Below are 57,671 nucleotides of genomic sequence, written 5' to 3'. Positions count from 1 at the left end.
ACTGATGCAGTCTTCACTGAGGTAAGACTGCAGGTAATGCGTCATTGCACAGACTGATAAAAACATTTCCAGTGCTCGTTGAATGCCGCCATTGAAGGAAACAGCAGATTCGCACCTTCGTTCAGGAGAGCTTCATCCGGAAGAGGTCCTGTATTGACAGCTACCGTGAATATTCCGGCACTCACTCCGGCCTGTACGCCCAAGGGGGCATTCTCTACCACGATGGCTTCATTAGGCTGTATTCCTGCCTTCTTCAGTGCCATGAGGTAAGGCTCCGGATTCGGCTTGCCGTATTTGACATCAAAGGCAGTCACCATCAGGTCGTGCTGGAACATCCCGGGAAAATGCTGGTTCAGGCGGTCCAGCAGCGAAGCCTGTCCCGAACCGGTTACTACCATGGGAGTCAGTCCGCAAGCCTTTACCTGCTGCAGCAAGTCCCATGCTCCGGGCATTTCTTCGGCGGTAGGCAACTGGTTGAACAATTGGCTCTTGGTGGCATAAATCTCCTTGATTTCCTCTTCGGTAGCCTCGTGGTGACGTTCGCGCATGCTGACGATGTTGATGGTAGCGGCGCCTGTACGTCCCTCGTGCATGTAAGCCTCTTCCCGGCTCAGATTCATGCCATACAGTTTCATTGCTTCATTCCAGGCTGTCGCATGGTTCTTCATGGAATCGAACAATACACCGTCCATGTCGAACAAGACAGCTTTTAAATTCAGGCGGCTGTAGCCGTGCTTACTTAAATACTGTTTAACAGCTTCTTGGAATTCAATATTTATCATTCTGCAGTGTTTATTTCTTCAATCTTTCCTGAATGGCTTTAGATGCTTCTTCGTATCCCGGCTTGTTCAGCAAAGCAAACATGTTTTTCTTGTATGCTTCTACACCCGGCTGGTTGAACGGATTGATTTCAAGCAGGTAGCCGCTGATACCGCAAGCCTTCTCGAAGAAATAAATCAACTGGCCCAGGTAATATTCGTTCAAGGCAGGAACGCTGACACGCATGTTAGGTACTCCACCGTCTACGTGAGCCAGCTGTGTACCCAGTTCGGCCATCTTGTTGACTTCGTCTACGCGTTTTCCGGCGAGGAAGTTCAGACCGTCCAGATTTTCTTCATCCGACGGAACTCTCAGTTCGTGAGCCGGATTTTCTACTGAAATCACGGTTTCGTAGATGGTGCGTTCGCCTTGCTGAATCCACTGACCCATTGAGTGAAGGTCGGTTGAGAAGTCGACTGAGCTTGGGTAGATACCTTTTCCGTCCTTACCTTCTGATTCGCCGTAAAGCTGTTTCCACCATTCCATGAAGTAGTGCAGTTTAGGCTGGAAGTTCACCAGGATTTCTATCTTCTTACCGTTGCGGTACAGTTCGTTGCGGGTTGCAGCGTAGAGGGCTGCCGGATTTTCTGCCAGGTTTTCATTGGCACAAACTTCTTCCATCTTGCGTGCACCGGCTACCAGCTGGTCGATATCGATTCCGGCTACTGCGATAGGCAGCAGACCTACAGGAGTCAGCACAGAGAAACGTCCGCCTACGTTGTCGGGGATGATGAATGATTTGTATCCTTCCTTGTCGGCAGTTACGCGTGCGGCACCTTTCTTGGCATCGGTAACCGCTACGATTACCTTGCGGGCCATTTCCTTGCCGCGCTGTTCTTCACACTGTTTCTTCAACAGACGGAAAGCCAGTGCAGTTTCAGTGGTAGTTCCCGATTTGGAAATGTTGATGACACCGAATTTCTTGTCTTTGAGGAAAGTGGTCAGCTCATAGAGATAATCTTCTCCGATATTGTGTCCTGCAAACAGAATGGTCGGTTCTCCGGCTTTCTTTTCCTGCAGCCATGCGAAGCTGTTTGACATCGCTTCGATTACGGCACGGGCTCCCAGGTAGCTTCCGCCGATACCGGCAACCACTACTACTTCGCAGTTTTCACGAAGTGTCTGTGCAGTAGCTTTCAGGTCATCAAGATGTGCCTGAGTAATGGAAGAAGGAAGATGCAGCCATCCCAGGAAGTCGTTACCGGCTCCGGTACCTTTTTCCAGTGTTTCCATGCAGGCTTTTACCTTGCTTTCATAAGCGTTCACTTGTTCCTTGGAAATGAAATCCAGGGTTTTTTCAATGTTCAGTGCAATATTTTCCATGACATTTTGGGTTTATCTGAATGAATCAGTTAATAATTTAATTTCTATCATCGGTGAGATGCGTTCGTACAGAATGTTGTATACCGCATCTACGATAGGCATGTTGACATGCAAATGGCGGTTGAGCTCCTTGATGCACTTGGTGCCGTAATATCCTTCTGCAATCATTTCCATCTCCACTTGGGCGCTTTTTACCGAATATCCTTTGCCGATCATGGTGCCGAATACACGGTTGCGGCTGAAGTTGGAATAGGAAGTAACCAGCAGGTCGCCCAGATAGGCTGAATCGTTGGTACACCGGTTCAGCGGGTGAACGGTTTCCAGGAAGCGGTTCATCTCTTTCAGGGCATTGGATACCAGTACGGCCTGGAAGTTGTCTCCGTATTTCAGGCCGCTGCATATTCCGGCAGCAATGGCATATACGTTCTTCAGTACCGAAGCGTATTCAATACCTGCCACATCGGTGGTGACAGAAGTCTTGATATAGTGTCCGGAGAGCTGGCGTGCGAACATCTTGGCTTTCTCAATGTCCTTGCAGCCGACGGTCAGATACGACAGACGCTCCAATGCCACTTCCTCTGCGTGGCAGGGACCGGCCAGTACGGCAATGTTTTCTTCGGGTACATCGTAGACTTTGTGGAAATAATCGGATACGATCAAATTTTCATCAGGAACAATGCCTTTGATTGCTGTTATGATAAACTTATCCTTCAGCTTTGTCTTTAGCTTTTTGAGGTGACTTTTCAGATAGGGCGAAGGGGTGACGAAAATCAGGGTATCTGATTCCCGGACCACCTTGTTGATGTCCGATGAAAAGTTGATACACTCCATGTTGAAGCGTACGCTAGTCAGATAAGCCGGATTGTGCCCCAGACGCCGGAATTCTTCTATCCGGTCATCGCGGCGCATATACCAGTTTATGGAGTCGGCTTGTGACAGGACAATCTTGGCGATTGCCGTAGCCCAGCTTCCTCCCCCCATAATTGCTATTTTTCCAGGTAGTTTCATGATTATCAATTAAAAACTAAAAATTAAAAACTAAAAACTAAAAGCTTCGTTCTGCACGGAGAAGCTTTTAATTTTTAATTTTTAATTTCTAATTGATTAAATTTTCTGTATCCATTCCGCCACTTCGTTGACGCTAGGATTTGTCAGTTCTAATTTATACTTCTTGTTCACTCCGCAGATGTCTTGGTGTAATTTCTGTGGGTTGACATCTTTCATGTCTGAAACCAGATTGTATCCGGCTTTCTGGATAACCGGTACCCACTCTTCGGCGATACCCAGTTCCATGAATTTGGCAGGAGCGTCTTTCGGAATCACTTTTTCCGGACGCATCTGCGGGAAGAACAATACTTCCTGGATGGTGCTCTGACCTGTCATCAGCATGACCAGACGGTCCATACCGATACCCATACCTGAAGTAGGAGGCATACCGTATTCGAGGGCACGTACGAAGTCCTTGTCGATGATCATGGCTTCATCGTCTCCCTTTTCGCTCAGACGCATCTGTTCTTCAAAGCGTTCCAGCTGGTCGATCGGGTCGTTCAGCTCAGAGTAAGCGTTACATAATTCTTTTCCGTTGACCATCAGCTCGAAACGTTCTGTCAGTTCCGGGTTGTTGCGGTGACGCTTGGTCAGCGGTGACATTTCAATCGGATAGTCGGTGATGAAGGTCGGCTGGATGTAGTTGCCTTCGCAGAATTCGCCGAAGATTTCGTCGATCAGCTTGCCCTTACCCATGGTCTCGTCGATTTCCATGTTCAGTTTCAGGCAGACTTCACGGATCTGGTCTTCGTTCATTCCTGTCAGGTCGTAACCGGTGAATTCCTTGATGGAGTCGAGCATGGTTACGCGTTTGAACGGAGCCTTGAAGTTGATCAGGTGGTCTCCTACCTGTACTTCAGTCGTACCGTTTACGTCCATACAGATTTTTTCAATCATGTTTTCTGTAAACTTCATCATCCAGTTGTAGTCCTTGTAGGCTACGTAGATTTCCATGCAGGTGAACTCCGGATTGTGGGTACGGTCCATACCTTCGTTACGGAAGTTCTTTCCGATTTCGTACACACCTTCGAAACCACCTACAATCAGTCGTTTCAGGTACAGCTCGCTGGCGATACGCATGTAGAGAGGTATATCCAGTGCGTTGTGGTGCGTGATGAACGGACGGGCTGCCGCACCTCCGGCGATTGACTGGAGGATAGGAGTTTCCACTTCGATGTATCCTTTTGAGTTGAAATACTCACGCATGGAGTTGTATACTTTGTTGCGCTTCAGGAAGATATCCTTCACACCGTCGTTCACTACCAGGTCGACGTAACGCTGACGGTAGCGCAATTCTGGATCTTCGAACTTGTCATAAGCCACACCGTCCTTGTATTTTACGATAGGCAGCGGCTTGATAGACTTTGAAAGGACGGTCAACTTCTTTGCATGGATAGAAATTTCGCCCATTTGAGTGCGGAATACAAAACCTTCGATACCGATGAAGTCACCCAGGTCAAGCAGGCGCTTGAAGACTACGTTGTACAAGTCTTTGTTTTCATCCGGACAGATATCATCGCGTGTAATGTATACCTGAATACGTCCTTTTGAGTCCTGTAACTCAACGAAAGAAGCTTTACCCATTACACGACGTGACATGATACGTCCTGCAACCGAAACTTTGCGTGGTTCTGCCTCGTCGTCTTTGAATTCTGCCTTGATGTCTGTCGAAAAGGCATTGGTTACATACTCGGCAGCAGGGTAGGGATCAATGCCCATTGCTCTCATTTCATTCAGACTGTTGCGTCTGATTATTTCCTGTTCACTTAGTTCTAATACGTTCATTTGTTGATACATTAACTCAATTTCGCTACAAAAATAGGAAAGATTTTGCAAACTTCCTCTTACTTAGGCTACTTTTATTATCTTTGTCTGACGATTTATGTGTGGATTTTTTATGAAAGGGAGGTGGAATGAGAACTGTTATTTTGCAGACGGATATTGTCTGGGGGGATGCGGAAGCGAACCGCCGGAACCTGACGGAACTGATCGGGTCGTACGAGGGAGTGGACCTGTTCGTCCTGCCTGAAATGTTTGCTACCGGCTTTGGATTTCCTCCGCAGCAGGTGGCTGAGCCTGAGGTGGGAGGACCGACGCTGGAGTGGATGAGGCGGATGGCACAGGAAGGGAATTGTGCCGTAGCGGGCAGTGTGGCTGTACGGACCGCTTCGGATACGTTCCGGAACCGGTTTTATTTTGTGTTCCCGGACGGGAATGTGGAGTATTATGATAAGCGGCATCTGTTTGCGTTCGGGGGTGAACACCTGGAGTATACTCCGGGCGACCGCCGGGTAATTGTGACATATAAGGGTTTTCGGATCCTGTTGCAGGTTTGCTACGACCTGCGTTTTCCGGTCTGGATGCGCAACCGCAATGATTATGATATGATGCTGTTTGTGGCCAACTGGCCTGTAGGTAGGCGGGCTGTGTGGGATGTCCTGCTTCAGGCAAGGGCCATCGAGAATCAGTGTTATGTGTTAGGGGTCAACCGGGTAGGAACGGATCCGGTGGCGACTTACAACGGAGGAAGTATCATCCTGAACGCCTATGGGAAGACGGTGGCTGCCTGTGAGGAGGGAGCAGTGTGTGGAGCGGAAGTGGTGCTGGAACTGGAACCGCTGCTGAATTTCCGGCGTCGTTTTCCGGTACTGGAAGACAGGGATGGTTTCGAAATTAAGGTATAATCAGCAGTATAATTATAAGTAAGGCTGTCCCATTTTTTTGTGGGACAGCCTTGTTTTTTATACAATCAGAACAAGCTCCATGAAACGGTGAGTCCGGCCATTACGATGGCTACCATACTCATGAGTTTAATCAGGATGTTCAGGCTCGGGCCGGAGGTGTCCTTGAACGGGTCGCCTACGGTATCTCCTACGACGGCTGCACGGTGTACTTCACTGCCTTTTCCGCCGAAATTACCTTCTTCTACGTATTTCTTTGCATTGTCCCAGGCACCTCCTGCATTGGCCATGAAGATAGCCAGTACGAATCCCGATGACAGACCACCGATGAGCAGTCCGATAACTCCCGGAACTCCGAAAAGCAGACCGGTTACAATCGGTGCTATAATAGCGAGCAGCGAAGGGAATACCATTTCACGCTGTGCTCCCTGTGTGGAGATTTGCACGCAGCGTGCATAGTCGGGTTCTGCTTTTCCTTCGAGGATTCCTTTGATTTCACGGAACTGTCGGCGCACTTCTTCTACCATGCTTCCGGCGGCACGGCCCACTGCATTCATGGTCAGTCCGCAGAACAGGAAGGCCATCATACTGCCGACAAACATACCCGAAAGTACTTTGGGGTTCATCAAGGTAACGTCATAGAACATAATGAAATCGGTAAAACTGGCTTCGTGGATGGCTACGCTGATGCCGTTGGGCAGTTCCAGTACGGTATTTCCCAACCGCTCCAGTCCGATACGGATTTCTTCGATATAAGAAGCCAGCAGGGCCAGTCCTGTCAGGGCTGCCGAACCGATGGCAAAGCCTTTTCCGGTAGCAGCTGTAGTATTTCCCAGTGAATCGAGGGCATCGGTACGCTTACGCACTTCCGCACCCAGTCCGCTCATTTCTGCATTTCCACCCGCATTGTCGGCAATCGGTCCATAGGCGTCAGTGGCCAGTGTGATTCCCAGCGTGGAAAGCATACCTACCGCGGCAATGCCGATACCGTACAGACCTATGCCTATGTTGCTGAAATCGAAACCGGAAGCCAGCCAGTAAGAAAGGATAATGCCGGCTACCACGGCTATCACCGGAATAGTGGTTGAAATCATTCCCAGTCCGATACCCGAGATGATGACAGTGGCAGGACCGGTTTTACCGCTTTCCGAAAGTTTCTGTGTGGGGCGGTACGACTGTGAAGTATAATATTCGGTCGATTGTCCGATGATGATGCCTACGGCCAGTCCTACGACCACGGCAAACGCAATGTTGACCCAGTTGGTCAGCTGCAGCAGCCACAGGATGAAGAAAGTGGCAATGACGATGAGCACCGAACTCAGGTTGGTACCTCTGGCAAGTGCCTGCAGCAATTCTTTCATGCCTGCACTTTCTTTGGTGCGGACCGTAAAAATACCGATGATGGAGAGTACAATGCCCACTGCGGCAATCAGCATGGGGGCAATGACTGCCTTGAACTGCATCTCTGTGTTGCCCGTACCGATGAAGGCTGCAGCTCCCAGAGCAGCGGTGGCCAGGATAGAACCACAGTACGATTCGTACAGGTCGGCACCCATTCCGGCTACGTCTCCTACGTTGTCTCCTACGTTATCGGCTATGGTTGCCGGATTTCTCGGGTCGTCTTCCGGGATACCTGCTTCCACCTTTCCTACCAGGTCGGCACCTACGTCAGCCGCTTTGGTATAGATACCTCCTCCCACACGGGCGAAGAGTGCCTGAGTAGATGCTCCCATGCCAAATGTCAGCATGGTGGTAGTGATGATGCACAGTTTGGCAGTCGGATTCATGGCATCGGCCGGTATACAGTAGTCCAGCAGCAAATACCAGAAAGAGATATCCAGCAATCCCAGACCTACCACTACCAGTCCCATGACGGCTCCACTCCGGAAGGCTACCTTAAGTCCTTTGTTGAGCGAGGTGCGTGCCGCGTTCGCCGTGCGTGCCGAAGCATATGTGGCTGTTTTCATGCCCAGAAAACCGGATAAACCGGAGAAGAATCCGCCCGTCAGGAAGGCTACCGGTACCCAGGGGTTCTGCAGATTGAATCCGTATGCCATGACCGAAAACAGAATCACCAGTCCGATAAATACCATTGTCACTACCTTATATTGCTGCTTAAGGTACGACATGGCCCCTTTTCGCACATGCGACGCAATTCGTTTCATGGTGTCGGTGCCTTCGCTTTCGCGCATCATTTGCTTGTAGAAGTATCCTGCCAGGATTAGTGCCAGAAGAGAGGCGGCAGGAACCAGCCAGAAGAGATGTGTTTCCATATATTTAAGATTTAGATTAGATGTGTCTGGTCCCGGACATTAAGGACGGGAAAAGCAATCCCTTTCCGAAAAACGGGGCTTTCGGAAAGAGTCATATCCAGTCCTGTCCTGTATCCCACAAATATAGGAAAAATCTTGATTAAAACAAGGTTTACAGTTGGCAACTTCCTGCTGACAGTGAATGGATAAAAATGTTTTAAAGTGTGATATTTATGTAAAAAATCGAATTAAACTATCAAAATGAGTATAAATATTGTTATATTGTGGTTGTATTAGCATGATATTCGTTATATTTGTGATAAATGTAAAATTGAACAGACTATGGTATATGATATGAATATGTTGCAGCAGTTTTATGCGGCCTATGCCGGTAAAACAGGAGCTGTCCGCCGCTGCCTGGGGAGACCGCTCACGCTGGCGGAGAAAATACTCTACAGCCACCTTTATGAGCCTTCTTCCGTGAAAGCATTCCGGAGAGGGGAGGATTATGTCGACTTCCGTCCCGACCGGGTAGCCATGCAGGATGCTACGGCACAGATGGCCCTGCTGCAGTTTATGAATGCCGGAAAGAAAACCTCGGCAGTACCGGTTACGATACATTGTGACCACCTGATTCAGGCTTTCAAGGGAGCGGAGACCGATTTGCCCGTAGCCTGCAAGACAAATAAGGAGGTATATGATTTTCTGAAAAGCGTGGCTTCCCATTACGGACTGGGATTCTGGCAACCGGGAGCGGGTATCATCCATCAGGTGGTATTGGAAAATTACGCTTTCCCGGGAGGTATGATGGTGGGTACGGATTCTCATACTCCGAATGCAGGCGGTCTGGGCATGATTGCCATCGGAGTCGGTGGAGCCGATGCGGTGGATGTCATGACCGGAATGGAATGGGAATTGAAGATGCCCCGCCTGATTGGGGTACATCTAAAAGGAAGACTGAACGGATGGGCTGCTCCGAAGGATGTGATACTGAAACTGGCCGGACTGCTGACCGTAAAAGGGGGAACGAATGCCATCATCGAGTACTTTGGTGAAGGGGCAGCTTCTCTTTCGGCTACGGGAAAGGCTACAATCTGCAATATGGGTGCGGAGGTAGGAGCGACTACGTCATTGTTCCCTTATGACGAGGAAATGGCGGCTTATCTGTGTGCGACCGGCAGGGAGAAAGTGGCTGCATTGGCCTCTGAGGTGGCTGCCGACCTGAAGGCGGATCCGGAGGTGTATGCGCAGCCCGAACAATATTACGACCGGGTGATTGAGATTGACCTCTCGGCTTTGGAACCTTATCTGAACGGTCCTTTCACACCTGATGCGGCCTGCCCATTGTCGGAATTTGCGGCAAAAGTAAAGGCGAACGGGTATCCCCGTCGCATGGAGGTCGGACTCATCGGTTCTTGCACCAACTCGTCTTATCAGGATTTGAGTCGTGCGGCTTCGCTGGTCCGTCAGTTGAAGGATAAGGGACTGAAGATGGCTTCTCCTCTGTTGGTGAATCCGGGGTCGGAACAGGTGTACTGCACTGCCGTCCGTGACGGAATGATAGCCGATTTCAAGGCAGCGGGAGCAACCATAATGGCCAATGCCTGCGGACCGTGCATCGGTCAGTGGAAACGGGAGACGGATGATCCGCTCCGGCCTAACTCCATCGTGACTTCCTTCAACCGGAATTTTGCCAAACGGGCCGACGGAAATCCCAATACGCATGCCTTTGTGGCTTCACCGGAAATAGCGACAGCCCTGGCCATTGCCGGCGACCTGTGTTTCAATCCGATGACCGATACGCTGAGAAACGAGCGGGGTGAGGAGGTCAGACTGGATCCTCCTGTGGGCGACAAGCTTCCTCCGAAGGGATTTACGGTAGGCGATAACGGTTATCTGGCTCCTCCGGCCAGTGGAGAAGAGGTGGAAGTGGTCATCGATCCACAGTCGGAACGTTTGCAGAAACTGGAGCCTTTCGCACCCTGGGACGGTAAGAACCTTATCGATATGCCGCTGCTGATCAAGACGAAGGGCAAGTGCACTACCGACCATATTTCCATGGCTGGACCGTGGCTGCGTTTCCGCGGACATCTGGAAAATATCTCGGAGAACATGCTGATGGGAGCGGTGAATGCCTTCAACGGAGAAACCAACTGTGTGTGGAATGCCCAGGATGGCCGTTATGAGACGGTGTCGGGTACGGCCAAGGCGTATAAGCGGGCCGGTCTGTATTCGGTGGTAGTGGCAGAGGAAAATTACGGAGAAGGCTCCAGTCGCGAACATGCGGCCATGGAACCCCGTTTCCTGAATGTGCGGGTGGTACTGGCAAAGAGTTTTGCCCGTATTCACGAGACCAACTTGAAGAAGCAGGGAATGCTGGCATTGACATTTGCCTGCAAGGACGATTATGACAAGGTACAGGAACACGACCTGATTTCGGTGCTTGGACTGGATACGTTCGCTCCCGAAAGTCGGCTGAAGGTCTTGCTGAAACATTCGGACGGATCGGAAGACTGCATTGAGGTACAGCATACCTATAATGAAATGCAGATTGGATGGTTCCGTGCAGGTTCTGCACTGAATACCTTGAGCCGCAAATCGCTGTCGTAATCATCGTGGATTGTTTGAATCGCAAGTTTTCAATAGGATAATATAACTAAAATTTTGGAGGAAAGAATAATGAGTAAAGCATACATGAAAGAGGGAAAACTGGTAGTGCCCTCATGTGTTACCATTCCATTTATTGAAGGCGACGGGGTCGGTGCGGAACTGACACCGGCTTGTCAGAAGATTGTGAACGAGGCTGTGAAACTGGCTTATAAAGGCGAGCGTTCCATTGAGTGGATGGAGGTCTTGGCAGGAGAGAAAGCTTACAAGCAGACGGGAGAATGGCTTCCTGAAGCTACGATGGAGGCTTTCCGCGAATACCTGATAGGTATCAAGGGACCGCTGACGACTCCGGTAGGCGGGGGAATCCGTTCGCTGAATGTGGCTTTGCGCCAGACACTCGACCTGTATGTCTGTCTGCGTCCGGTACGCTGGTTCAAGGGAGTGGTTTCTCCGTTGAAAGATCCGCAGAAGGTCGACATGCACATCTTCCGTGAGAATACAGAAGACATTTATGCCGGAATCGAATGGGAACAGGGAACGCCGGAAGCACAGAAGTTTTACGCGTTTCTGAGGGATGAGATGGGAGTGAAGAAGGTGCGCTTCCCCGAGACCTCTTCTTTCGGTGTCAAGCCGGTTTCGGTAGAAGGTACACAGCGTCTGGTGCGTGCGGCCATTGAATATGCCTTGCAGCATCACCTTCCGTCAGTGACTCTGGTGCATAAAGGGAATATCATGAAATATACGGAAGGTGGTTTCAAACGCTGGGGATATGAGGTGGCAGAGAAAGAGTTTGCAGAACAGACCTTTACCATGAATTATTACCAGCAGTTGAAGAAGGAACTGGGGGAGGAGTCGGCAAAGGCGGCTCTGGCAGAGGCTTCCAACAAAGGCAAACTGATTGTGAAAGACTGCATTGCCGATGCCTTCCTGCAGAACACATTGTTGAATCCGGAGGACTATTCGGTGATTGCTACGCTCAATCTGAACGGCGATTATGTGTCCGACCAGCTGGCAGCCATGGTAGGCGGTATCGGTATTGCACCGGGGGCCAACATCAATTATCATACCGGGCATGCCATTTTTGAGGCTACGCACGGTACGGCTCCTGACATTGCCGGAAAGAATATGGCCAACCCCTGCTCGCTGCTGCTTTCATCGGTGATGATGCTGGAGTATATGGGATGGAACGAGGCTGCGGCATTGATTGTGGCGGCACTGGAAGAATCGTTTGCTGCAGGAGAAGCTACTGTCGATCTGGCTCGCTTCATGCCCGACGGTACTCCTCTGGGAACGGAAGAATTCGCACAGAGAATTGTGGAACGTCTTTAACCGTAAAAGTAAATTGCCATGAAAAAGGAATATATCGTATATAAACTTTCGGAATGTGCCAAGCAGGCCTGCCGTATCGACAATGAATTGTTCTCTAAGTTTAATGTGAAAAGAGGACTCCGCAATGAAGACGGTACCGGTGTGCTGGTGGGACTGACAAAGATAGGTAATGTAGTGGGATATGAGCGGACGGCCGAGGGCCTGAAGCCTATTCCCGGAAAGTTGTTTTACCGCGGCTATGACCTGGATGACATTGCTCATGCCCTCCTGAAAGAGAAGCGCTTCGGCTTTGAGGAGGTGGCTTACCTGCTGCTTTCCGGTGAACTGCCCGACAGTGAGCAGCTGGCTTCGTTCAAGGAACTGATCAATGACAATATGCCTCTGGACAAGAAGACTACGATGAACATCATCGACCTTGAGGGACAGAACATCATGAACATTCTGGCGCGCAGTGTACTCGAAATGTATACTTTCGACCCGAATCCGGATGATATCTCCCGCGATAACCTGATGAGGCAGTCCATCGAACTGATATCCAAGTTCCCTACCATCATTGCGTATGCGTACAACATTTACCGTCACAGTACGCACGGACGTTCCCTGCATATCCGTCACCCGGATGAGAGTCTGTCGCTGGCAGAGAACTTCCTTTATATGATTAAAAAGGATTATACGCCGCTGGAGGCACGGATGCTTGACCTGCTGCTGGTGCTTCAGGCCGAGCATGGTGGAGGTAACAACTCCACCTTCACGGTCAGGGTGACCAGTTCCACGCGTACCGATACGTATTCCAGCATTGCAGCCGGCATCGGTTCCTTGAAGGGGCCTCTTCACGGAGGTGCCAACATTCAGGTGGTGAAGATGTTCCATCACCTCAAGGAAGTCATTTCCGACTGGACCAACGTGGATGAGATAGATACGTACCTTACCCGCATGCTCAACAAGGAGGCGTACGACGGCAGCGGACTGATTTACGGAATCGGACATGCTGTATATACGATATCCGACCCGCGTGCCGTCCTCCTGAAGGAACTGGCGAGCGAACTGGTGGCCGAAAAGGGTTGTGAGAAGGAGTTTGCCTTCCTGGAATTGCTGGAACAGCGGGCCATCGCTTGCTTCAAGAAGGTGAAAGGAACCCGGAAGCAGGTTTGCTCGAATGTGGATTTCTATTCGGGCTTCATCTACGAGATGATGGGCCTGCCTCATGAAATCTATACCCCTCTGTTTGCGATGGCGCGCATTGTGGGATGGACGGCTCACCGCATTGAGGAACTGAATTTTGAAGGACGGAGAATCATTCGTCCGGCTTATAAGAATGTACTCGAGGAGGTGGAATATACTCCGATCGGCGACAGATAAGGTCGCGGATATACGGTACGGACGGGCAGTCGCTGCGGTGCGTACAGGGGAAGCGGGTAGACCGAAGGGTGTGGAATCAGGCACCTGCGGTCTGCCCGCTTTTCTTGTATGCGCAGGTCCGGTCGCCGTTCGCAGGGGAGGATTTTTCTTCTTTTTCGGGGATATTCCAGCGGTTTCAGTAACCGGTTGAGGATTAAAATCTTTCGAATTTTATATAAAATGCATAAATAAAATATATAGTGCATTTTTTTGCCAATCAATCCATTTGTATTACCTTTACGTCCGAAATGGTGTTCGGGTGTCTGTTCAGACACTCGGATGAAAAGGGAATCAGGTGAAAGTCCTGAACAGTCCCGCTGCTGTAAGCTCCATTCAACCTGTTGGAAAAAGCTCATGCCACTGATAACTGAACATATCGGGAAGGTTCCAAGAGGGGAGTAAGTCAGAAGACCTGCCATTGTACAAGTTTATCGCACTCGAGGGATTAGGCGCTTAAACAGATTTTATTTTCAACTTTATCAGGTAAGAGAATAAGGTGCGGCGGAGGAAACTTTGCCCGCATCCGGAAGTGTATCCTTAGTGGGCTTCTGTGCTTTCCCGACAGTGGAAGGCGGGGAGTAGGCAGGTACGGAATCCTGCACCGGATTTTGGCTGATGAACCGGAAATCCGGAACCATAAGCGGAATGTTTATGTGGACTGCCGCGACGGGAGGTACTTCGGAATTTGTTTTTTCTACTGTCCGGGCGTTGTGCCGGACCGGAGGTTGCGCGATGCGTAGCTGTCCGGCACCGGAGTGTCAACAGGTGTGATAAACCGGCCGAGGAGTTTTTTTATCATAAATAGAGACAAAAAAGTATGGAAAAACAAAGATTGTTTTGTGCAGCTTACTGCTTGGGCACTACCTTGCTATTAGGAGGGGGGCTGGTTTCCTGCAGTGAGGGAGGTAATGCTCCTGAGGGCGATTCACAGCCGACTCCTTATATTACGAAGGTGTTGGAGTTTGTACCTGCTCCCGGACAGTTTGTGAATGCCTTGCCGGCTTTCAGTGAGGGTGATTCTCAGGAAACGATGAATCAGAAGGTACTGGAACTGATCGGCCATAACAAGCGGGGGCTTGTTTCGTTGGGTGGATATGGCGGATACGTGATTGTAGGCTTCGACCATACCATCGAGAATAAGGCCGGAAAGCCGGATTTCAGGGTGCTGGGCAATGCCTTCAACGGAAATTCGTCGGCTGCAGCCAGCGGAAAGGCGCAGGGGGGCAGCTACGAACCGGGAATCATCCGGGTGGCGTACGACAAGAACAAGAATGGCAGACCCGACTCGGATGAGTGGTTTGAGATTCAGGGAAGTGCTCATAAGGCAGGACATACGGAAGCGTGGTACGAGGAGGCAAAGGAGGTCGGTAATGACATGCATTTCTACTCTGATTATGAGATTACTTATTACCGTCCGTCGGGAGAGCCTTCTTCGGCTGAGGATAAGGAACGTTATATCCGCTGGACAGACAATAAGGGCGGCGAAGGCTATCTGCCGAAGAACGTCTATCATAACCAGCCTTACTTCCCGCAGTGGGTGACTGCCGACCGGATTACGTTCAGAGGGGCACGCCTGCCGCAGAATGCAGTCAACAAGGGTACGGAAGACCAACCGTATTTCGTACTTTTTCCGTTCTCGCAGGGATATGCCGACAATGCCATCAACGATTCGGAGGGGGCATGCATTGACATAGACTGGGCCATAGATGCTGCCGGACAGCCGGCCGACTTGCCCGGAGTGGATTTTATTCAGATTTATACAGGTGTGAATCAAATAAATGGATGGTTGGGTGAATGTTCTACCGAGGTTATGGGAGTAGAGGACCTTCATCTGCTTGGAAAATAAACAACTTAACTAAATTACAGTAATTATGAAATCGGTAACTTTTTTTAGAATGAAAAGCATCTGTGCTGTCATGCTGGTTGCGCTGGCAGTGCTGGTAGGCAGTTGTAGCAAGGAAAACGGAGGAACCGTCGGTTTGCCGGGTTCTTTCAAGTGGATCACTGAAATTAATTCCGAACAGCCGGTATTCGTGGCTGTGGATACGCCGTTGAAACTGGAGTATGCCGTTGAGAATGTGAAATCGGTCACTGTAGGTGAATTGCCGCAGGGATGGACGGCTACGGTGGATGAGGCTGCCGGAAGTGTCACGCTGACAGCTACGGCTCAGGCGGAGCAGAAGGTGAATGTACAGGTAAAGGTTCTGGGAGCAGACGATAAGGAAGTGGTAGAGAGCGTTGCGCTTTATTGCTTGAATTCGTTTGATAATCCGAAGGGAACTTTTGTGCTGAACGAAGGTAATATGACTACGGAGAACGGTTCGCTGACCTATATTACCCCCGAAGGTTACGTGATTGGAGATGCCTATAAGGCTGTAAACGGTACGGAACTGGGTAATGTGGCCCAGGATATGGCATTCTGCAATGGCAAGATTTATGTCATCACTCAAAACGGTGACCAGAATCCGGTAGGTACCAGATTTGAAAATGACGGAATGCTGGTGGTGATGAATGCCAAAACCTTAAAGAAGGAGGTGGCACTGAGTAAGACGGAGCTTTCCGATCTTGACTGGCCTACACACATCGCCGTACTCGATGACCAGCATATTTATATCAGAGACAATGCGATGGTTCGTCGTCTGGATCTGGAAACCAAGACTTTGTATCCCGTGTCAGGAACAAACAAAGCTCCCAAGAGTCAGTTTTTGGTAACCAATGGAAAAGTATATACTTACAAGGCAGGAATCATTTCCGGACTTCTTGAAATTTCTGCCGACAATGATGCTGCGAAGTCTATTCTTTTTCCTTTCAAGTTGACTTACCAGATCAACAGTGTGTTAGGAATGAAGGCTGCCGATAATGGAGAATTCTGGGTAATGGGATTTGGTTTCGGAGAGACCTCTATCGGTAAGTTTAATCCGACTACGAAGAAGATGACTCAGAAACAGATCGGAGTGAAACCGTTTGTGGGAGCTTCGGGAGTGACTTTTGCCAATAAGGGAAATAAGCTGTATTATGCCGACGGTACGACTATTTACTGTCTGAATTTTGATGCTGCCGAAGGAGAAGAGGCTGAATCTGTAGTCACCGACCTGAATAATATTGACGTGAATGCGGGCATGCTGTATAACGGTATTTCGGCACATCCTGTAACGGGACTGATATATATCAATACCATCAAGGGTTTTGCACAGTTTACACAGAATCAGATCTGGGCATTCGACTTCGATGCGAATACGGAAGAGCCTGTGGCAAAATACGAGAATTATACTCACTTCCCGGTTGGTTTCTTCTTCTATCCGGAAGCGAAATAAGGAGGCATTGTATCTTGTGTATTAACGATAAATGAAGACGGTTATGAGAAAAATATGGAATCTGGCGATACTGATATTTGCAGGTGTTTCACTGTTGTCTTCCTGTTCCACTAAGGTGGAGGATAATCCAGAAGGGAATCCTTCAACGGGATCGGAAGATGTATGGGGCAAGACTTGGGACGGTTATGGACGTCCGGAGGGTGTGTTGATTCTGAACCAGGGGGCACGCCTGGTGAACAACAGTTCGCTGACTTACATCGCTCCCGACGGTACCATCGAGGAGAATGTATACCGCAAGGTCAATGGTACGCCGTTTGGCAATGAGGCACAGGACATGTGGATGTACAACGGTAAACTTTATATCTTGAGCAACGGAATCTACAGTCCCAACGGGGAGGTAAGCGACGGAGAACTGGTTATCGCCGACGCAGTGACGCTGAAGCTTGAGAAGGCTTATAAGATGAAAGACCTGCTCTTCAAGCGCCCGGAAGGAAGTCTGGATGAGAAGGAATGGCTGCCGCTGATGACTCCGTTCGATAATATAGCGGTGCTCGATGAAAAGAATATTTTCCTGTCGGAGGGACAGGGGCTTTTCCGTTTCGACAGTACTACCGGTGAACTGAACATCGTGGAGGGAGGTTATCACTTCGGAAATCAGGGAAATACGATTGAAGAGGTGGCTTCTACCCGGGGTATTCTCCGTATCGGAGATCACTTGTACTGCGGTGGAGGCGGTTTCTGGGCTTCTACCCGTCTGCTGGAGCTGTCGAAGGGAAAGAATGAGGTAACCCGTGTGTTGCCGGACCTGCGGGGGGATTTCATCAGCGGTATCTGTCAGACCGGGGAACATGAAGTGATGCTGGCAACCTGTGGCCGTGGAGGTACGACCAACAGTTACCTGTATTTTGTCGATGTCGAGAAATGGGAAGTTACGAAGATGAAGTCCATCAAGGAGGATATTTCTGCGGAATTCTTCAATACTTCGGGTATTTCACTGGCCGGTGACTATATTTATTATGCTGCCGGAAAAACGACAATCAAGCGCTTGTCATTGAAAACCTGGAAGAGTGAGACCTATATTGACGTTGCCAAGGATGCTCCTAATGGAAAGTACCTGAACTGTAACGTCATGGCCGTTCCTTCGAATCAGTATGTGTATGTGGCCGTTTCGGATAAATACTATGAATCGATTAAGGCCGACAACAATTATCTGCTGATTTATGACTGCAGCGGCGACGAGCCGGTTCTGGTGAAGAACATTGTCAATAAGACAGACAATCCGATCGGTATCTTCCCGATGAGCAAGTTTTACCGGTAAAAGAAACTGGTAAGAATAACCTTATCAAGGAAGTACGATAGGGTTTGAAAAGAGATTGCAAGGCGTTGGAAAAAACGTTGCCTTGCAATCTCTTTTTTTATGCAGCAGGGTATATAGGATGTTTCACCCTGCTGATTGAATAATCAGCAACGCTGATTATTGAAACGACGATGTAATCCGGATAATTTGCGCAGTGGTTTATCAAAAAGAAACTGCCCGACTTGCTTATCCTTCGTGGTGGAAAACAAAAAAGTCGGGCAGTTTCAAAATTATTTTTGCATGAGCGGCTGACCTGAAAGGCGGGAAGGCCGGGAATTCTTCCGAAGTCCCTTTCATTTTCCCGAAGACGGTTCAGGATTTCCGCTGGTAAGTCGCTTCTACTCCAGTCTGCTGGCAGTCGGCTCCCATGGGAGGATTCTGCTTGTAGACGGCAATCCGGACTTCCTCTACTGTCGGAAAGTCGTGCAGCAGTCGCTGTGCAATGCGTCCGGCCACGTGCTCCAGCAGTTTGGAGGGAATCATCATCTCCGCTTTTACGGCCTGGAAGACCTCTCCGTAATTGACCGTTCCTTCCAGTTCATCGGTTTCGGCGGCCTGTGAGAAATCCGTTTTCAGCCGCAGGTCGACGGAGTATTCTGCTCCTACCCGGTGTTCCTGGTCGAACACACCGTGGTATGCATAAAACTTCAACCCTTTGAGGTGAATGTACATATTCTGAGGATGTGACATAATCATAAGGTGTTATGTGTGAGAAAAACAAATGCCTTGCCCTTTGGATATCGGACAAGGCATTTTATATGAATTCGTTGATCAGTCTCTGTAGTTGACAGGAATGTTCCGTCCGGCATTATCCGCAGCGTGAAGAACCGCAAGTCTTACAGATGAGGCATCCCTCCTGGTAAACCAGGGTCTCGTGTCCGCAGTTGGGACACTTGCCTGCAGCGGCTGTACCGTCCTGTACGTATTTCTTCAGGGCTCTGGCCACACCGTTTTTCCAGGTATTGATGTTCTCGCTGTCCAATTGCAGTGAGTCAACCAGCTTCAGTACCTGGTCGATCGGCATTCTCCATCTCAAGACTCCCGAAATCAGCTTGGCATAGTTCCAGTACTCCTTGTTGAACTTCTCTGAAAGGCCTTCGACAGTCATCTTATAACCTCTCTTGTTCTCGAACTGGAAGTCGTACCGCTTGTTGCCCTCTTCATCATAGTTCTTGATGATGCGTCCGGTAGTCACCGACTTAGGCAGCAGGATACCTTCTTCGTCGTCCTGCAGACCGGTAAAGATTTCGTACGGATGTCCGTCCAGCAATCCGACAAAGGCTACCCATTTTTCCTTGTTGTTCTGGAAACGCACTACATCGGCCTCCAGTACACGAGGACGGACCTCTACTACCTGTGGCGGCTTGCAGTTGCATTCCTTTTCGCTCTTGTTGTCGCTCTTCTTCTGGGTAGTGATCAGTACGCCGGCACGTGAACCGTCACGGTAAACCGTACATCCCTTACAGCCAGAACGCCATGCCTCTACATACAGACGGTTCACCAGGTCTTCGTCTACGTTGTTCGGCAGGTTGATGGTCACACTGATAGAGTGGTCCACCCATTTCTGGATACGTCCCTGCATCTTGACCTTCATCAGCCAGTCTACGTCGTTCGAAGTGGCTTTGTGGTAAGGCGATTTGGCTACCAGGTCGTCGATTTCTTCCTGAGTATATCTCCGGGTTGAATCATATCCGTTGGCTTCCATCCAGGTAAGGAACTTGTGATGGAAGACAGTATATTCTTCGAATGAATCACCGGTTTCATCCACGAAGTCCACATGTACATTGGCATCGTTCGGATTTACCTTGCGGCGACGCTTGTATACCGGCATGAATACCGGTTCGATACCCGATGTGGTCTGAGTCATCAGACTGGTGGTTCCTGTAGGAGCGATGGTCAGACACGCAATGTTGCGCCGGCCGTATTTCTTCATTTCCTCATACAGTTCAGGATCTGCTTCGCGCAGGCGGTTGATGAACGGGTTGTTGGCTTCGCGTGCCGCATCGTATATTTCGAAGGCACCGCGTTCCTTAGCCATGCAGACAGACGAACGGTAAGCCTCGATGGCAATGGTACGGTGTACCTTTTCTGAGAAATCAGTGGCTTCTTCTGTACCGTAGCGCAGTCCCATTGCAGCCAGCATGTCTCCTTCGGCCGTGATACCTACACCGGTACGTCTTCCCAGTCCTGATTTGCGGTAAATCTTTTCCCACAAGTGGCGCTCTGTTCCTTTTACCTCGTCGCTTTCCGGGTCGCTGTCAATCTTTTCCATGATCTTCTCGATTTTTTCGAGTTCCAGATCGATGATGTCGTCCATGATACGCTGTGCCAGCGCCACGTGCTTCTTGAACAGGTCGAAATCGAAATAGGCTTCCGGAGTAAACGGATTGACTACATACGAATACAGGTTGATGGCCAGCAGACGGCAAGAGTCGTACGGACACAACGGAATTTCACCGCACGGGTTGGTCGATACGGTACGGAATCCCAGGTCGGCATAACAGTCGGGAACGGATTCGCGCAGAATGGTATCCCAGAACAATACGCCCGGTTCGGCCGACTTCCATGCATTGTGTACGATTTTCTTCCACAAGGCAGAAGCATTCACTTCCTTGGTGTACATCGGATGGTCAGAGTCGATCGGGAACTGCTGGGTATACATGCGGTTTTCTACAGCCGCCTGCATGAACTCGTCGTCGAGCTTCACAGAAACGTTGGCACCGGTAACCTTTCCTTCGGTCATCTTGGCGTCAATGAACGATTCTGAGTCAGGGTGTTTGATGGATACGCTCAACATCAAGGCACCGCGTCGTCCGTCCTGTGCCACTTCACGGGTTGAGTTAGAGTAGCGTTCCATGAAAGGAACCAGTCCGGTAGAAGTCAGTGCGGAGTTTTTCACTGGAGAACCTTTCGGGCGGATGTGTGAGAGGTCGTGTCCGACACCTCCGCGGCGTTTCATCAGCTGTACCTGCTCCTCGTCGATACGGATGATGGCACCGTACGAGTCGGCGGCACCGTCCAGACCGATTACAAAACAGTTGGACAATGAAGCAATCTGGAAGTCATTTCCAATACCGGTCATCGGACTTCCCTGAGGAACGATGTATTTGAAATGATCGAACAGGTCGAAGAGTTCTTTCGAACTGAGCGGGTTCGGATATTTGTCTTCGATACGGGCTACTTCATTAGCTATACGCCAATGCATGTCTTCTGGTGATTTCTCGTAGATGTTTCCAAAAGAGTCTTTTACTGCATATTTGTTGACCCATACGCGGGCAGCAAGTTCGTCTCCGTTGAAATACTGTAACGATGCCTTATAAGCGTCATCATAGCTGTAGGTTTGCTTTTCCACTTTCGTATAATAATTAGTTTGTTATTTCTGTTTAATATAATATTGTTATATCTGTTAAATAAAGTAGTAGAAGTTGGGTTTATTAATAACAAACTGGTGCAAATCTATAGATGTTTTCCGAATTGGCAAAATAAATAGTGGAAAAGTTATCAACAGTTTTGTGAAGTTTTCCAAAACGGAAAACCAATCTGTTTATTATCAGTTGCTTATCTGTTTGGAGGGGTGAACAAAGTTTTCCGTTTTGAAAAACTTGTGTTCACTTGTTCCTTTCGGGGTAAGCCGAATGCAGCAGGTTTTCCGTACAGGGAAAACTTTCGGATTTTATCCGTTTATTAAGAATATTGCTTATCTTTGTATAAATGGTTAACTTATAAAACACGTTTATGGACTCAATAAAAAACAGGAGAACAATCCGGAAATATACCCAGCAGGATATTCCGGCCGATTTGTTGAACGGTTTGCTGGAAGAGGCCTTCCGGGCTTCGACAATGGGCAATATGCAATTGTACAGTGTGGTTGTGACACGCGATGCGGAGATGAAGCAGAAGCTGGCTCCGGCTCATTTCAACCAGCCGATGGTGACCTCGGCTCCGGTGGTGCTGACTTTCTGTGCCGATTTCAACCGTTTCAGCAAATGGTGCCGCATGCGTAAGGCAGAGCCGGGGTACGACAATCCGATTTCCTTCTTGAATGCCGCCAGTGATACCTTGCTGGTTACCCAGAATTTCTGTACCCTGGCCGAAGCGCACGGACTGGGCATCTGTTACCTGGGAACTACGGTTTACAACCCGGATCAGATTGTGGATATCCTGCACTTGCCGGAACTGGTGATGCCGATTGCCACGATTACCGTGGGATATCCGGATGAATGTCCTCCACAGCCCGACAGATTACCGGTAAGCGGTATTGTGCACGAGGAAGTATATCACGATTATTCGGAAAAGGATATCGATGAGATTTATGCCTATAAGGAAGGGCTTCCGGAAAACAAGCATTTTGTGGAAATCAATCATACGGAGACCCTGGCGCAGATCTTTACGGACATCCGTTACAAGAAGACGGACAATGAGGTAATGTCTGAGCGTCTGAAGGCAGTGCTGAAGAGGCAGGGATTCCGGAAAGAATAAAATGGCTGAGGCCGTCCCGAAAAGAGCGAGCCGCATCTACCACTGAATGTGGATGCGGCTCGCTCTTTTATTTTATCTTTCCGTTTTATTTTATTTTCCGTCGCAGGTCGCTCTGCTTCCCGTACTGAAGAGCAGGGAAAGAAAGGACCGGTACACCGGTGTCGGTAACGGATTATTTCTGTCTCAGGCTGATTTCGATTTCCTCGATTTCAGATTTGAAAGCCTTGTCGACTTCCACCTGGTCTTTGACAATCTTGCATGCATGCAATACCGTTGCGTGGTCTTTGTTGCCAATCAGCTGACCGATTTTTGAAGAAGAAGCATCGGTATGTTTTTTGGCCAGATACATGGCCACCTGACGTACCTGCACCACCTCTCTTTTGCGTGTCTTGGTGTGGATGGTCGAAGTTTCCACCTTGTAGTGACTGCACACCTTCTCGATGATGTCGTTTACGGTCAGCGGCTTTACCTCTGCACAGCGTACAGCCTGGCGTACGATGCGCTGGGCCAGTTCCAGGTCGATTTCCCGCTTGAGCTGGATGGAGTAGACCAGCAGCGAGTTTACGATACCCTCCAGTTCACGGACACTTTCATTGACACTTTCGGCAATGTAGCAGATCACCGATTCCGGAATAATCAGACCGTCGCGGCGGATCTTGTTGCGGAGAATGTTCTTTCTCAGTTCGATATCCGGCTTTTCCAGTTCGGCCACCAGCCCCCATTTGAATCGGGTCAGCAAGCGGTCTTCCATACCCTGCAGCATGACAGGAGCACGGTCGGAAGTCAGAATCAGCTGCTTGCCGTTCTGATGCAGGTGGTTGAATATGTGGAAGAAGGTATTCTGTGTCTTGGTAACCCCGGCAAACTCCTGAATATCATCAATAATCAGCACGTCAATGGTCTGATAGAAACTGATGAAGTCATTGAAGTGGTTGGTACGTACCGAGTCGGTATACTGCACCTGAAACAGGTGTGCAGATACATACAATACACGCTTTTCGGGATACAGTTCCTTGATGCGCGTACCGATGGCATTGATCAGGTGCGTCTTTCCCACACCCGACGGTCCGTACAGAAACAGCGGGTTGAACGTACGGGCCGGATTCTGTGCTACTGTTTCGGCTACCGTGCGTGAAAACTCGTTGCTGCTTCCTTTGATGAAGTTATCGAAATTGTAGTTGGGATTCAAGTGCGGGTCCAGGTCCTGAACGGCAGGGGCCTTCAGGAGGTTCGGACTTTTGTTCGCATTGTGTATGGACGTCTGAGGCGGCAGTGCATTCGAATGCTCTGTCCCCTTGATATCCATTGCTATCCGGTTAGTCTTATCTGTCAGGATGGAATACATCAGCTCCGTGCCTTCTCCGATTTCTTTGAAAATGGCAGCACGCAGCAATCCCACGTACTTGTCTTCCAGATATTCATAGAAGAAAGGACTTGGAACCCCGATAGTCAAGGCTTTATTTTCGTATTTTAGTGGTACGATTGGCTCGAACCATGTCTTAAAGGCTGTCGTATTTACGTTGTCCTTGATGAAATTGAGGCAACGATTCCATAATACAATAGCCTGATTGTTTTCAATCATATTTAATTTGTTATTAATAAAGCGAAACTTCTACTGCTGCAAATTTCGGAATCTATTTTTAGAAAAACAAATCGATTTTCTCTTGCTTTTTTGATTTTTTATGTAATGTTCTGTGATTCAGATGTTTCTACAGTGTTAAATAAATTGTTAAATTATGGTATGGGAGCGATTGCAAGATTTTGTGTTTCAACTTATTACACTGCAATATGTGTGTGTAAAAAACGAACCCGCTGTTTATCTGTATTGATAATCAGCGGGTTATGTTATTTACGCTATCTGAAATTCGTAATTTTGTATTTTAGATTAAATCTAAATAATCGGATTTTATTTGTCTTTTCTTCCGAAGAGTGAGAAGTGTACGTATCTCTTTGGATTAGCCTTCAAGTCTTCCAGCAGACTGGCTGCATTGGCCGAAGTGGCATTCAGGTTCTGGTACAGTGAAGAGTCGTTCATCAGCAGTCCGAGGCTGTTGTCTTTCCGGTTCAGCTTTTCGGTGAGCAGACGCACGTTGTTCAATGTAGAATCTACCTTTTCGAAGGTAGCGGCATAGTCGACATCCTTCAGGTTGCTGCTGATGGTTTTTAAGTTCTCTGTAATGGCAGTCATGTTCTGGGTGAGTACCGGAATCTCGTTGCTCATCAGCTGGTTGATTTTCTGTCCGGTAACGTTCAGCGAGGCTGTCAGTTTCTCTGCGTTTTGCAGGGTCTGTGCCAGTGCCGGGTTAGCCAGCAGCTGGTTCAGTGAATTCAGGATAGAGTCGAGCTTCGGCAGCATTTTGTCTACCTTCGGCAGGATGTTGTGTTCTGCTGCCCCCATGATACCTTCGTTGGCATATCCCGAGAGGGTATCTCCTTCCTGCATAAAACTGGTGCTGGCATGGTTGAGCAGCAGGTTCATCTTGACGGTACCCAGCATTTCGGTTACCAGTTCGGCTGTACTTCCGGTGGGGATTTTCATGTTCTGGTCCATTTCCACCCCTACGGTTACGTGTCCGGGTTTCTGGTAATTATACTGAATCTCATTGACGATTCCCACCTTGAATCCATTGGCGAAAACGGGACTTGACTTGGCCAGTCCGTTGATGTTCTCAAAGTCGATGTAATAGTAGCTTTCGGGCTTGAAAAGGTTGATTCCCTTTAAATAGTTGATTCCGAAAAAGAGAATGAGCAGTGCTCCAATGCCTGCCAAACCTATCTTAACTTCTTTTCTCATATTCATTCGTTGTTCTTATTTATCTTAATTTGTTTTGTTTATATTCTTTAATGGCTGTGTTGACATTCATTTTCTCTCCGTTCTTGAACGCAATGATGAATGCATCCTTGAAGCGGGGACGTACCTTCTGTCTGAAAAGCTGGAGTATTTTGTTGTAATTGTAATCTTCTCCATACGTGTATTTATAAATACCTTTTTCTTTATAGTGCCCGATCGGGGAAAATCCCTTGAAAGCTTTGTTCTTCTGCGACAGCAGGCGGTCGGAAGTCAGTATTTGTATCTTGAACACGGGCCGGTCCTGTGTGGTGTCAGCCGTTTCCTGAGCAGGAGCCGGGTCGGTCACCGTAGTCGCGGGAGCGGCCGATTCCACCGGGGCAATCTTGTCCGAATCACCAGCACTTGGCAGGGTGGTATCTGCGGTAAAGTCTTCTGTAATCGTATTTGCAGCAGTCTTCTGTACGCCACCCCGATGCTGCTTGTATTTCAGAAAAGCCTGATAAATGCTTTGCGCCAGTGCCGAAGAACCGTTTTCCGACAGCAGGTAGGCTTCTTCCGACGGGTTGGTGATGTATCCCAGCTCAATCAGTACGCTCGGCATGGTGGTTTCACGCAGCACGAGGAATCCGGCCTGATGCACTCCTTTGTCCACGCGCCGTGCGTGGTTGCGGAACTGATGCTGGATCTGCCGGGCAAAGTTGACACTCTGAGACATGTTGCGGTCTTGCATGAACTCGAAAATGATGTAGCTCTCCGATGAGTTGGGGTTGAATCCGGCGTAGCGGGTACGGTAGTCGGACTCAATCAGAATTACGGCATTTTCCTTCTTGGCCACTTCCAGGTTCTCCTGCGTCTTGTGCAGACCCAGCGTATAGGTCTCGGTACCGCTCACTTTGCTGGAACGCGAGGCAATGGAATTGGTGTGAATGGAAATGAAAAGATCGGCCTTTGCCTTGTTGGCAATGTCCGCCCGCTCGTGCAATGCCACAAACCTGTCGTTCTTGCGGGTGTAGATAACCTCAGTATCTTCGAGTGAGCCGATCAGTTTTCCTAGTTTCAGGGCGACACTCAGGTTGATATTCTTTTCCTTTCCACGCCGTCCGACAGCTCCGGGGTCATGTCCTCCGTGCCCGGGGTCAATGACTACAGTAAATCTTTTTTGAGGGGCGGCCTGTGCCTGTGGAGTTGCCGTGCAGAAAGCCAGCAGACACATGATGATGGATATGATGTGAATATTCGTTGTGTTCATAATTATATTTGGGTACAAATTTAATATCTTTTTTCTTCATTTCCGATAGTTGTATTTAATAAGATGCTTTAACCATGGATAAATGCTATAAATTCATAGAAAAAAGCGATTCCGTTTTTACTTTTTCGTACTTTTGCCTCCGTTTTTATAAAAAAGAGGTTATGTTACAATTTATCAAAAACTGGACGCTTCCTCTGGCCATGCTGGCCGGGGTGATCGGGTATTTCTTTTTTTCCTCTTTCGGATGGACGGATCCGGTGAAGCCGGCTGTCCGCCAGCTGATGGCCTGGCTGACTCCGATATTGATTTTTCTGCAACTGTTTCTTACTTTCTGCAAGGTGGAGGTGAAGGATCTGTCTCCTCGCCCTTGGGTGTGGTGGCTGCTGGGGTTTCAGTTGCTTTCCTGCCTGGCGGTATCCGCTGTGTTGATTGTGGGGGTGACGGACAGTTATCTGCGGATTTTGCTGGAAGGAGTGATGGTGTGCCTGATTTGTCCGACAGCTACGGCGGCTGCGGTAGTGACCGGTAAACTGGGAGGAAGCGCGGCTGCGCTGACAACCTACACCTTGTTGTCGAATTTGCTGGCTGCGGTGGCCGTACCCTTGTTGTTCCCGCTCATTGAGGCATCGGACATCTCGTTTCTGATGGCCTTCGGCCGGATTCTGAGGAAGGTGTTCCCGCTTTTGCTGCTGCCTTTTGTCATGGCCTGGCTCTGTCGCCGGTGGTTGCCTCTGCTGCATCGCTGGGTGGTGGCACGCAAGGATCTGGCTTTTTATCTTTGGGCGGTAGCACTGGTCATTGTGATGGGGCAGACCACGGAATCGGTGATTGAAGGAGATACTTCGCTGACTCAGGAGTGTGGCATTGCTTTCCTGGCCTTGCTGGCCTGTGTAATCCAGTTTGTGGTGGGCAAGCAGGTGGGCGGAATGTATGCCGACCGTATCAGTGCGGGACAGGCCCTGGGGCAGAAAAATACGGTACTGGCTATCTGGATGGCTTGTACTTACCTGAATCCGGCTTCTGCCATTGCTCCCGGAAGTTACGTCCTGTGGCAAAACGTAATCAACAGTTGGCAGTTGTGGAAAAAGCGGGTAAAGGATAGTCGGGAAGCCAAGGCCTGAGTTTGTCTGTGACCGGGAAGGGAAGATGAAGATGGCTTGTGGACGGCTGGAAGTGCAGGACTGCCGTGGACATGCGGCGGTAGCTGACGGTACTGGTCGGGTTTTCCGGTCCGGAAAGGGCGGAAGGCTTGCCCCGTTAAATAACTATAAAATCATGCAGAGGGAAAGGCAGTATCCCCTTGAAAAAGATTACATTTGTTTAAACATCATTTAAAAGAGAAACAATAAAATCGGTATTATGATGACATTGATAGACGGAAAAGCGGTGTCGGCTCAGATTAAAAAAGAAATCGCGGCCGAAGTGGCGGATATGGTTGCACGGGGAGAGAAACGCCCGCATCTGGCAGCCATACTGGTAGGACACGACGGCGGAAGTGAGACGTATGTAGCGGCTAAGGTGAAGGCCTGCGAAGAGTGTGGCTTTACTTCTACCTTGATTCGTTATGAATCGGATGTAACCGAGGAAGAGTTGCTGAATAAGGTTAATGAACTGAATGCGGATCCTGACGTGGACGGCTTTATTGTACAGTTGCCTTTGCCGAAGCATATTTCGGAACAGAAGGTGATCGAGACCATCGATTACCGGAAGGATGTGGATGGTTTCCATCCGATCAATGTAGGCCGTATGTCCATCGGTCTTCCCTGTTATGTATCGGCCACTCCGAGTGGTATTCTGGAACTGCTGAAGCGTTATCACATCGAAACTCAGGGAAAGAAATGTGTGGTATTGGGACGCAGCAACATTGTGGGTAAGCCGATGGCGGCTCTGATGATGCAGAAGGCTTATCCGGGAGACGCTACGGTGACGGTTTGTCACAGCCGGAGCCGGAACCTGGTGGAGGAGTGCCGGGAAGCCGATATCATCATTGCGGCACTGGGACAGCCTAATTTCGTGAAGGCGGATATGGTGAAGGAAGGTGCAGTGGTAATCGACGTGGGTACTACCCGTGTACCGGATGCAACCCGCAAGTCGGGCTTCAAACTGACCGGTGACGTGAAGTTTGATGAGGTGGCTCCGAAATGTTCGTTCATCACTCCCGTACCGGGAGGGGTAGGCCCTATGACCATCGTGTCACTGATGAAAAATACATTGCTGGCCGGCAAGAAGGAAATTTATAAATAATGACGGACCGGAGAATGAAGATGGACTTTTTTCCGGCTGTGAGACATGTAATGCTGTGGACAATGCTTTGGGGCTTGCCTGCAGCACTTCATGCTTTTGAGCGGTCCGATTCGCTCACGCTGCTGTTTGTGGGCGACCTGATGCAGCACAAGGCACAGCTGGATGCGGCACGGACTCCGGAAGGGAAATACGATTATTCGGAGTGTTTTCCTTATGTGGAGGAGGAAATTAGAAAGGCGGATATCGCGGTAGGAAACCTGGAGGTGCCTCTGGGGGGAAGTCCGTATACGGGGTATCCGGCATTCAGTGCTCCTGATGAGTGGCTGCAGGCTTTGTGTAAAGCGGGTTTTGATGTGTTTCTTACGGCCAATAACCATTGCCTGGACCGGGGAGGAAAGGGGCTTGTGCGAACCTTGGAACAGTTGCAGAAGGCTGGGGTGAAGGCAGTAGGTACTTATGCGGATTCCCTGGACTTCAAGTCGCGTCATCCGTTGCTGGTAGAGCAGAAGGGCTTCCGGATTGTGTTCCTGAATTATACGTACGGAACGAACGGTATACCGGTGCCGCGTGCGAATATTGTGAACGGAATTGATAAGAACCGGATGCGCCGGGACATACAGCAGGCACGCAGTATGAAGCCGGATGCCATTATCGCCTGTCTGCACTGGGGCATCGAATACCGGCGGCTGCCTGAAAAGCCGGAGCGGGAACTGGCAGAATGGCTGCTGGAGATGGGAGTGGACCATGTGATTGGCGGACATCCGCATGTGGTGCAACCGATTGAGGTCAGGCCTTCTGCTTATAAGCCGGATCGCAGCGTGGTGGCGTATTCGTTGGGAAATTTTATTTCGAATATGAGTCAGAAGCATACGGACGGGGGACTGATGCTGAAACTGGTACTGAAGAAGCGTCTGGGACGGACGCGTCTGGACCGTTGTGCTTACTCCCTGGTGTGGACTTCCCGGCCTCCGCTGAGCGGGAAAAAGAGGTTTACGTTATACCCGGCTTCGATGGATGAAAATGGCATGACTGCGGCTGAACGGTTGCGTATGGGAGACTTCCTGAAACAGACCAGAGCCCTCTTCCAGGAAAGAAATATCGGTATAAAGGAGGAATTTTTGAAAAAAAAGCGCTGAATAATTTGCAGAATAAAAATAAAGTTGTAACTTTGCACTCGCTTTTGAAAGGGTAACCAACAACATGGTGACTATAGTTCAGTTGGTTAGAGCGTCAGATTGTGGTTCTGAATGTCGTGGGTTCGAGTCCCACTAGTCACCCAATTCAAAAGCCTTTTATATGGTGACTATAGTTCAGTCGGTTAGAGCGTCAGATTGTGGTTCTGAATGTCGTGGGTTCGAGTCCCACTAGTCACCCTCTCTACAGACTGCTTGAAATCCTGTCATAACTGACAGGATTTTTTATTTTATTAGTATTGGTTGTATATTCTTAAATAATTAATTATATTTGCAAAAAAGTATAAATTAATTATGAGGCAGCATGCAGTAGCTAAATTGGGTGTGATTATATCGGTCATTCTTTTTGTGATAGGAGTGGGCCTGTACAGTTTCGCTAAGTTGAATGCAGCAGATAATGAAAAAGAAATCAGTCTGTTTTCATTAGTTCCTTCCGATTGTATCGGTTTACTGGAAACCGACAATATCGAATTTATCACCAACGACTTTGCTCAGGTAGCTTATTCCAGTCAGCTGGATACCTTGCAGGGAAAGGCTATCTTATGGGACTTGCAGAACCGGCTGCGTGCCTATGTGGCTGATAATACACACGGACTGAGCAATCATGTCAGTCGCGTGCTGGTCAGTTTTCATTCCATGGATTATTCTTCCCGCAATGTAATCGTTTATTTTCAGGCAACGGATTTCGGCAAGAAGGTCCTGAGACAGATGTTTCAGGGAATCAATTCAGGCTTTTCTCCCAAGAAGGAAGTCTACCGCAACGAGAAAATAGAGATTTATGCTGCCCAGAATAAGGATTTTATTGCAACCTATGAAGAAGACGGTTTTCTGGTAGTGAGTTATCAGAAGCGCCTGATAGAGCAGGTGATTGACGTGTGCAAGGGAGCTTCTTCGCTCGAAGACCTTCTGCCTTTTTCCGGACGGGATGAAAATCAGCAAAAAGAGTTCAATTACGTGACTTTATACGGACGGACTTCTTCCGTACCTCTTCTTTCCAGAAACCACGAACATTGCTGGGGAGCCTTTGATATCCATCTGAACAGTGAGGTATTTTATCTGAACGGTGAGGTGTACGAACCGGATTCCTGTATCCGGTATGTGACGGAAGAACTGAAACACATTCCTCCCATTGCAAGCGACAGTCTGCTGGTAATGGCGGGGCAGAACCGGGTGGATTCCTGTATTTCCAGTGTCATAGCCTTGCCCGATCATTCCCTGTTTGAAGAATGTATCTCGAACCTTTCGCGCGATGCTTCCTTTATTCTGGTTACCGATATGGACCGTGTGATACAACATCCGGAGGCTTATGCGGATTATCTGCCTCCGTTTATCGTGGAGCATGCCGGCCTGTTCCGTTCGTTTATTCTTTCAGTCCAGGTGACTCTGGTCGAGAATAAGCTTTCTCATATTTTCGTTTTCACGTACAAAGAGTGATTCAGTATTCCTCTCAGGAAACTGTCTTTTTTCTTTTCCGGAATCCTGAGGGATGCGGAAAGGGTAGTCTCTCGTGTCTTATCGCAAACGGTACTTCTGGAAGTGAGGAGATACCTTGATATAAAAATAGACCAGGGAGACAATGGTAAACAGACTGCCGGAGAGGTAAGCCATCTGAAACGAAGAAATTTCTGCGATGAATCCTCCGCTGAGCATTCCGATTCCCAGTCCTACATCCCATGAAGTCAGATACGTGCTGGTAGCCGTTCCCCGCTGGTTGTTGGGAGCCAGGTTGACAAAAAGCGTATTGTATGCAGGGAACATCGTACCGAACCCGATGCCCAATAAAAGAGCGATGGCGAAAAATATCCATGCGGTGGCAGCCGGGAACTGACTGACGGTCCATCCGCAGCAGGTGAGTGCCAGGAAGCAGAGGCATACCAGATAAAGTCCGGCTTTGATGACCTGCGTAATCTTTCCCCTGTCTACCAGCCGTCCGCTGAAAAGCCGGCTGACTGCCATTCCCACTGCCATCAGTGTAAAGAAGAAACCGGTTTCGGCCTTGATGCCGACTTGCTGGGCATACATCGCCACGTAGTTGGTAGTCATTCCGTACGGAATGGACAGCAGCAGGAGGCTGAATCCTGCAGGCAGTCCTTTGAGCAGGATAAAGCGGTCGAGGGAGATCGGGCTGCGTTTGACGGGAGATTTATAGGGAGTCCGCACCATGCAGGCTGCCGCAAAACCGATGCAGCAGGAAATCAGACCGTATGAGAAAATCAGTATATAAGGTGTGCCTGCATTGTGCAGCAAGAGTCCGAACATGGGACCGATGGACATGGCCAGGTTGTTGGCAAGTCCGTAATACCCCAGTCCTTCGCCGCGTCGTGCAGAAGGCATAATGTCAATTACGATGGTATTTCCCCCTACAGTAACCATTCCGAAAGAAATACCGTGTATGATACGGAAAAGAATGAAGACCATGAGCAGGCTGGCCCAGATATATCCGGCAAAAGTCACCATGAAAATGAAGTAAGCCAACAGATACAGCGGCTTGCGTGCAAACGTATCGAGCAGGTATCCGGAGAAAGGACGGATACACAGTGAAGAGATGGTGTAGCACGACAGCACGATTCCGATTGCCGATTCGGAGGCAGAGAAAGTTTCTGCAAGGTAAAACGGAAGTACGGGAGTCAGCAGCCAGAATCCGAAATACAGCAGGAAGTTGGCCAGCAGGATACAGCAGTAATGAAAGGTGAATAAACGCTCTTTTCCCATGACGAATGGAGAATTGCAGGTAGAATACAGAATGAATACAATATATTATAATACACGGGTCTGTACAATGAATGAACATTGGTACAGACCCGTGCGGTATGTGTAGCGGAAACCTTAGTTGGCCGCTTCGAATTCTTCCAGGAACCGGGTATCGTTTTCTGAGAACATTCTCAGGTCTTTCACCTTATATTTCAGGTTGGCGATACGCTCTACTCCCATACCGAAGGCATATCCGGTATATACTTTACTGTCAATTCCGTTGGCTTCCAGTACGGCAGGGTCTACCATACCGCATCCCAGAATTTCCACCCATCCGGTATATTTACAGAAAGGACAGCCTTCTCCGCCGCAGATGTCGCAGCTGATATCCATTTCAGCGCTCGGTTCAGTGAACGGGAAGTAAGAAGGACGCAGACGGATCTTGGTCTGCGGACCGAACATCTCCTGTGCAAACTGAAGCAACACTTGTTTAAGGTCGGTGAAAGATACGTTCTTGTCAATGTAAAGTCCTTCTACCTGGTGGAAGAAGCAGTGTGCACGATAGCTGATAGCCTCGTTACGGTATACACGTCCCGGGCAGATTACACGGATAGGAGGCTGGCTGCTTTCCATCACGCGGCTCTGTACAGAAGAGGTATGTGTACGGAGGATGATATCCGGATGGCTTTCGATGAAGAAAGTATCCTGCATGTCACGTGCCGGATGATCCTCTGCGAAGTTCATGGAAGAGAATACATGCCAGTCGTCTTCCACTTCCGGACCGTCGGCGATGGTAAATCCGAGTCGGTTGAAAATGCTGATGATTTCATTGCGGACAATGTTCAGCGGATGGCGGGTACCCAGTTCGATAGGGTAAGCGGTACGTGTCAGGTCCAGTTCGGCAGCCCCGTTGTCCTGGCATTCAAAAGCCTCCTTCAGCGAGTTGATACGTTCCTGTGCCCGGTTCTTCAACTCATTGAGTTTCATACCCACCTCTTTCTTCTGTTCAGCCGGAACATTCCGGAAGTCTGCCATCAACGCATTGATGACACCTTTTTTACTCAGATATTTAATACGAAGTGCTTCCAGTTCCTCAGCGCTGTTGGCTGTGATTCCTTCTATTTCCTGGAGCAATTGTTCTATTTGTGCTAGCATATTTATTGTTTTTTTGTTTCTTTCGTTCTCGCAAAGGTAAGTATTAAAACTGAATTAATCTTCTTTTTTTTTCAACAAAAAAAGAAAACAGGGTCCATTTATTATTGGAATAAAAAAAAAAGGTATTTTTGCACTCGATTTTCGAAGCTTTGACCAATGAAAAAAATTGTATTCGGGATTTGCGCAATGGTGTTGATTGCCTCTTGTTCGGGAGGCGGAAAAAAAGAGGCCGCAACAGAAACCGGCCTCATGGAAGAGGATTCACTGGGTTTGCCGTCATCGGCTGAAGTTCAGGACACTTCATGGGTGATAGAAGATGTGATTCCGGCAACGGCAGACGAGAGTTTTGCTGATTTTTTCTATAATTTCGCTTCTGATGCTGATTTTCAGCGTACGCGTATTGTTTTTCCCATATCAATGTATAAAGGAACAGGAGTGGTGCGTGTGTCTCAGAAAGACTGGACGTACGATCCGCTTTTCTCTCGTGAGCAGGCATATACGGTACTGTTCGATCATGTAGAGGATATGGAAATGGAAAAGGATACCGCCGTTCACAGCGTCCAGGTCGACGAGATGGATCTGACAAAGCGGTTGGTCAAGCGCTATTACTTTGAGCGGATAAAGAATGTCTGGTTCCTGGAAGCAATCAACCAGGAGAAACTGGCGGAGGAGCAGGACCGTGAGGATTTCTATACTTTTTACAGACAGTTCTCCTGTGACTCTGCATTTCAGTTGAAACGACTGGATGATCCCCTGGTGTTTGTGACCGTCGATCCTGAGGATGAGTTCCAGATTCTGGAGACCACTTTGGATGTCGGCCAATGGTTTTCGTTCCGCCCTCCATTGATGAAGGAGAAACTGACGAATGTACATTACGGACAGTCGGATAAGATGAATTCGGATACCAAGATTGTTGAATTCAAAGGCTTCGGCAACGGTTTCAGCAATACCCTGTATTTCCAGCGCCGCAACGGAACCTGGAAACTGAACAAATTCGAAGATTTGAGTGACTGAGCCGCATGACCGGTGCATTTAATTGAGGATAAGGCCGGTGCAATGAAGCCGGTCCGGCCGGAATGCCTGAAGATTATAATCCTGAAAAACAAGATATAGATATGAAGAAACTGCAGAATTATTCATTATTGAAACACAATACTTTTGGTATTGACATACGGACCGACTATTTTGTCGACTTTGATACGGAAGACGAAATACGTGACTTTCTGCTTTCCGGATGGGACAGAAGTCTGCCGCTGCTGGCTATCGGAGGAGGAAGCAACCTGCTTTTCCTGTCCGATTTCCGTGGAATAGTTCTGCACGTAAACATACAGGGCATTGAGGTGCTCTCACAGACCGATGAGTGGGTGGAAGTCCGTGTCGGTGCCGGAGTGGTTTGGGACGATTTCGTGGCCTATGCCGTAGCACACGGATGGTACGGTGCTGAAAACCTCTCGCTGATTCCCGGTGAAGTAGGGGCTTCTGCCGTACAAAACATCGGTGCATATGGAGTGGAGGCGAAAGACTTGATTGTTTCGGTAGAGACCCTGTCTCTGGATACGGCTGAAAAGAAGATATTCACCAATGCGGAATGTGAATATGCTTACCGTCACAGTATTTTCAAGACTTCCTTAAAGGGAAAATACCTGGTAACGCACGTGGTTTTCCGCCTGACCAAACAGCCGGTATGGCATTTGGATTACGGAAATATCCGTGCCATTCTTGCGCAGAAGCAGTGTGAACTCACACTGGAAAACCTGAGAAACGCCATCATTGAAATCCGTGAACAGAAGTTGCCCGACCCTAAGGTGACCGGTAATGCCGGCAGTTTCTTCATGAATCCCGTAATCCCCCAGGAACAGTTTGCTGCATTGTCCCGTCAATACCCGGGAATGCCTTTTTATCCTGCAGGCGAGGGATATATCAAGGTACCTGCCGGATGGCTGATTGACCAGTGCGGATGGAAAGGACGTGCACTGGGATGTGCCGGGGTACATAAGAACCAGGCCCTAGTGCTGGTGAACCTGGGAGGTGCAAGCGGAAAGGACATCGTCCGACTGGCGGAGGCCGTGGTGGCTTCTGTCAAAGAGAAGTTCGGTATAGAGATTCATCCGGAAGTGAACTTTATCGGGGAACTGGAATCCTGAGAATCGGGTATAATTTATTTGGATAAATGATGGATATTACAATTTTGGGAAGTGGTACTTCTACCGGAGTTCCCATGGTGGGATGTACCTGTGAAGTATGTACCAGTCAGGATCCGAGGGACCGGAGACTGAGGTGTTCCGGACTGATTGAGACCAATGGGGTGAGCATACTGATGGACTGCGGACCCGATTTGCGGCAGCAGTCGTTGTCGCTGAACCGGTATTTCCCGATTGACGGGGTACTGATTTCTCACGAGCATTACGATCATGTCGGAGGACTGGATGATTTGCGTCCTTTCTGTTTCTTCCGTAATATCCCCGTTTATGCCGAACGCTATACGGCCGAGCGTCTGCACAGCCGGATGCCTTATTGTTTTTCTGAAAATCCTTATCCGGGGGCTCCCTGTATCTCGCTGCAGCCGCTGACGCCTTATGAGCCGTTTCAGGTTACTTCACTTTCCGGTGATTCGGTAGAGGTGCTTCCTTTTCGGGTGATGCATGGCAAGTTGCCTATTCTGGGTTACCGGATTGGCAGGATGGCATGGATTACCGACATGACTACCTTGCCGGATGAAAGCGTGGACTGTCTGAAAGAGCTGGACTGTCTGATTGTGAATGCCTTGCGCATCACTCCTCATTTTACGCATCAGTCGCTGAGTGAGGCGCTGGACTGTATCGCCCGGATTGCTCCGAAGAAGGCTTACCTGATTCATATGAGTCATCAGATTGGTCTGCATGCAGAGGTGGAGAAAATGCTGCCCGAGAATGTTTTCCTGACATATGACGGCATGCGCATTACCCTCTGATTCAATTTCTCTGAAATCATTATCCTCTGATTTGGAAGTGCCGGATCCGGAATGTACCGGAACCGGTATCAGAAGGCTTCTGTCATATTGAAATAGAACAGATTCTGTTCGTTCTTGAAATTGCGTCCCAAGTCGAGGCGCACATTCATTCTTGGCTGTACTTCGATTCGCAGTCCCACTCCGGCATTGGGTAATACGCCTTCAATCTTGCCGGGGGTCGGTCCCATGAATCCGCAGCCTCCCCATGCCACGAAGCCCAGGCGGTGGAGGATTTTCTTGAACCAGTTGCTGCGGTCTGTGTTGAACATCTGTCGGTATTCCACCAGTGCTATGTGCGATGACTTGTCGCGGTACTGACCCATGTAGTATCCGCGCAGGTCGAAGGGGGTACCGCTCAGCACATATTTGTTCAGCGGAATCTCAGAGCCGAATACGTGCTTGCTCTGTACCGTCCAGGCCAGTACTTTCCGCTGTCCCAGCAGTTTGTATTGACGGTAGTCGACTTCCAGCTTGTAGAAATTATCGTCTCCTCCCAGCCATTTCTGGTACATCATTCCCCGGAAATCCAGATAGATTCCCTTATAAGGGTTGGCCGGTACGTCACGGGTGTCGTAGGTCAGCAGGAAACCGATTCCGGAACTGAAATTCTTGTATCCGCTTTCCGTTCCGCCCGCCCGTACATAGTCGGACTGGGTCACCATCAGCGGCGCCGGATCCATGATTTCGTCGTAGTTCAGGTCAATCTGCGGTCCGACGAAGAGGTTGCTTTCCTTGATGCGGAACAGGAACCAGGGGTTGAACTGGATGCCGCTGTAGCGGTACTGGCTCGTAGTGTCGCTGCGCACATAGTTCTTGTTCGTGCTGTAACCCACTCCATAGAAGTTCTCCTGGGTATTCTTATAAATGAACTGTCCGAATATCCTGAACTTGTCGTTTTTGAAGAAAAGCTGAGGCTTGACCACGATGTTCAATCCTCCGTTGAACATAAATGCCAGTGAGGCCGGTACCACCGACCGTTTCATGGTACTGTCCTTGGGGTTTATCCGGAAAGTCATCAGCGCACTACCTCCCACCAGTACTCCGAAGTCGGGTGCATAACTGGGGCCTCCCAGGATGTTGTAATGCAAGTTGCGGTTGGCTTTGTTCTTCCGTTTCAACGCTTTGGAACTGTCAGAAACATGAGTGGCAAGGGTATCGGCAGTAGAAATGACAGTCTCCTGCGCAAATCCACTGAGTGTGAAAACCCCGATTATGATAAATAATAAAACGGATTTTTTCATATAAACATACTTTCATTACAAAAGTATAAAACTTTGGCGACTTAATTTTGTCTTTTTCCAAGACTTTCTGGTCATTCCTTCCTTTTTAACAAAATCCCGCTTCTCTATCTGTCTGCAAGGGGGCCGCCTTTATAAATTACCTCTAAAAAATGGTAATGAATTTGGTCATTCAAAACCTATTTTCTATTTTTACATAGATAGTATTTTAATAGTTAAGAATGATGACAGTAATTGACCGTTTTTTAAAGTATGTAACCTTTGACACACAGTCTGATGAATCGACAGGAGTAACTCCGAGTACAGCCAAGCAGATGGTGTTTGCACAATATTTGAAAACTGAGCTGGAAGAACTGGGACTGGAAGACATTTCTTTGGATGAAAATGGCTATTTGTTCGCAACGCTTCCGGCCAATGTGGAGCGTGAGATTCCGACCATCGGCTTCATTGCACACATGGATACCAGCCCTGACATGTCGGGTGAGAATGTTTCTCCACGTATCGTAGAGAAGTACGAGGGTGGGGATATTGTATTGTCGGAAGCCGATCACATCATCTTGTCTCCTTCTCAGTTCCCGGAATTGAAGGATCATGTAGGAGAAGACCTGATTGTAACCGACGGACATACCCTGCTGGGAGCAGACGACAAGGCCGGTATTGCTGAAATTGTGGCTGCCGTTGCTTACCTGAAGGCACATCCTGAAATTGAACACGGAAAAATCCGTATCGGATTTAATCCGGATGAGGAAATCGGACTGGGAGCGCACAAGTTCGACGTTGAGAAGTTCGGATGCAAGTGGGCCTATACGATGGACGGAGGTGAAGTGGGTGAACTGGAATTTGAAAACTTCAACGCAGCCGCAGCCAAGGTGCATGTAAAGGGCCGCAACGTACATCCGGGATATGCCAAGAACAAGATGATCAACTCCATGCTGGTAGCCAACGAGTTCGTGGCCATGCTTCCGGCTGATGAGACTCCTGCCACTACCGACGGATACGAAGGTTTCTTCCACCTGGTAGGCATGGAAGGAGAAGTGGAAAGCAGTACGCTTTCGTATATCATCCGCGATCACGACAGAGAGAAATTCGAAGCCCGTAAGTCTTTCATCAAGGTATGTGCCGACCGGCTGAACGAAAAATACGGTGCGGATACGGTTACCGTGGAACTGAAAGACCAGTATTACAACATGAGACAGCAGGTAGAACCTCTGATGCACATCATCGACATTGCGTTTGCTGCAATGAAGGAAGCAGGGGTTGAACCGAAGGTGAAAGCCATCCGTGGCGGTACGGACGGTGCACAGCTTTCGTTCAAGGGCTTGCCTTGTCCCAATATCTTTGCCGGCGGACTGAATTTCCACGGACGTTATGAGTTTGTGCCTGTCCAGTCTATCGAGAAGGCAATGAATGTGATTGTGAAAATTGCAGAACTGACAGCCAAGCGTTATAAATAAATTGAAATAACCTGCTGACAGGAAACAGTATATGCGGTCGGTTGCCGGTTGATTCGTGCAACCGGCCGTTTTTTGTGTAAAAGCTGCTGTCATACTGAATTTTTTTATAACTTTGTTTCTGCCGGCCGGACCTTCTCAGCGGTATCCGTAAACGTATGTTTACCCTACGCCACAGTCGATGCCTGCCGGTTTATGTCAGGGGATTCCCCGTGTTATCAACCTTAAACAGTTTTTTATTATGAAGACCACTCCTTTTACAGAGAAGCATATCGCTCTCGGAGCCAAGATGCATGAGTTTGCTGGTTATAATATGCCGATTGAATATTCCGGCATTATCGATGAACACATGACTGTATGCCAGTCGGTGGGTGTGTTCGATGTCTCTCACATGGGTGAGTTCTGGGTGAAAGGGCCACATGCGCTTGAGTTCATCCAGCAGGTGACTTCGAACAATGCAGCCGTGCTGACTCCGGGAAAGATTCAGTATACTTGTTTCCCTAATGAAACCGGGGGAATTGTCGACGATTTGCTGGTATATGCATACGAACCCGATAAATACATGCTGGTAGTGAATGCCGCCAACATTGAGAAAGACTGGAACTGGTGCGTCAGTCACAACCAGGTGGGTGCCGAACTGGAAAATTCGTCCGACCGCATCGGACAGTTGGCGGTGCAGGGACCGAAGGCCTTGGCTACGCTTCAGAAACTGACACCGGTCGACTTGTCTTCCATCCCTTATTATACCTTTAAGGTGGGTGAGTTTGCCGGAGTGCCGAACGTGATTCTGTCGAATACGGGATATACCGGTGCCGGTGGTTTTGAACTTTATTTTTATCCGCAGGATGCGCTCCGGATATGGGATGCCATCTTCGAGGCAGGGGCTGAGTTCGGTATCAAGCCTGTAGGACTGGGAGCCCGTGATACCTTGCGTCTGGAAATGGGATTCTGTCTGTATGGCAATGACATCGACGATACCACGTCTCCGCTGGAAGCTGGTCTGGGATGGATCACGAAGTTTGTGGATGGAAAGAACTTCACCAACCGGGAGGCACTGGAACGCCAGAAGAAGGAAGGGGTAACCCGGAAACTGGTCGGCTTTGAAATGATTGACAGGGGAATTCCCCGTCACGGCTATCAGCTGGTGAACAAACAGGGTGAGCCGATCGGTCGGGTGACTTCGGGAACCATGTCTCCGGTACGGAAAATCGGAATCGGACTGGGATATGTGGGTATTGATTTTGCACAGCCGGGAACGACTATCTGGCTCGACAACCGCGGACGTAAGCTGAAAGCACAGGTAGTGAAGTTGCCGTTCCGTAAATAATCGTAGTGCCGATTCACGGCTTCCTAAAAAAGAAGGCCCCTGTCTGTTTTCTTACCGGAAACAGGCAGGGGGCTTGGGTATGCGATGATTATTCTTTTTCGAGTGTCATCAGTACCCGTCCCAGCATCATGATGGATGAACCGCGGAGTTCAGGCAGTGAGGTACGGATGTAGCGGATTACCTCAGGTGTCAGTTCCGGAGAGTTCGGGAAGAGGCGGGTGGCATTCAGCAGGACAAGTTCGTAGTCTTTCTGGTCCAGTTCGCCCTTCTTGCTCTTGAACAGTTCAAAGAAAGCTTTCTTGTCGCCTTTGGCATAACATTCTATCAGGTCGAATACCGGAGTAAACGGATATTTCTTATCCAGTTTCAGCGACTTGATATCTTTTTTAATCTGCTGATAATCGGCTTCGTTGAATTTCTTTTCTTCAAAGATATAGCCTGATAGGTAAGTGGACAGTGCAGAGTGATACAACTTCTGTACATAGTCCATGGCTTCCTCGCTTTTTGCCGCATCAACCTTCTTGATGTTTTTTACCAGGAATTGGAATTTCGGGTCGTCAATGCGGAATGTATACCGTGAGTAAATAAAGAAATTGGCAGCCGACAGTTTCTGTTCGTCTGTCAGTGAGTCAAAGTATCCATTGATAATCTCGTATCCCTTGCTGATGTTCTTTTTTTCCATGAACGACATGGCATATGCGTCAATCAGTTCCGGAGTTCTTTCTCCACTTTCGTAGCGCTGCTTCATCCGTTCCGGAGTAAAGTCAGGGTTCAGTTCGTTCTTGATTTTCGCAATGAAGGCATCTGTAGGAAAGGCACCGGCTATGTTGACCTTTACATTTCCCTGCTGGTCGGCAATGATAAAGGTTGGATAGGCCTTTACCCCGAACTTCTGTGCCAGTTCCTTACCTTCCTTTTCCGCATTCAGTTTGAGGCAGACAAACTGTGAGTTGAAGAAATCTCCCACATGTTTCTGCGGGAAAACTTCTTTCGACATTTTCCGGCAGGGGCCGCACCAGTCGGTATAGAAATCAATGAAGATCAGTTTGTTTTCTGTTTGTGACAATTGAAGGGCCTCGTTGAAGTCGATGTCCCTGAATTGAGTCTGGGCGGTCAGGCCGGATGTCGTCAGCGCCATTCCCAGTAAAAATGCAGCGAGTGTTTTTTTCATATGAGTTAAATAGCTGAAATGAATAATATGTGGTTGAATGAAAGAGATTGCCGGAAAGCCGTTTTCCTTTGGGGAAGGGGGCAGGAAGCTTTCCGCCAATCTCATTGTAATGATTCGTTATCTTGAACTGCTACGGTATTCTATTTTCTTCACCTTCAACGGGGTATTGTAAACGAATTCCGTATCCAGTTTCGGACCGGTCATGATGGGCACGATGTTCAGGTCCTGTCCCATTGTATATTTGTAGATGGTTCCTTTCTTGTCTGCTTCAGCAGCCTCGTCGTAGGTGCAGACTACAATGTCAAGTTCCCCACGCGATCTCCAGTCGAAATCGGCATAAGTAATTTCTCCCGGATAGGTCTTCACCACTTTACATACCTTGCTTTCGTAGTTGTACTGGTACAGGTTATTGCCTGCCGCATAAATCAGGATAGGATATTCTACTGAGAAACTGTAGTAGGTAGCCTTGTCGATGTCGGTTGCGTTGGCAGTCGTAAAACTGAATGCATCGTTTTTAGTCACTGACGAGCCGCTTATGGTCATCTGGTAGATAAAGTAATCGGTGTTGTTTTCCGTACTCTTCATCAAGGCATAGCTGTTTACCGGATTGTTCTCTCCAAATACAATGGTGCGCTTGTTCTGTTCCCAGGGGAAGGCACCCGGAGTTTCGGTCAGTTTGGTACAAATTTTGGTATACATGTTTTTCAGATATACGAAGCATTCGGCATCCATGTCATAGAATACCACTGCGGTCATTCTCGAATTCGGGTTACAGAATCCCAGCGGATAAGGCTTGAACAACTTGGTATTCGCCTGGTCGTAGCGGTTGATCGGACTCGGGAAGATTTCCCCAGAGATGATACTTGCTGCAAAAATTCCGTCTTCGGTTACGAAGCCTCGGTTGCTGGTGTCGTAGGCTTTTCCGTAGATACCCTGATGGGGGAACTGGTCGAGTACCTTCACCGGATGCTGGATAAGCTGTGAGGGGAAGGTAAAGCTTTCATTGTACGACGGATCGATATCGAACACGGTCTTTTCCTGGATGGAGTTTTCCAGTTTGTAGGATCCGGTTTCGGTAATCAGCCATAAGTTGACAGGTATGTTCGGGTTGGCCAGGTAGCCGGTATACATCAGGTCCTTGGCTCCCTTCAGCTTTTCGGAGTTGATGAAGATATCGTGTATCATGGTGGTGTCTCCCTCGCTGCTTGGCATACTCAGGAAGTCCATGCCGATGACTCCGTCTTCTTTCTCGCCGAGGACATAAAAACCGGTAGTCAGGGAGGTGCTCACCTGAAGCGTCATTCCGGATATCACCCATTCCATATCGGTTGAGTGGTCGTAGATGAGCAGATACAGGTAGTAGCTTCCCGGATTCAGGATAACGGTTGTTTTCAAGTTTTTCTCATGTCCGAGTTCGGTATGTGTATGGTCGTCACTGCCCAGTGCTTTTTTGCAGGCATACCAGGTATATTCATACTGGCTGTCGTCTTTGCCCAATATGCTTCCGGTTACTTCCGGTTCGATGGCCAGTTCAGTAATACCGGCCAGTACCGAATAAGTCGTCTCCGTACCGGTGACTGTAATTTCATTGACCGGAAGATGGTCGTAGGAACCTTTGTCCTCTACGCACGAATAGAGGCTGAAAAGGCAGCCGAACATGGCTGGATATAATATATGAGTCAGTTTCATAATAAGTCCTATTTATCGTTTCTATTTTTTATTTGTTATAGTAGTCGTCCGGGGTATCGCCGAATGCCCATGCGTTGGGGTCAATGTTGTTGACTGAAGGGCAGTGCATCATGGTGCCGTCTTCTTCAAGTACGGCATATTCCCGGCCTTTCTTAGCTTCTTCCAGCAGGTGCAGGGCAAGCGATTCACCGATGGCAGTGGCTCTTCCCATTGGCATGATGGTTCTGTCTGCATAGTCCTCTACGGTCGTGTTGGAGACTTCCATCATCAACAGCCATTTCTTGCGGGAGAACTTGCCGAAAGCTCCAAGACCTGCGTCGCTGCCCCACCATGCTTCCGGCTGTACCATTACGTCATTGGCTACGACTTTATGATAAGTAGCGTCGTAATTATAACCGTATTTGGTTTCAGGGTAGTCGTACTTGGTGTTGTCCTCGAAATTGGTGAACGGACAGGTGAAGTATTCGTTAGGCAGCAGCTGCAACTGCAGGGTCAGTGTGTCGTCTACCATCTCCGGGGTACGGTTGAAGGTGATGTCGATATAGGCATAACGTTCTCCTGCCTTGATTACATAGTCTTTCGGAAAGTCTACATAGTCTCTTCCAGCTACGGCATCGGTACTGTCTTTGCCGATGGTGATACTGAAGGGACGGTCATAATCCTTGATGGTACCGCTGGTCGTTACCCGTAACTGTACGGTATAGGTCTCATCGGTCATCGCACCGAATTCCACCGGGGTATAATACTGGTGGGCCCACTGGTCGGGATCTCGGAAGTCTTTACCCCAGCGTACGTCGAAGTACAGTCCGTCTACACCTTCGTAGTTCATGATTTCTTTTTCGCAGGAGGTAAAAGATGCGGCAAATGCCAGCATGCATATATAAGTCAATAACTTTTTCATAAGCTCGGATTTTATTGTCTGTTATCGGTTTCACTCTTTGGCAGAGGTACTACATAGTTTGATAGCAACATCTTGTAGGTGTTCTTTACATCGGTTCCGGATGCGAATTCTTCCATGGCATTACGCTTGTAGTAGAAGAAAAGCTGTCCCTCTCCGATGACTTCACGTGCGAACTCTTCGGTAATCAGCTGGGTCTTGTTTTCTTCTGTTACCTCTTCGTCGGAAGTCAGATTACGGTGCCAGCGGATCTGGTGCAGGCAGTCCTGTATTTCTTCCAGGTCGTTGGAACATTCGGCCTTTATCAGGTACATTTCACTGATGCGCATGAGCGGAATCATGAACTTGTAGTAGGCGTCTGTGGTGATCTGTTCGTATTTCAATGAGTAGGTAATGCCGCTGCTGACTCCCGATTCCTCGTCGGTGCTGGTCACTACTTCTTCCCACATTTTGCGACGGTAATCACTGCTGCTGTTGTTTCCGTAGAACTGTGCCAGTTTGGAGTCTTCTCCCGACAGTCCTCCTGCGAACGTGAGGGCTTCACCTTCCAGGCTCTTTCCGAACAGTCCGTCGTACAAGGCACCGCGGCTCGGGTTATAGAGGCCGAACATGACTTCAGTAGAGAAAACGCGGTCGGGAGCCGAAGTAGAAGTGGCTGCTTCCTTGGTTACCCAGGGGAAAGTCTGTTTTTCTTCCACTTCTGCCAGCAGGTTGGTTACGCAGTTATAAGCCTCTGTCTTGTTGCCCATCCACATATAGAGTCTGGCCAGCAAGCCCTGTACCGCATAATAGTTGAGGCGGTATTGACGGTAGCGCAGGTAGACCGGATTGTTGTTGTCTTCGGCGTCGTCGGTCTGTACGCCGTCGGTACGTACCGGATCGTCTTTCAGCAGTTCAGCTGCCTCGTTCAGGTCGCGCAGGACTTTCTCGCAGACTTCCTTGGCCGAGAGAATCGGCAGGATGTCCTTGTTGTCGGGAATGTCCAGATACGGAATGGCGGCAGTCGATTCGGTATTGCTGGAATAGATAGGACCGTACAGTCTCAGCAAGTCGAAATGTATCATGGCGCGCAGGGCAAGTGCCTCTCCTTTTACAATAGGATAGTAGCGGGCCGAGAGGGCGCTTCCCGATTCATCACAGTGCTCCAGCAGTGTGTTGAGGTTGGCAGCCAGGCCGTACAGATGTTTCCAAACCAGGCTTGAAACAGATTCGAATGTATTGTCCTGGTAGCTGTAGTTGGCAAATACTTTATAGGGATGAGTTCCGTTGGCCGGTACGTTGTAGTATTGGGCCATGACATCAATGACTCCCATGGAAAGAACGTCTCCGTATGATTCGTTCAGACTGCTGTATACTCCGTTGAGTACGGTGAAGAAGCCTTCGTCTTCGCTGAACAGTTTGTCTTCCATGATACCGTCTTCCATGTCAACCTTCAGCCAGTCGGCACAGGAGGTGGCGGTAAAATTGAGGGATACGATGAATATCAGACTTTTCAGTATATTTTTTATTTTCATAATCGTATGTTTTATAATTTAGAAACGAACCCCGATTGAGGCTGAGATTTTTCTGGAGAACGGATAGTCGATACCGCGTTCTTCCTTGATAGTAGACAAGCGGAAGAGGTTGTTACCGTAGATGCGTACGTTGAATGAAGAGGCACCGATGGATTTCAGCCACTTTCCGGTGGTAGTCTCGTATCCTACCGACAGGGTAGACAGTTCCAGTGTGTTGTCATCGGCAATGAAGCGGGATGACATATTGGTGGTGCTGGTATCGTCAATGCGTTTGAACTTGGCGATGTCACCCGGTTTCTGCCATCTGTCATAGAGGGCGCGTTTGTCCTGGTTGTATTTTACCTGTACGTCGCTGATGTTTTCTACTTTATTGAACAGGGTAGAAAGGAAGGCCTGTCCGCCATAGCGGTAGCTGAAAATGGCGTTGATGGAGAATCCTTTCCAGTAGAAGCTGGTTCCGAAGGCTCCTTCCACGTCCGGAGTAGAATCTCCGCAGATTACTTCATCGGCCGAATCCCACTTGAAGGTATAGGAACCGTCCTTGCGGATGAAGATTTCGTTACCGGTCATCGGATCGATACCGGCCGAGCGTACGGCATAAAGGGCTGTCGGGCTGGCTCCGTCATAGTAACGGATCAGGCTCTGGTTGGTACGTCCTTTCTCATTGTATTTTTCCAGCAGGCTGCCGATGTTATAGTATTCCGACTTGATATGGCGCAGGTTAGCATTCACCGTCCAGTTCATATCCGGTCTTTTGATGATGATGTAGCTTCCGGTGAAGGTGATACCCTGGTTTCTCATGGCACCGATGTTCATCGGAACCGATGAAATACCTGAAGAAGGCGGGAAGTCGATGTTCAGCAACAACGGGTCGGTTTTCTTTCTGAAGTAATCGACGTTCAGGCGCAGACGGTTCTGGAACATCTCCAGGTCGATACCCCAGTTCTGTTCGTTGGTACGCTGCCATTTCAGTCCGCTGTTACCCCAGGTGCTTACCAGTGCCGACAGACCGAACATGTTCGGATAGTTGGTATAATAGGTGTAAATACTGTTGGCCATTTTGGCGTTCAGGTTGGCATTTCCCGGATTACCGACTGAGTATCTCAGCTTCATGTAGTTGAGGATGTTGTTCGGACGGAAGAAGGATTCATTGTGAATGTTCCATCCCAGACCCAGTGACCAGGTGGTAGAGAACGGATTGTCTACTCCGTATACGGAAGAACCGTCGGAACGGAGGTTGAAGTCTACCAGATAGCGCAGGTGGTATCCGTAGTTGAAGTTGGCATAATAGCTGGCATGTCTGACCTTGGAGATAGAGGAACTCGGTTTTCCGCCTTCCGGATATCCGTTCGAGAAGTTCGGGTTGGAGAACATGTCACTGGTATATCCGATTGCCTGGAAAAGAGACAGGTTCGATCGGTTTTCACTGATCTGCATACCGCCGATGACATTGACTGTATGTTCGCCGAAGGTCTTTCCGTAGGATACGTCGAAACTTCCGTCGTAGGATGAAGACTTCGTGTTGGTTTCTTTGTAGCTTCCTTTTTTCAGTGTCTCGGTTGTCAGGTATTCACTCATTTCCGGAGAATTGAACACTTCGGCGTTGTTACGTCCTACCGTAATACCGAACTTACCTCTGATGCGGAGTTCGGATATCGGGCGGTATTCAATCTGGAAGTTGTTGACGAATGCTAGCTGGTTGCTCTTGTCGTAGCTGTTTTGATTGAAGTCCCACAGCGGATTGGTGATATACTGCGTACCCGAAGTGGCGGAACGTACTTCTTCCATTACCTGTTCCACTTCTCCGTATTCATTGTATTTGTCGTAGAACGGGTTGGTGCGTGCAAATTCACTGAATGAAACCGTCGGGTTTTCGACGTCTGTGTTGGTAATGTTGGTCTGGTTGGTAAATGCAAACTTGTCAATACGGTAAGTCAACTGTACGTTTCCGTTCAGGATGTCACGGCTGGAGTTTTTCATCACACCGTTCGTGTGTGTATAGGTCATACCGATACCGTAACGGAAGGCGGCATCACCTCCTTCGGCGAAGATGTTATGACTTTGAGAGAAACCGGTCTGCAACGGTTCGTTCAGCCGGTAAGAATCGATACCCTGTCTGTTTCTCAGCATGCGCTGCTGGTAAAGTTCGCGGTAATATTCGTCAATGATGTTTCCGCTTTCATCCAGTGTACCGTAGTAACCTGCCAGTTTTTCATATTCCAGTTTTTCAGAAGAGTTCATCAGGTTATAGTCGCTCAGGTCGGCCCATTCAATACCGAAGTTTCCGTTGTAGTTGAATTTCAGTCTTCCGGCCTCTGGTTTTTTGGTTTCTACTACAACGACGCCGTTGGCAGCCTTCGAACCGTAGATGGCAGTAGATGAGGCATCTTTCAGGATGGTGATGCTGGCCACGCGGTCCATACTCAGGTCGGTAATGGTGGAAAGCGTAGTTTCAAAACCGTCCAGAATGAAAAGCGGCTGATTAGGGTTGGTACTGTATTCCGTCTCAAGTCCCACGATATTGGTATTACCTCCGATGTTGAGGTTCATGGTGGCGTTAGGGTCCGAACCGGCAAGGTTGTTTTCCAGGATGATAAATGACGGGTCAAGCACCTTCAAGCTCTGAAGTACGTTCTGGTTACCTACGGTCTTCAGGTCTTTTTCCGAATAAGTGGCCATAGAACCGGTGAAACTCTCTGCTTTTCGGGTGTAGATACCGGTGATAACTGTTTCCTGCAGAGAAACCGCATCCGGTTCCAGACGGACTTTGATCTTTTCCGACGGACTGGAAACCCGCACGGTCTGGGTTTTCATTCCCACATAGGAGAAAATAAGCGAATGGATATTTTGTGGAATGGCAATGCTGAATTTACCGTCAATATCAGTAATGACACCTACACCGTTTGCGTTTTTATAAGTAATGTTTACTCCTGGCAGGGGTTCTCCGTTTTCATCAATAACGGTACCCTGGTAGGTCACTTTATTGTTTTGCGTAGATTGGATGTTTTGATTCTGGTTCCATTCAGGGGCTGCATTTACCTGTTGGCTGGCTATGGGTAAGAGACTTGTAGCCAATTGTCTGGAGCGGCCGTTGCAGCATGTGATGGAAGGCTTGTCCGGATTTAGCTGTTTTTCCGGTTTATTGTTGTTTGCAGATACAATACCGTATTTTTTACGGTTCGGATGGAGCAAAGAGGGGAGGTGGGTAGTTTCCCCATTAAGTGAAGCGTATAAAAAAGGAGGAATTTTTAAATACATAAAGGTGTTTGGTCGGAAAGCTGGCGGTCTTTTTCCAAAAGCTGGCGGTGTTTCCCGGAAAGGTGGCGGTCTTTTCCCTGATCTTTCGTTTTGCGTGGGAAAAAACATAAGGGAATCTTTTCTTTTCTATCTTGGTTTCTTTTTACGGTAAAGTATTTGGATTTTTACGCCCTGTTTATCATAACCCAATTGTTTCTATGTAGTTATTGGTGTATCGCGATATTGTTTATTTCCTTCTGAGAGATTAATTTCGATATTGTGAGAAATAATGGAGACGCTCTGAATATCTGGAATTAAAAAAACTCTGATGCGTTGTGAAATTTTTATTTGATATCAGGAAACTCTTTTTTTAATTTTTGGTGGAGTTCAAACGTTTCAAACCCGTAATCTTTAACTTGTTCTGTTAATAACTCGCAGGCTAACCGATATGCTTCTTCGTATTTTCCCATTTCTTTATATAGAAAAACAAGTCGTCCTCTTGCCTGTTGTGATGAAGGAACCATGTAGGCTGCTGATTTATACATCTCTTCAGCTTCATTCCAAAGTGATTTTTTTCGTAATATGTCTCCTTTTAGAATCATTAAAGATGGTGTAGGATATTTTTTCTCCAAAATGGAAATGTATTTTAACTGTTCTGTATAGTTTTTCTCTCTAGTCATTAATCCTAAATAGAAGGTCAGGAAAATATTATCTTCTTTTAGGTCTGGTAAATATTGTGTAAAGTTAGAATAGCTCTTCATATTATCTATGTGCTGTATATCATTGTATATAGCATGGTATTTGAGAAATTTTTTATATGTTAAAAAGGATAGCGGCATGACCAAAATTAAAACAATGATACGGGAATATCTTTGTGGTACCTCAACATATTTTTGCAAGTGACATACAGAACGTGATAAGATAGCCAAAGCTATTACTCCTAAAAGCATTACTGGAAATATGATATGGGGAAAGCTAAATAATCCTTGAATAAAAATAAGCAATAAAATACTTTGGGAAGTCAATACGCATAATGTATTCCGGTATTTGGTTTTTGCTATCATGAAAATGAATGCAGTGTATATTATCAAACCTGGTATACCATGTTCGACTGCGATTCTTATTGCTTCGTTATAAGCTACGTGAATATTTCCTGCGATATATTTTTCTTTATCACTTCCTTTTTCTGCTAAATAATCAGCTTGATAATAAAGATAGCTGGCTTCAAATCCTCCTTTCCCATGCCCTGTTATTGGATTGTCTTTAATCATCTCACAACTGACTTTCCAAATGAGCAATCGTCCATCGGCTGAAACCGGTTTGAGGAAATATGCTGCTATAATTAACAGAATGAAAAATACAGTTGAAGTTAAAAATAGGTTTCTTTTTCTTTTCCAGGAATGCTTGTGTGTGTGCTGTATGACATAAGTGAATGTTATTGAAATGATTAAAGCTGTACAGGCAGTTCGCGATTCTGAAAAATATAATGCCGGGATGCCTATGATAAAACAAGAAAAATCAATGGGGCAGTATATTTTTTTCAGTGATTGATTCCGTAGGTGAAATATAAGAATATGAAAGATAATACATAAATAAGCGGATAAGGTAAGCCCATAATATGCAGGATGATAAAACGGCCCTGTTACCGGAAAATTCGGATTGGGCGACGGCAATATTCCGGCCAGTTGCAGATACCCCCAAATTGAAAGTATTGATGATGAAATGATACAACACCAGTATAGGATATTATACTGGATTTTAGGGATATATCGCATTACACAGTAGAATAATATTAGGCACATGTATCCAATATTATATATACTATGTATGTTATCCATGTCAATCCAATAGCTGACAAGGAATGATAAAATAAATAAATCTAACAATGATACCCTTGCACTTCTATTGACTTGATATAAAAGTGATGTGATACAAGAGAGAAGTGAAGCAAAGCAGGTGCTGAATATTGCCGAAAGATATTGAGCATTGAACAATTCATTTGATATTCCCGTTATGGATACGATGCATGTACAGCCAAAGAATGTGGATGTCAGATAAGGAAGAAACTTATTCACAGTCTGGTAATTTATCTACGTGTAAAAAATATTGTTTATCGTTTATATAAAAGAAAGGGAATTCTTCTTTTCCTTCAGTAAGGTTCTTGAGCCAATATAAAGTAGCTTTGGGAACATGTTCAAAGTCCAGATAATTGTGCTCAGCATATAGAGTTCTGAATTTTTTCCAGCCTTTGTCATAATACATCAGCATGTAATTATTGCCTGGTACTATCATATTGTTGGCATTACGTGGAAGCAGCCGAATATATTCTATCTGAACCGGATGACGAAATTCCATTTCTATGGAAGATGTTGCATCGGCATATGTAAAGATATTCTTATCAAATGCATATTCTGAATTTCTGCCTGTATTTTGAGGATTTCCTTCTATCCGGATCAGGCTTTCCTTTTTTTTCTTATAGTTTTTATGGAAAATGGGAAGTGGGGTAGGATTAGAATATGGATTGCCTTGTGGCGAAGAAGCCAGAAATTCCATATGGGCAATGTTGACAGGTTGTCCATTGGAAGTTGAAAAGCGATAGAAACGGTAAGGCTTTGGATTTGTCAGCTTGTACTCTTGCAGATAGGGTTGAGGAGTTTCTTTTATTGTCAGTAAAGTGTCAAAACCACCTTGCCGGTCATTGCTGGCCAGCAAAACTGCTCCTTCCAGTAACTGTCTGAACATTTTCAGATTTTGCTTTACCGGATATTTTCGTAAAAGATGGAGGTTGGAGTAAAATGTTGTATCGCAGTTAAGGGTAATATATTTCAGTTCTTTAATTGGACTATAATCATTGTAGTTAACGATATTTTCTTGTATAATCGTAACATCCTTAGACTTGCGTGAAGGAATGTTTGTCGTAAATGGTAATGGAATGTCTTTAAGAGGCATATTCGCATAAATTATAAACGGTCTGGCTATATCCAGCATCGTTCTGTCATCAAAATATACAGGAAAGAACAATATGTTAAGAGGAACTTGTTCATAAACTATCTCCTTTTTCTGATGGTTGATTTTTCCCCAGCCAACGACAGACAGTTCACCATTAGCCCACATACACAGGTAAGCCAGGTTGTTTGACAGTTTTTCATTGAATGGTAAATGCAATGTTACAGTCTGATGATACCGGTAAGTCTGGTCGTTCAGTAAAGGGGTATCGAATAATGGAGGTATAAATTCATTTTCTCCAGCTAAATAAAAAGGAATATTTTTTTGTGATCCGAATGTGCGACGATATACCTTGCCTGCTTTGCATGTGCCGTTTTTCCACTCCTCTCCTAAACTGGTATAAGGCGCTGAATAAGGTTGTAGAATACCCGCTGAATCTGGAGAAACGCACCAAAAATGTCGGTTTACTTGATCTGTCAATTGGGGAGTGAACTCGTAGACGCTTGGTATACCTTGTGCACGAAATACGTCACAGCTCCAGTTTGTCATATTATGGCAATCCATTTTGAAACGTGGAAGATACAGATCATACATTCCTAAATGAAACTGAGCGTTGCTATATGCATTAAACCAGCGGCATTTGCTGAAGAATCTTTTATAACAGTCCAATACCTCATATATATTGTCTGTATTTTTTAATAAATTGTAAAAATGATTGTGAAGGTCTGTCCTTGTCATGTGCGGATATTCGTCTGTAGTGCGATAAGGCAGAATGAATTCTTTGAAAAAGTCAAAATCGTCAGGATATTTATAGTTTTTTTTGTGCCATATATCCAGCGCCTGCTTGATATTGTCTATCAGAAAGAGAGCGGATAAATTCTGTGCATCCGGTAGGTTGATATTGTAGGTAATTTGCGCTTGGGGAAGACGGTTGAACTCTTCTCCCAACTCTTTTCGTAAGGCCGCATAATCTTCTTCTTTAAATGACTCAAGAACATGAGAAGGCATATGTTGGAATATGGCACGGTATAATGAATCTGTTCGTTTGAAATAGTCTATGTGGCTGGAGTCAGGAATAATCATATCCTTACTTTTGTGATACTTCATGTTTTCTATAAGAAAGCATGCAGATTCATATGCTACTTTGTTGCTGTCACGAAAATAATTGAGTACCTTTTCCAGTTCGACACGGTTCTTTCCGGCAAGTTCCAATGTCTCTTTTGTATTGTAAATGGAAGAGTGATTGCAGGAGTATACGAGTGTAAAGACTACAAGGATAGACAATCTGTTTTTTTTCATTTTGTTTATGGATTAAAAATAGGGCAGGCTCACAGATACCTGCCCTATGATAAGGTTGCAATTGATTAAAATGCAGCATGTTATTTCCTGATGTTACTGATGTCTGCTTAACTTTTTTTCTCCTCCCTTGATGATTGTTTTTGTTTTGTCGCTCATCATTTCTCCGGTATAAATCTGTGGCAGGTACCTGGTTTCTTCCGTAAGCACGAACTTTCCCTCCGGTGTTATTTTGTATGTCCGGTCCACCCGCTGTCCTTTCAGGTTGTCAAGTATTGTATGTGTATTCACGTCCATGATATAGTCGTTTTCAGGAAACTCCAGTTCCTGCACATTTGCTGTCAGGTCCTGGTTAACCTGTCCCTCTATCATCCAGTATGTGTTGTTGAGGCTCATTGCCAGTGGGATATAGTCGATGGTTTCTCCCCATGAATTGAACGTGGCCAGCCAGAACTTCTCTGCGTTATGGTCTCCCGACCAGCTAAATACGACTCCCAGTACATAGTCTCCGTTGCTCTTTTCGAACAGGTTCTTTATGGAAGTATCCCTGTCATTGTGCGAGGTATCCTTTCTGTTTACATTGACATAGAAAGGGGAGTCTTTGATAAAATATGGATATTCGTATCTTGACACATTTTTGTTTTTGTACATGGCGGGATACAGGTTTCTGTTAAAGTCAAGCGGCAGTGGATACATTCCGTTTTTCTTAAAGAAATCGCAGATTTCCGAAAATTTGATATGTGTACCTCTGTGTGTAGTCTGTGGAACAGTATTCGCTTCAGGGTTGTGGGTGTCTGCCATGGCTTTACATGGAAAAATAGATTCAGTTAAGCCAAAAATCAGGGCTAAAAGAGGTAAATAAATCTTCATAGTTATAAAAATTAAAATTAATAATACTTCTTGTTATCGAGGTGGTATCGTATTTTTTTCCGTTATTCGGGCGGACCTGAGTTACATTATAGAGTTTCCCGGCCATTGAGTTACCACCAAAATAGGTATCTCCGTCATAAAAAAGACGGTTGTCAGGACTACAGCCTTTGTTTATATCGCTTGTGGCATTATCCATAAAGGTATAATAATATTCACCGATAGTGCTGTCAAAGCCCCTTCCGGTAATGACAATGAAATGGTCAGTTGTTCCCTCATTATATCCTAGATTGGGTTTATAATTCACTCCTACAATAATGGGTCTGCCTGCATTCAGATGCTCGTCAATGCAGCGGATGGCATTACTGTAATTTTGGGAAGGGTTATTTCCCCAGCTCAGTAATTCTCCATTCTTCTCATAAGCGAGTCTGAAGGCATCGCTAGGAGATCCGAAATAGGTGAGTCCATAATTTTTCAGTGTAGCCTTACATAATTCATAACAATTGGCACCATTACGCCAACCCTCGAACTTCTTTTTGTCCATTAGCTCTACAGGATCTTTGGATACGGTCTCCGGTTGTTTCTCGTTATTGTTTTTTTCGTTACTGGGCGTATTGCTTCCTCCGCTGGGGGATTCTCTGTTCCAGTTTTCATTCGTATTGTAGCCGTCGTCGTAATAATCGCAGTGGGTAGTGCATTCTTCTGTATATACCGGGAAACAATTCATGGTTGAGCCAAAGCTGAACCCAAATTCCTGATCTGGCATTGCCCAGCTGTGCTCATAACACTCTTGATGTACGGTTGTATAACAATGGTCGTGGCAATCTTTAATCATCGCTCTAGTTTCTGGTCCAGTATTTTCTTCTCCAGCATCCTTGGGAAGTTTAGGGGAAATACTAGTAACGATTTTCCCGTCCTTATACCCCCATCCGTTCACGAATGTCCCGTTGAGTTCATAGAACAATACTGACCCGTCAAAGTCTTGTTCTCTATAGAGATATGTATTCTTTCCCATTGTTTTTGTTTTTTTCAGGTATTTATGACTACCTACGAATATCATGACAAAGCCTCTTGTCCTTCCTGTATTTTTGTCTCTTTCAATTACAATTTTTGCTGTATTTCTGATGGCTTTATCTTTTATCTCAGGAGTCCATTCCTGCGCTGTTTCCTCATCCAAAATAATATACCCTCCTTTAACCATGATAGGTAACTCTACCACTTCGTAGCGTTGCCGGTTTAATTCCTTTGCATGTTTCCAGTCAGGTTTCATCATGCATAAGATACTATCATTATAGTTGGTCCGTGTGGTAACTACTGGTTCATAATTAGATTCGTACCACTGCTGAGCTTCAAATTTGGTTAATTCTACATTACTGTATCTGTCTGGTTGTTTTTCCGCCAATGAAAAATCATTTAATGGAAAATCTTCAGTACATGAAATTATAAATGTACATACAGCCATTATTAATGGCCATTTAAGATAGGTCATTCTTCTCATAGCTTTTAATTAAGGTCTAGATTTTTTGTGTTAACTGTTTTATGCAGAAATAGTATTTATTTTTAAATTTATGACTTTTTTATTCGCTGATGCCGAAAATATTTAGAAGGATTCTTTTGTATTTGAATATGATTACTGCATTAATAGCATATTATATTACAGTATAATGAATCTTTCTATTGGGAATAGTTTATTTAACTGAGGGAGGGAGAGCTCACGAAAGTTACAATTGATTAAAATGCAGCATGTCATTTCCGGATGTTACTGATGTCTGCTTAACTTTTTTTCTCCTCCCTTGATGATTGTTTTTGTTTTGTCGCTCATCATTTCTCCGGTATAAATCTGTGGCAGGTACCTGGTTTCTTCCGTAAGCACGAACTTTCCCTCCGGTGTTATTTTATAAGTCCGGTCCACCCGCTGTCCTTTCAGGTTGTCAAGTATTGTATGTGTATTCACGTCCATGATATAGTCGTTTTCAGGGAACTCCAGTTCCTGCACATTTACTGTCAGGTCCTGGTTAACCTGTCCCTCTATCATCCAGTATGTGTTGTTGAGGCTCATTGCCAGTGGGATATAGTCTATGGCTTCTCCCCATGAATTGAACGTGGCCAGCCAGAACTTCTCTGCGTTATGGTCTCCCGACCAGCTAAATACGACTCCCAGTACATAATCTCCGTTGCTCTTTTCGAACAGGTTCTTTATGGAAGTATCCCTGTCATTGTGCGAGGTATCCTTTCTGTTTACATTGACATAGAAAGGGGAGTCTTTGATAAAATATGGATAAGCTCTTCCTGATACATTTTTATTCTTGTACATGGCGGGATACAGGTTTCTGTTAAAGTCAAGCGGCAGTGGATACATTCCGTTTTTCTTAAAATAGTCACAGATTTCCGAAAATTTGATATGTGTACCTCTGTGTGTAGTCTGTGGAACAGTATTCGCTTCAGGGTTGTGGGTGTCTGCCATGGCTTTACATGGAAAAATAGAGTCAGTTAAGCCAAAAATCAGGGCCAAAAGTAGAAAATAAGTTTTCATGGTTATGACAATTAAATTAGTAATACTTCTGCTTGCTATTGGGGAGAAACTTAAAAAAAGAAGATAAGTCCTCTCATAGTTCTTTCAATTAGAGATTTAGGTTTTTGTGTTGCTGTTTTCACAAAAATAGTAGTTTTTCTTTTTTAAACAAGAAGCAGGGAGGATTAATTTGATAATTTATCTCATGTGTTATGAGTAGATAAAGTGATACATTCTTATATTTCCGGTATTTTTCTAATAAAATTTTCTGATGAGAGGGTCCCGAAAATCTGCTCATTTCTCCCTTTTGATCTTCAGATAAGGTAATTTTGTCTTTCTGTCATCGGCTGTTTTCCGTATTTTTTCCTGGTGTTTTCCGGTTCTCTCTGTTATAGTATATATAATAATGTGTGCAGGATTTCTCCCTTCAGGGTTTCCTTGAAAAAAAATGCATCTCGTAACGCACTGTTTTACAAGGTATTTTAACCAAATTGTGAAAAAAGTCAGAAAAAAAGTCTGCATGATACTTGCAGAACCGGAAAAAGTGCGTACCTTTGCAACCGCTTTCGAGAGGGAAAGACGTTAGAAACAGTGACATGCTGAA

At 47.2% G+C, this 57,671-nt stretch carries 40 protein-coding genes, 2 tRNA genes and 1 riboswitch; of the genes, 19 read left to right on the top strand and 23 right to left on the bottom strand.

Features of this window, described 5'->3' with window-relative positions; translation table 11 throughout:
- Positions 1 to 41: 41 nt before the first annotated feature.
- From H3001_RS03885 to lysS, 4 genes are all read right to left on the bottom strand, one after another.
- On the bottom strand, positions 42 to 782 hold the full coding sequence (locus H3001_RS03885) for an HAD-IA family hydrolase (RefSeq protein WP_181214123.1): 741 nt from the start codon (positions 780 to 782) through the stop codon (positions 42 to 44).
- 10 nt (positions 783 to 792) lie between these two features.
- Positions 793 to 2,142, bottom strand: coding sequence for a glucose-6-phosphate isomerase (locus H3001_RS03880; protein ID WP_178243474.1), 1,350 nt, complete (start codon positions 2,140 to 2,142; stop codon positions 793 to 795).
- A 12-nt stretch (positions 2,143 to 2,154) separates the two neighbouring features.
- Positions 2,155 to 3,150 (bottom strand): NAD(P)H-dependent glycerol-3-phosphate dehydrogenase, encoded by a 996-nt coding sequence (locus tag H3001_RS03875; RefSeq protein ID WP_178243475.1) that lies wholly within the window; start codon positions 3,148 to 3,150, stop codon positions 2,155 to 2,157.
- A 96-nt stretch (positions 3,151 to 3,246) separates the two neighbouring features.
- Positions 3,247 to 4,974 (bottom strand): lysine--tRNA ligase, encoded by a 1,728-nt coding sequence (gene lysS / locus H3001_RS03870; RefSeq protein WP_178243476.1) that lies wholly within the window; start codon positions 4,972 to 4,974, stop codon positions 3,247 to 3,249.
- Between the two features lie 128 nt (positions 4,975 to 5,102).
- On the opposite strand from lysS, the gene H3001_RS03865 reads away from it, so the two are divergent.
- Positions 5,103 to 5,873, top strand: coding sequence for an amidohydrolase (locus tag H3001_RS03865; protein WP_178243477.1), 771 nt, complete (start codon positions 5,103 to 5,105; stop codon positions 5,871 to 5,873).
- Between the two features lie 65 nt (positions 5,874 to 5,938).
- Here the strand turns inward: H3001_RS03865 and H3001_RS03860 are convergent, their stop codons facing one another.
- Complete coding sequence (locus tag H3001_RS03860) at positions 5,939 to 8,143, bottom strand: sodium-translocating pyrophosphatase (protein ID WP_181214122.1); 2,205 nt, start codon at positions 8,141 to 8,143, stop codon at positions 5,939 to 5,941.
- Positions 8,144 to 8,464: 321 nt separating this feature from the next.
- Here H3001_RS03860 and H3001_RS03855 point away from each other — a divergent pair, with 321 nt between their 5' ends.
- The 6 genes from H3001_RS03855 (at position 8,465) to H3001_RS03830 (ending at position 18,091) form a co-directional block, all read left to right on the top strand.
- Positions 8,465 to 10,732, top strand: a complete 2,268-nt coding sequence (locus H3001_RS03855; RefSeq protein WP_181214121.1) for an aconitate hydratase — start codon at positions 8,465 to 8,467, stop codon at positions 10,730 to 10,732.
- Positions 10,733 to 10,786: 54 nt separating this feature from the next.
- Positions 10,787 to 12,061: an NADP-dependent isocitrate dehydrogenase gene (icd, locus tag H3001_RS03850; RefSeq protein WP_262890845.1), complete on the top strand. Its 1,275-nt coding sequence runs from the start codon at positions 10,787 to 10,789 to the stop codon at positions 12,059 to 12,061.
- 18 nt (positions 12,062 to 12,079) lie between these two features.
- The gene (locus tag H3001_RS03845; protein WP_178243480.1) at positions 12,080 to 13,420 is read left to right on the top strand and encodes a citrate/2-methylcitrate synthase; all 1,341 of its coding nucleotides are present in this window, start codon (positions 12,080 to 12,082) and stop codon (positions 13,418 to 13,420) included.
- Positions 13,421 to 13,691: 271 nt separating this feature from the next.
- Positions 13,692 to 13,893: riboswitch (cobalamin riboswitch) on the top strand.
- A gap of 383 nt (positions 13,894 to 14,276) precedes the next feature.
- On the top strand, positions 14,277 to 15,305 hold the full coding sequence (locus H3001_RS03840) for a PKD domain-containing protein (protein ID WP_181214120.1): 1,029 nt from the start codon (positions 14,277 to 14,279) through the stop codon (positions 15,303 to 15,305).
- A gap of 49 nt (positions 15,306 to 15,354) precedes the next feature.
- Positions 15,355 to 16,773 (top strand): DUF5074 domain-containing protein, encoded by a 1,419-nt coding sequence (locus H3001_RS03835; protein WP_246368461.1) that lies wholly within the window; start codon positions 15,355 to 15,357, stop codon positions 16,771 to 16,773.
- Between the two features lie 43 nt (positions 16,774 to 16,816).
- Positions 16,817 to 18,091, top strand: coding sequence for a DUF5074 domain-containing protein (locus tag H3001_RS03830; protein ID WP_178243483.1), 1,275 nt, complete (start codon positions 16,817 to 16,819; stop codon positions 18,089 to 18,091).
- 351 nt (positions 18,092 to 18,442) lie between these two features.
- Here H3001_RS03830 and folB read toward each other — a convergent pair whose 3' ends face one another.
- Positions 18,443 to 18,820 (bottom strand): dihydroneopterin aldolase, encoded by a 378-nt coding sequence (gene folB / locus H3001_RS03825; RefSeq protein WP_246368459.1) that lies wholly within the window; start codon positions 18,818 to 18,820, stop codon positions 18,443 to 18,445.
- Positions 18,821 to 18,938: 118 nt separating this feature from the next.
- A complete protein-coding gene (locus H3001_RS03820) occupies positions 18,939 to 21,482 on the bottom strand; it encodes an adenosylcobalamin-dependent ribonucleoside-diphosphate reductase (protein ID WP_178243484.1) in 2,544 nt (847 codons plus the stop codon).
- A gap of 383 nt (positions 21,483 to 21,865) precedes the next feature.
- Here H3001_RS03820 and H3001_RS03815 point away from each other — a divergent pair, with 383 nt between their 5' ends.
- Entirely contained in the window at positions 21,866 to 22,609 is a 744-nt protein-coding gene (locus H3001_RS03815; RefSeq protein ID WP_178243485.1) for an NADPH-dependent oxidoreductase, read from the top strand.
- Positions 22,610 to 22,781: 172 nt separating this feature from the next.
- Here the strand turns inward: H3001_RS03815 and dnaA are convergent, their stop codons facing one another.
- The 3 genes from dnaA to H3001_RS03800 all read right to left on the bottom strand — a co-directional run bounded on the left by dnaA (position 22,782) and on the right by H3001_RS03800 (position 26,649).
- Positions 22,782 to 24,191 carry a chromosomal replication initiator protein DnaA gene (gene dnaA / locus H3001_RS03810; protein WP_178243486.1) on the bottom strand — a complete coding sequence of 470 codons (1,410 nt, stop codon included), beginning with the start codon at positions 24,189 to 24,191 and terminating at the stop codon, positions 22,782 to 22,784.
- A gap of 324 nt (positions 24,192 to 24,515) precedes the next feature.
- The gene (locus H3001_RS03805) at positions 24,516 to 25,403 is read right to left on the bottom strand and encodes an MlaD family protein (protein ID WP_181214118.1); all 888 of its coding nucleotides are present in this window, start codon (positions 25,401 to 25,403) and stop codon (positions 24,516 to 24,518) included.
- 19 nt (positions 25,404 to 25,422) lie between these two features.
- The gene (locus H3001_RS03800) at positions 25,423 to 26,649 is read right to left on the bottom strand and encodes an N-acetylmuramoyl-L-alanine amidase family protein (protein WP_181214117.1); all 1,227 of its coding nucleotides are present in this window, start codon (positions 26,647 to 26,649) and stop codon (positions 25,423 to 25,425) included.
- 161 nt (positions 26,650 to 26,810) lie between these two features.
- On the opposite strand from H3001_RS03800, the gene H3001_RS03795 reads away from it, so the two are divergent.
- The 6 genes from H3001_RS03795 (at position 26,811) to H3001_RS03770 (ending at position 31,520) form a co-directional block, all read left to right on the top strand.
- Entirely contained in the window at positions 26,811 to 27,770 is a 960-nt protein-coding gene (locus H3001_RS03795; protein WP_178243489.1) for a bile acid:sodium symporter family protein, read from the top strand.
- 241 nt (positions 27,771 to 28,011) lie between these two features.
- Positions 28,012 to 28,893, top strand: a complete 882-nt coding sequence (folD, locus tag H3001_RS03790) for a bifunctional methylenetetrahydrofolate dehydrogenase/methenyltetrahydrofolate cyclohydrolase FolD (protein WP_178243508.1) — start codon at positions 28,012 to 28,014, stop codon at positions 28,891 to 28,893.
- A 38-nt stretch (positions 28,894 to 28,931) separates the two neighbouring features.
- Positions 28,932 to 30,029, top strand: a complete 1,098-nt coding sequence (locus H3001_RS03785; RefSeq protein WP_394367789.1) for a CapA family protein — start codon at positions 28,932 to 28,934, stop codon at positions 30,027 to 30,029.
- A 67-nt stretch (positions 30,030 to 30,096) separates the two neighbouring features.
- Positions 30,097 to 30,170 (top strand) — tRNA-His (locus H3001_RS03780).
- A gap of 22 nt (positions 30,171 to 30,192) precedes the next feature.
- A tRNA-His gene (locus H3001_RS03775) sits at positions 30,193 to 30,266 on the top strand.
- 114 nt (positions 30,267 to 30,380) lie between these two features.
- On the top strand, positions 30,381 to 31,520 hold the full coding sequence (locus tag H3001_RS03770) for a hypothetical protein (RefSeq protein ID WP_181214116.1): 1,140 nt from the start codon (positions 30,381 to 30,383) through the stop codon (positions 31,518 to 31,520).
- 78 nt (positions 31,521 to 31,598) lie between these two features.
- On the opposite strand, the gene H3001_RS03765 is transcribed toward H3001_RS03770, so the two are convergent.
- Together H3001_RS03765 and H3001_RS03760 are read right to left on the bottom strand one after the other, a co-directional pair.
- Positions 31,599 to 32,798 carry an MFS transporter gene (locus H3001_RS03765; protein ID WP_178243491.1) on the bottom strand — a complete coding sequence of 400 codons (1,200 nt, stop codon included), beginning with the start codon at positions 32,796 to 32,798 and terminating at the stop codon, positions 31,599 to 31,601.
- A gap of 114 nt (positions 32,799 to 32,912) precedes the next feature.
- Positions 32,913 to 33,932, bottom strand: a complete 1,020-nt coding sequence (locus H3001_RS03760) for a phenylalanine--tRNA ligase subunit alpha (RefSeq protein WP_178243492.1) — start codon at positions 33,930 to 33,932, stop codon at positions 32,913 to 32,915.
- A 156-nt stretch (positions 33,933 to 34,088) separates the two neighbouring features.
- Here H3001_RS03760 and H3001_RS03755 point away from each other — a divergent pair, with 156 nt between their 5' ends.
- From H3001_RS03755 to H3001_RS03745, 3 genes are all read left to right on the top strand, one after another.
- Positions 34,089 to 34,946 (top strand): DUF4348 domain-containing protein, encoded by an 858-nt coding sequence (locus tag H3001_RS03755; protein ID WP_181214115.1) that lies wholly within the window; start codon positions 34,089 to 34,091, stop codon positions 34,944 to 34,946.
- A 101-nt stretch (positions 34,947 to 35,047) separates the two neighbouring features.
- Positions 35,048 to 36,076, top strand: coding sequence for a UDP-N-acetylmuramate dehydrogenase (gene murB / locus H3001_RS03750; RefSeq protein WP_178243494.1), 1,029 nt, complete (start codon positions 35,048 to 35,050; stop codon positions 36,074 to 36,076).
- A 29-nt stretch (positions 36,077 to 36,105) separates the two neighbouring features.
- Positions 36,106 to 36,882, top strand: a complete 777-nt coding sequence (locus tag H3001_RS03745; RefSeq protein ID WP_178243495.1) for an MBL fold metallo-hydrolase — start codon at positions 36,106 to 36,108, stop codon at positions 36,880 to 36,882.
- A 68-nt stretch (positions 36,883 to 36,950) separates the two neighbouring features.
- Here the strand turns inward: H3001_RS03745 and H3001_RS03740 are convergent, their stop codons facing one another.
- Positions 36,951 to 38,162 (bottom strand): BamA/TamA family outer membrane protein, encoded by a 1,212-nt coding sequence (locus tag H3001_RS03740; RefSeq protein WP_178243496.1) that lies wholly within the window; start codon positions 38,160 to 38,162, stop codon positions 36,951 to 36,953.
- Between the two features lie 221 nt (positions 38,163 to 38,383).
- Here H3001_RS03740 and pepT point away from each other — a divergent pair, with 221 nt between their 5' ends.
- Together pepT and gcvT are read left to right on the top strand one after the other, a co-directional pair.
- Complete coding sequence (gene pepT, locus H3001_RS03735) at positions 38,384 to 39,613, top strand: peptidase T (RefSeq protein ID WP_178243510.1); 1,230 nt, start codon at positions 38,384 to 38,386, stop codon at positions 39,611 to 39,613.
- Between the two features lie 238 nt (positions 39,614 to 39,851).
- Positions 39,852 to 40,937: a glycine cleavage system aminomethyltransferase GcvT gene (gene gcvT, locus H3001_RS03730; RefSeq protein WP_181214114.1), complete on the top strand. Its 1,086-nt coding sequence runs from the start codon at positions 39,852 to 39,854 to the stop codon at positions 40,935 to 40,937.
- 88 nt (positions 40,938 to 41,025) lie between these two features.
- Here gcvT and H3001_RS03725 read toward each other — a convergent pair whose 3' ends face one another.
- The 10 genes from H3001_RS03725 to H3001_RS03680 form a co-directional block, all read right to left on the bottom strand.
- Entirely contained in the window at positions 41,026 to 42,108 is a 1,083-nt protein-coding gene (locus H3001_RS03725) for a thioredoxin family protein (protein ID WP_181214113.1), read from the bottom strand.
- Positions 42,109 to 42,225: 117 nt separating this feature from the next.
- Entirely contained in the window at positions 42,226 to 43,797 is a 1,572-nt protein-coding gene (locus H3001_RS03720; protein ID WP_181214112.1) for a PKD-like family lipoprotein, read from the bottom strand.
- A gap of 28 nt (positions 43,798 to 43,825) precedes the next feature.
- On the bottom strand, positions 43,826 to 44,698 hold the full coding sequence (locus H3001_RS03715) for a DUF4843 domain-containing protein (RefSeq protein ID WP_178243500.1): 873 nt from the start codon (positions 44,696 to 44,698) through the stop codon (positions 43,826 to 43,828).
- 11 nt (positions 44,699 to 44,709) lie between these two features.
- Positions 44,710 to 46,209 carry a RagB/SusD family nutrient uptake outer membrane protein gene (locus H3001_RS03710; protein WP_178243501.1) on the bottom strand — a complete coding sequence of 500 codons (1,500 nt, stop codon included), beginning with the start codon at positions 46,207 to 46,209 and terminating at the stop codon, positions 44,710 to 44,712.
- An 18-nt stretch (positions 46,210 to 46,227) separates the two neighbouring features.
- A complete protein-coding gene (locus tag H3001_RS03705; RefSeq protein WP_181214111.1) occupies positions 46,228 to 49,467 on the bottom strand; it encodes a SusC/RagA family TonB-linked outer membrane protein in 3,240 nt (1,079 codons plus the stop codon).
- A gap of 323 nt (positions 49,468 to 49,790) precedes the next feature.
- The gene (locus H3001_RS03700) at positions 49,791 to 50,894 is read right to left on the bottom strand and encodes an O-antigen ligase family protein (RefSeq protein WP_317170748.1); all 1,104 of its coding nucleotides are present in this window, start codon (positions 50,892 to 50,894) and stop codon (positions 49,791 to 49,793) included.
- A 619-nt stretch (positions 50,895 to 51,513) separates the two neighbouring features.
- Positions 51,514 to 53,691 carry a hypothetical protein gene (locus tag H3001_RS03695; protein ID WP_181214109.1) on the bottom strand — a complete coding sequence of 726 codons (2,178 nt, stop codon included), beginning with the start codon at positions 53,689 to 53,691 and terminating at the stop codon, positions 51,514 to 51,516.
- A gap of 93 nt (positions 53,692 to 53,784) precedes the next feature.
- The gene (locus H3001_RS03690; protein WP_181214108.1) at positions 53,785 to 54,339 is read right to left on the bottom strand and encodes a hypothetical protein; all 555 of its coding nucleotides are present in this window, start codon (positions 54,337 to 54,339) and stop codon (positions 53,785 to 53,787) included.
- A gap of 172 nt (positions 54,340 to 54,511) precedes the next feature.
- A complete protein-coding gene (locus H3001_RS03685; RefSeq protein WP_181214107.1) occupies positions 54,512 to 56,053 on the bottom strand; it encodes a hypothetical protein in 1,542 nt (513 codons plus the stop codon).
- 261 nt (positions 56,054 to 56,314) lie between these two features.
- Positions 56,315 to 56,869, bottom strand: coding sequence for a hypothetical protein (locus H3001_RS03680; protein ID WP_181214106.1), 555 nt, complete (start codon positions 56,867 to 56,869; stop codon positions 56,315 to 56,317).
- Positions 56,870 to 57,671: the final 802 nt, after the last annotated feature.

Source organism: Phocaeicola faecicola (assembly GCF_013618865.1).
GTDB classification, from domain to species: Bacteria; Bacteroidota; Bacteroidia; order Bacteroidales; family Bacteroidaceae; genus Phocaeicola; species Phocaeicola faecicola.
This window is presented reverse-complemented; position numbering and strand designations above follow the sequence as displayed.

Bases quoted from the DNA above. Each gene is read 5' to 3' on its own strand.
- H3001_RS03715 (WP_178243500.1), bottom strand. From the start codon at position 44,698: ATGAAAAAGTTATTGACTTATATATGCATGCTGGCATTTGCCGCATCT.
- H3001_RS03695 (WP_181214109.1), bottom strand. From the start codon at position 53,691: ATGAAAAAAAACAGATTGTCTATCCTTGTAGTCTTTACACTCGTATAC.
- H3001_RS03830 (WP_178243483.1), top strand. From the start codon at position 16,817: ATGAGAAAAATATGGAATCTGGCGATACTGATATTTGCAGGTGTTTCA.
- H3001_RS03685 (WP_181214107.1), bottom strand. From the start codon at position 56,053: ATGAGAAGAATGACCTATCTTAAATGGCCATTAATAATGGCTGTATGT.
- H3001_RS03885 (WP_181214123.1), bottom strand. From the start codon at position 782: ATGATAAATATTGAATTCCAAGAAGCTGTTAAACAGTATTTAAGTAAG.
- H3001_RS03800 (WP_181214117.1), bottom strand. From the start codon at position 26,649: ATGAACACAACGAATATTCACATCATATCCATCATCATGTGTCTGCTG.
- folD (WP_178243508.1), top strand. From the start codon at position 28,012: ATGACATTGATAGACGGAAAAGCGGTGTCGGCTCAGATTAAAAAAGAA.
- H3001_RS03865 (WP_178243477.1), top strand. From the start codon at position 5,103: ATGAGAACTGTTATTTTGCAGACGGATATTGTCTGGGGGGATGCGGAA.
- H3001_RS03690 (WP_181214108.1), bottom strand. From the start codon at position 54,339: ATGTACAAAAACAAAAATGTGTCAAGATACGAATATCCATATTTTATC.
- H3001_RS03720 (WP_181214112.1), bottom strand. From the start codon at position 43,797: ATGAAACTGACTCATATATTATATCCAGCCATGTTCGGCTGCCTTTTC.
- H3001_RS03835 (WP_246368461.1), top strand. From the start codon at position 15,355: ATGAAAAGCATCTGTGCTGTCATGCTGGTTGCGCTGGCAGTGCTGGTA.
- H3001_RS03860 (WP_181214122.1), bottom strand. From the start codon at position 8,143: ATGGAAACACATCTCTTCTGGCTGGTTCCTGCCGCCTCTCTTCTGGCA.
- H3001_RS03740 (WP_178243496.1), bottom strand. From the start codon at position 38,162: ATGAAAAAATCCGTTTTATTATTTATCATAATCGGGGTTTTCACACTC.
- H3001_RS03875 (WP_178243475.1), bottom strand. From the start codon at position 3,150: ATGAAACTACCTGGAAAAATAGCAATTATGGGGGGAGGAAGCTGGGCT.
- lysS (WP_178243476.1), bottom strand. From the start codon at position 4,974: ATGAACGTATTAGAACTAAGTGAACAGGAAATAATCAGACGCAACAGT.
- dnaA (WP_178243486.1), bottom strand. From the start codon at position 24,191: ATGATTGAAAACAATCAGGCTATTGTATTATGGAATCGTTGCCTCAAT.
- H3001_RS03760 (WP_178243492.1), bottom strand. From the start codon at position 33,932: ATGCTAGCACAAATAGAACAATTGCTCCAGGAAATAGAAGGAATCACA.
- H3001_RS03680 (WP_181214106.1), bottom strand. From the start codon at position 56,869: ATGTACAAGAATAAAAATGTATCAGGAAGAGCTTATCCATATTTTATC.
- H3001_RS03765 (WP_178243491.1), bottom strand. From the start codon at position 32,798: ATGGGAAAAGAGCGTTTATTCACCTTTCATTACTGCTGTATCCTGCTG.
- H3001_RS03880 (WP_178243474.1), bottom strand. From the start codon at position 2,142: ATGGAAAATATTGCACTGAACATTGAAAAAACCCTGGATTTCATTTCC.
- H3001_RS03755 (WP_181214115.1), top strand. From the start codon at position 34,089: ATGAAAAAAATTGTATTCGGGATTTGCGCAATGGTGTTGATTGCCTCT.
- H3001_RS03710 (WP_178243501.1), bottom strand. From the start codon at position 46,209: ATGAAAATAAAAAATATACTGAAAAGTCTGATATTCATCGTATCCCTC.
- H3001_RS03745 (WP_178243495.1), top strand. From the start codon at position 36,106: ATGGATATTACAATTTTGGGAAGTGGTACTTCTACCGGAGTTCCCATG.
- H3001_RS03770 (WP_181214116.1), top strand. From the start codon at position 30,381: ATGAGGCAGCATGCAGTAGCTAAATTGGGTGTGATTATATCGGTCATT.
- pepT (WP_178243510.1), top strand. From the start codon at position 38,384: ATGACAGTAATTGACCGTTTTTTAAAGTATGTAACCTTTGACACACAG.
- H3001_RS03705 (WP_181214111.1), bottom strand. From the start codon at position 49,467: ATGTATTTAAAAATTCCTCCTTTTTTATACGCTTCACTTAATGGGGAA.
- H3001_RS03725 (WP_181214113.1), bottom strand. From the start codon at position 42,108: ATGAAAAAAACACTCGCTGCATTTTTACTGGGAATGGCGCTGACGACA.
- H3001_RS03815 (WP_178243485.1), top strand. From the start codon at position 21,866: ATGGACTCAATAAAAAACAGGAGAACAATCCGGAAATATACCCAGCAG.
- H3001_RS03845 (WP_178243480.1), top strand. From the start codon at position 12,080: ATGAAAAAGGAATATATCGTATATAAACTTTCGGAATGTGCCAAGCAG.
- gcvT (WP_181214114.1), top strand. From the start codon at position 39,852: ATGAAGACCACTCCTTTTACAGAGAAGCATATCGCTCTCGGAGCCAAG.
- murB (WP_178243494.1), top strand. From the start codon at position 35,048: ATGAAGAAACTGCAGAATTATTCATTATTGAAACACAATACTTTTGGT.
- H3001_RS03855 (WP_181214121.1), top strand. From the start codon at position 8,465: ATGGTATATGATATGAATATGTTGCAGCAGTTTTATGCGGCCTATGCC.
- H3001_RS03795 (WP_178243489.1), top strand. From the start codon at position 26,811: ATGTTACAATTTATCAAAAACTGGACGCTTCCTCTGGCCATGCTGGCC.
- H3001_RS03805 (WP_181214118.1), bottom strand. From the start codon at position 25,403: ATGAGAAAAGAAGTTAAGATAGGTTTGGCAGGCATTGGAGCACTGCTC.
- H3001_RS03840 (WP_181214120.1), top strand. From the start codon at position 14,277: ATGGAAAAACAAAGATTGTTTTGTGCAGCTTACTGCTTGGGCACTACC.
- folB (WP_246368459.1), bottom strand. From the start codon at position 18,820: ATGTCACATCCTCAGAATATGTACATTCACCTCAAAGGGTTGAAGTTT.